Source organism: Comamonas terrae, assembly GCF_001544075.1.
Classification (GTDB): domain Bacteria; phylum Pseudomonadota; class Gammaproteobacteria; order Burkholderiales; family Burkholderiaceae_C; genus Comamonas; species Comamonas terrae.
Window position 1 is genome coordinate 1 of sequence record NZ_BCNT01000004.1, and the last position, 54,810, is coordinate 54,810.

The window sequence follows — 54,810 nt, forward strand, 5'->3', positions numbered from 1 at the left end:
TGGCCGCAGGCTGCGCCCAGCAGCCGACGGCCACGTCCGGCAAGGAGCCTGTGCGGCTGATGACCTCGGGCGGCTTCACGGCCGCGCACAAGCTGCTGGCGCCCCAGTTCACGGCCCAGACCGGCATCCCCGTGGAATCGGCCTACGGATCGTCCATGGGCGCTTCGCCGACCTCCATTCCCAACCGCCTGGCCAAGGGCGAGAAGGCCGATGTGGTGATCCTGGCGCGCGGCGCGCTGGACCAGCTCGCGGACAAGGGCCTGGTCGTGCCCGGCACGCAGGTCGACCTGGTGCGCTCGGCCGTGGGCGTGGCCGTGAAGAAGGGCGCGCCCGTGCCCGACATCGGCACCGAGGACAAGCTGCGCCAGGTGCTGCTGAACGCCAAGAGCATTGCCTACTCGGCCAGCGCCAGCGGCACCTACTACGAGACCCAGATGCTCAGGAAGCTGGGCATCCACGACCAGGTCATGCCCAAGAGCCGCAAGATCGTGACCGAGCGCGTGGGCACCATCGTGGCGCGCGGCGAGGCCGAGATCGGACTGCAGCAGGTCAGCGAGCTGCTGCCCATCGAAGGCATCACCTACGTGGGCACGCTGCCCGATTCGGTGCAGCACTACACCATCTTCTCGGCCGGCACGGCCAGCACCTCGGGCAACCCGCAGGGGCTGGAGCAGCTGCTCAAGTTCTACACCTCGCCCGCGGCCCACAAGGCCATCCGCGACACCGGCCTGGAGCCCATCGCCAAGCCGCGCTGACCGGACGCCGGGGCACGCGCCCGGAGCTGGCGCCCCGGGGATTCAATCCAGCGTCAGCTTCTGCCGGCTCACCACCTCCTTGTAGGTGGCGAGCTCGCTCCTGATCTGCTCGGCGAACTGCTCGGGACTGTTCGCGATCACCAGCGAGCCCGTGTCCTCGATGCGCTTTTTCACCGCAGGCTCGGCCAGCACCTTGCGGACGGCGGCGTTGATCCGGTCCACGACCTCCTTGGGCGTGCCCTTGGGGGCGACGATGCCGTACCAGGCCATGCGGTTGACGGGCTCCAGCCCCACCTCCTTGAAGGTCGGCACATGGGGCAGCACGGCCAGGCGCTGCGGCGCGGCCACGACGATGGGCAACAGCTGGCCGGCCTTGATGAAGGGCAGCGAGGACGGCAGGTTGTCCAGGTTCATGTTCACCTGGCCGGCCACCACGTCGTTGAGCGCCGGGCCCGCGCCCCGGTAGGGCACATGGGTCATCTGCACGCCGGCCATGCTCTTGTACAGCTCCATCAGCATGTGGGTGATGCTGCCGGTGCCGGTGGAGGCGTACGAGTATTTTTCGGGATTCTTCTTCAGTGCCTCGACAAAGCCCTTGTAGTCATGCCCCGGGAACCGGGGATTGACCGCGATGATGTTGGGCGTGGCCGCGATGTTGACGATGGGCACGAAGTCCGTCTCTGGGTTGTACGGGAAGCGGAGCGTGATGGCCGGGTTGGTGGCCATGGTGGACACCGTGGCCACGCTCAGCGTGTAGCCGTCCGGCCTGGCGCGCACGGCCTCGGATGCGCCGATGGTGCCGCCGGCGCCGCCCTTGTTGTCCACCACCACCGGATGGCCCAGCTCCCGCCCCAGCGGATCGGCTACCACGCGCGCGATGATGTCGGTGGTGCCGCCCGCGGCAAAGGGCACGATCAGGCGGATGGGCTTGTTCGGATAGGCCGACTGGGCCAGCGCCGATGTGCCTGCCGGCACGGCCAGTGCAAAGGCCAGGCTGCCGAGCAGCCTGCGTGCGCTGCGGCGCGAAAAGAAGCGGGGCATGGGAAGTCTCCTTCTTGGATGAATGGGTGATGGCGGGATCAGGCGCCGCGGCGCACCAGGTGCTGCGGGCCCAGTTCGGCACAGCCCGTCACGCCGAGCATGGCCAGGTTGCGGTCCACCTCATCGCGCAGCAGGCCGATGGCGTGCGCCACGCCGGCCTCGCCGGCCACGGCGGCCGCATAGTTGAAGGGGCGGCCCACCAGCACCATGCGCGCACCCAGGGCCAGGGCCTTGAGCACGTCCGAGCCGCGCCGAAAGCCGCTGTCGATGAGCACGGGATAGCCGGGGCCCAGGGCCGCCACCACGGCTTCGAGCACGCGCATGGGCGAGGCCGCGCCGTCGAGCTGGCGGCCGCCGTGGTTGGACAGCACGATGGCGTCGGCGCCCACGCGCCGGGCCTGCAGCGCGTCCTCCACGCTGAGCAGGCCCTTGACCACCAGCGGCCCCTTCCAGCGGCGGCGTATGGCCTCGATGTGGCTCCAGCTCAGGTGGTCGCGCGCCGAGAAGTCGCGCAGCACGCTGGACGACATGACGGGCGCGCCGCGCGTGGCGAACGAGTTCTCGAAATGCGGCATGCCGTGCCTGAGCAGCGTGCGCGCGAAGGTGCCGGCCACCCAGCCCGGCCGCGTCAGGCCGTCCCAGGCCAGCCGCAGGCTGGGGCGCAGCGGCGTGGAAAAGCCGGTGCGGATGTTGTTCTCGCGGTTGGCCGAGATGGGAATGTCCACCGTCACCACCAGGGTGCCGAAGCCCGCGCGCTCCACCCGGTCGATCAGCGCGTCGATGCGCGCCTGGTCGCCCGGGATATAGGCCTGGAACCAGGTGTCCGGGCTCTCGCGCGCCACCTCTTCCATGGGGATCAGCGAGGTGCCGCTCATGATGGAGACGATGCCCGCCTGCTGGGCCGCGCGCGCCAGCACCAGGTCGCCCCGGTAGGTGGACAGCGCGCTGATGCCCATGGGCGCGATGCCGAACGGGCTGCTGTAGCGCCGGCCGAACAGCTCCACGGACTGCGAACGCTGCGACACGTCGCGCAGCACGCGGGTCACGAAGCCGTATTCGCCGAACACCTCGCGGTTGTCGCGCAGCGAGCTGTTGTCCTCGGCCGCGCCCGCGATGTAGCCGAAGATGGGCCGGGGCAGGCGCCGGCGCGCGGCGGCCTCGAAGTCGTGCAGCGACAGCATGGGGCGCAGCGCGGCCGGCAGTTTCACGGACGAAGGTTCAGCATAGGAAGCCATGGCGGGAAGCGGGTTCAGGGAATGAGGCGCCACTGTAGGCCCGCGCCATGGTGAAGAAAAGCGAGTTATTTAGAATGAAGAAATTCGCTTTCTGGAAACAAGTTCACCATGCCGCAGCCCTCGGTCAAGCAGCTCGAAGCCTTCTGGTGGGCCGCCACCTGCAGCAATTTCGCGACGGCAGCCGAGCGCGTGCACCTGTCGGTGTCCTCGCTGTCCAAGCGCATCGCCGAGCTCGAAGCAGCGCTGGGCCAGCCGCTGTTCGACCGCAGCGGCCACCGCGCCGTGCTCACCGAGCAGGGCCAGCGCCTGCTGCCTGCCACGCTGGAGGTGCTCAACGCCATGGCCGCGCTGGGCCGCACGCTGGATGAAAGCCCGGCGCGGGCCGCGCTCACCGGCCACTGCCGCTTCGGCGTGGGCGACCTCTCGGCGCTGACCTGGCTGCCGGCCTTCGTGGCCGCCGTGCGCCAGGCGCATCCGCGGCTGACGCTGGAGCCCGTGGTGGATGTGGGCGGCGTGCTCGAGCGCCGCCTGGCCGACGGCGAGCTGGACTTTGCCGTGATCGCCGGGCGCTCGTCGCGCAGCGAACTGCTGTCCCAGCCCGTGGGCGCGGCGCGCTTTGCCTGGGCCTGCGCCCCGCAGCTGGCGGGCGCGGGGCGCCTGGGCGTGGCGGCGCTGCTGCAGCGCCACCCGCTGGTCACGCTGCCGCAAAGCGCGGGCACGACCCGGCTGCTGGACGACTGGCTGCTGGCCCACCAGGCCACGGTGCACGAGCGCATCGTCTGCAACAGCTGGGCGGCCGTGGCGGGCATGCTGCGCGAGGCCGTGGGCGTGGGTTTTCTGCCCGCGCACTGGGTACAGGCGCTGCAGCTGCGCAGCGTGGGCGCGCGCCTGCCGCTGGCACCGCTGCACTACGCCTTCCAGTGGCGGCGCGGCGATGCGCGCGCACTGATCGCGGCCATGCAGCCGCTGGTGCAGGCCCGCGTGGATTTTTCCGCCTCTCCGCTCCTCGCCGGTGCGGCGGGTGCGTAAGCAGGCGTTCAGCGCGCCGGCGCGCCGGCCTTCTTCTGCACCAGCGCCACGGTCAGGCCCTGGGGCGTCACGGTGATGGCACCGGGCTCCACGCCCAGCGTGTTGGCCAGCTCCAGGTCCTGGTCCTGCAGCTGGTACAGCACGATCTGGCCCAGCGCCTGCTCGGCCAGCGCATTGGCGTAGGTGGCCAGCATGTCGCTCATGGCCGGCGCCAGGCCGCTCATCTCCAGGCTGTTGACCTTGATCTGATGGGCACGCAGCGTGCGGTCGGTGCTTTCGTAGCGCAGGGCGAAATCCACGTTGAGCTGGCCGCTGTAGCTTTCCTTGAGCACCTTGCCCGTGAGTTCGGCCGGGATCACGGCGTTGAGCATGTTGCGCTCGGGCACCGTGGTCAGCGCGGGCGCCTTCAGCTGCAGCTGCAGCAGGCCGGCGACCGGGAATTCCTTGGGAAAGCGCCGCGCCACCATCTCCTGCAGCTTCTGCGTGGTCACGCTCACGCTGCTGGGCATGGATTTGCCCGAGCACCCCGACGCAGCCAGGCCCATGCCCACTGCAGCCACCAACAACCAAGAGCGGCGATTCATCACGACACCAGTTCCGTAAAAATTCTCAGCGATTCAAGCCTTGCAGCCCGAGAAAACACGCGCAATGCGCTATTGTTTTTGATTTTCAATGCGGGCCGATTCCCCTGCAGGGGCGGGGGATTCATTCTTCCACCGCCGGCCGGCTCCTGCCTAACGCGGCAGGCCGGCCGGCGTTGACGCAGGCGCGCCCGGCCTGCGCGGCCCGGCCCCAGCATGCCCGGGAAAATTGTGAGCTGCGGGCAAGCCGTGTAAATCATTGAGCTTGTCGCCAGCGCGCACCACAATGGCGCATGACCTCCTCCCAGCCTCCCCTCCCCACCGCCGCCGGCCAACCGGCCCATGACGCCGGCCTGGCCGATGCCGTGCTCGCCCAGTGGTTCGGCAGCGCCCGCCCCGACAATGCCACGGCGCTCGCGCACCAGGCCCAGTGGTTCACCAAGTCCGCGGCGTTCGACGCCGCATTGCGCGAGCGCTTCGGCGCCGCCGTGCAGGCGGCACTGGACGGACAGCTGCGCCACTGGGCCGCGCAGGGCCCGTGGCCATGCCTGGCGCTGATCCTGCTGCTGGACCAGTTCACGCGCAACATCCACCGCGGCACGCCCCGAAGCTTCGCGGGCGACCCGCAGGCGCTGGCTTTGGCGCTGGAGGCCCAGGACCGCGGCCTCGACCTGGAGCTGCCCGAAGTGGCGCGCATCTTCATGTACCTGCCGCTCGAGCATGCCGAGGACATGGCCATGCAGGAGCGCAGCGTGCAGGCCTTCCAGTCGCTGGCGCAGATGGCGCCCGACGCCGCCAGCCGCGAGTTCCTGGCCGGCACGCTGGACTATGCCTACCGGCACCGCGAAGTCATTGCGCGCTTTGGCCGCTTTCCGCACCGCAACCCGATACTGGGCCGCGCCAGCACGCCGCAGGAAAGCGAATACCTGGCCCAGCCCGGCTCGGGCTTCTGAAGCCGCCATGAAAAAACCCCCGGGGCTTGCAGGCTCCGGGGGGTTCGGCTTCATCAGGAGTTCTGGGTGGCTTCGCGCAGCGCGGGCTCCTGGCGCGCCATGCCGGACCTTGCCGGCATGCGGCCGGTCTGGCGGCCGTCGCGGTAGCGCAGCGCCCAGCGCTCCACCGTGTAGAACGACAGGGCCGCCAGCGCCGTCGAGATCAGCACGCCGCCGATCACCGCCACGGGCCACGAATACTCGGCGCGCAGGTAGCGCACCACCGGGTAGTGCCACAGGTACACGCCATAGGACAGGCGGCCCAGCTTGACCAGGGCGGGCGCGGTCAGCATCTCGTAGACCAGGCCCGCGGGCTTTTGCACGGACAGCAGGATGACGATGGCCGCCACCTCCACCACGGTGATGCCCCACAGCATGGCATGCTGGTTGTCCCAGCCCAGCTCCATGATCAGCGGCACGGCCAGCACGAACCACATGGAGTAGGCGCGCTGCGACTTCAGGCGCTCGATCCACTGCGGCTTTTCCACCATCAGCGCGGCCAGCAGGCCGCCCGCGACCAGGCCCGAGGCCCGCGTGTCGAAGCGGAAGAAGATTTCGTAGAACTGCTGGCCCTGGCCCACCCAGAACGCGCGCCACAGCGTGCTCAGCACCCACAGCGCCAGCAGCGGCAGCCAGATGCGCCCGCGCATGGCCGCGGACTTGCGCAGCAGCAGCACCAGCAGCGGCGGCCAGATCAGGTAAAAGTGCTCCTCCACGGACAGCGACCACATGTGCAGCAGCGTGTCGGGGCTGTCGAAGAAGGCGATGCCGTAGTCGGCCAGGTAGAGGATGGAGACCAGCGCGTCCGAGTAGATGTCGGTCAGGTCGGGCCAGATGAAGGGCGCGGCGATGCAGTACACGCCCAGGAACAGGGCCAGCGCCGGCATGAGCCGGAAGAAACGCCGGCGATAGAAGCGCCAGTAGTCGATGCGGCCCTGGCTGCGGAACTCCATCAGCAGCAGCGATGTGATCAGAAAGCCGCTGAGCACGAAAAACAGGTCCACGCCGAAGAACGCGCCATCGAACAGCGGCGCATGCGCGTGGGAGAGGATCACCAACAGGATTGCCACACCGCGCAACCCGTCGAGCGCTGGGTTGTAGTGCAGCTTGTACGCTGTCTCCATCAAAACCGGACACCTTTCCTTTCGCCCGAGCGAGGGTCGGGCTTGCGATCAAAAAAACGGGCCCCGGGCGGGCTGGCCTGCGTGCAGCCGCTGCCCCAGGAAGCGGGACCTGCCGCGTCCGGGCCGCCGCGCCGTCAGGCATTGGAGCGGCCTGCAGCCCAAAAGTTGCCGGCGGATGCAGGCTTGACCGGACTAGTATTCGGAAATCCGGCCGGGCGGCGGGTAACAGCGCTTTACAGCCGGGCGGCCGCTTGCGCTGGTGGGCATGGCAGCCTACGGCGCAGGCGTGCAGCAGCATGCGCGCCCTGCCGGGCAGGGGTTTGCCAGCCTTGTGTCAGGCTGGCGCGGCGAATTGGAACAGATTTTTCAGCTCAGGGTAAGCCCTGGGTTTGAATAGTCGGACAGCGCCGGCGGCCATGTGGACAGCTGTTAACAAATTCCCACAAAATCAGGGGCCGGCGCTCTTCCACATTGCGGAACAAGCTATCAATTTTGACTATTGAAACCGCCGACCGGATGCCTGCGCTCAGCGCCGGGGCTCGTCGGCGCGGGCCGCGGCGGTCGCACAGGCCGGCGCCGTCTTGTGCACGTCGCGCCAGAGCAGCATCTCGGCAATGCGCTCGGATTTCTCGTCGTCGAAGCCCAGGCGCGCGGCGCGCTCGGCCGGGTTGGACCAGGTGCCGAACAGCAGGTCCCACAGCGGCAGGCCATAGTTCTGCGCATGGTGGCCATGTCGATGGTGCACGGTGTGCATCTCCGGGCGCTGCAGCACGTAGCCGAGCCAGCGCGGCGTGCGCAGGTCGGCATGGGTGAACAGGTCGAAGGCTGCCGTCAGCGCCAGGGCCACGGCCGCCGCCGCGGGGCTGGCGCCCAGCACCCAGTAGCTCGATAGCGTGCTCAGCAGCACCGCGGCGGCCGAATCCAGCGGATGGGCGAAGAACGAGGTCAGCGCCTCCACGCGCCGCGCGCTGTGGTGCAGCTGGTGGAACACGCGCCACAGCAGGTCCGAGGCATGCGTGGCCCGGTGCCACCAGTAGAAGACGAAGCTGGTAAGGAAAAAGCTCAGCAGGCCCGTGAGCAGCGGATTCCAGCGCGCGCCCACGTCCAGCAGCGCATGGGCGCGGATGCGGTCCTCGAGCAGGTAGCCCAGCGCCAGCGCGGCGGTCAGGGTCAGCAGGCCCAGGCCCGTGCTGTAGAGCAGCCAGCGCCGGTCGCAGGCATTGCGCGATGCCGGCGCGATCACCTCGCGCGTGAACACGGCGACGAACATCAGCGCAATCAGCGGATAGACCAGATACTCCAGCACGGCAAAGCTCCCCGAGGTTTGCCCTGCAGTCTATCGCCCGCCGCGGCGGCCCGGCCTCACCGGGGCAATACGAACTGCTCCAGCGGCGTGTCGTCGGGCGCGGCCAGCTGCCTCTTGAGCATCTCGCCCATGGGCAGGTTCAGGTTCACGTTGCGGGGCGGAATCGGCTGCATGAACCACTTGTCGTAGAGCTTGTGCAGCTCGCCCGAACGGATCATCTGCAGGATGGCCGCGTCCACGGCCTTCTTGATCTGCGGATCGTGCCGGCTGAACTGGATGGCGATGGGCTCGGCGCCGATCACCTCGCCCACGATCTTGTAGCCCTGGGGATTCCGGCTCTGGCCGATCACGCCGGCCAGCATGTTGTCGTCCAGCACGAAGGCATCGACACGGCCCGACTCCAGCAGCAGAAAGCTCTCGTACTGGTCCTTGCTCATCAGCGTCTTGAAGCTCAGCCCATGGTCGCTTGCGTACTTGCGCAGGATCTGCACCGCCGTCGTGCCCGTGATGGCGCCCACGTTGCGGCCCTGCAGCTGCTTGAAGGAGGTGATGTCCGAGTCCGCGCGCACGGCCATGCGCACCTCGCTCACATAGGTGGTCAGGCCAAAGGCCACCTGCTTCTGGCGCGTGAGGTTGTTGGTCATGCTCGCGCAGTTGAAGTCGGCCGTGCCGTTGTGGATCAGCGGCATGGTGTTCTGCGGCGTCAGCACCATGTACTTGAGCCGGGCCCTGGGCGCGATGGCATGCACCACGCGCTCGCACAGCTCCAGGTGGTAGCCGACGAACTTCTCGTTCGCGCCCAGCGCATAGACCATGGGCGGGGCGGCCTCGCGCACGCCCAGCACCACGGTGCCGCCGGCCTGCCAGCGCTGCAGCGTGGGCGATGCGGGAACATCCTGCGCCGGCGCGGCGGCCACGGCCGAACCCATTCCCGCTGCCACACCCAGCACCACACCCGCGGCCACCACGGCCCGGCCCATCCACTGCAAGCTCTGACTCATATCCACTTCCGGAAAAACAAAAGCGCCGAGACCTCTGGCCATCGGCGCCTGTCTTCACCACCCACCCCGGCATACGCTGCAACCCTGCATCCATGCAGGCTCCAGCCGCCCATTGTCCCGCAGGCTTTATCGCTTGGAGTGGAATGCTTATGCCGTAGGGCTGCGCAAAATTTCCATCCAGGACAGCCTTTGTCCCTTTCCCACCAAGCGCCGGCAGCTATCGTTTTTCATGCATGCAGGCCTGCAGCTGCCGGTGCGCGGCGCTGTCCGGGTCGGCCGGCTGCTGGTGCTTGGCCTGCAGGTAGCGCTCGGTGAACACGGCCAGATACGCCTCCAGCACCCGGCCCGCCTGCCTGTCGGCTGCGTCGCCGCCTAGCTCCAGGCACAGCGCCGCCACCTCGCTGGTGCAGAAATGGTCTGCGCGCGTGGAGCGGCGCAGCCGGTAGTGCGAGATCTGGTCTGGGTGCAGGCTGAGCACCGGAAAGCGGTCCAGGTACGGGCTCTTGCGGAACATCTTGCGCGCCTCGGGCCAGGTGGCGTCCAGCAGGATGAACAGCGGGCGCCGGGCTGGTGCGCCGGGCTGCGGCACCAGTGCCTGCACCACACGCCCGGGCGGCTGCACGAATTCTCCCGGGAACACCACGTAGGGCTGCCACTGCGGGTCGCCCAGCATGGCCAGCAGCTGCGGGTGGGCATCGGTGCGCGACCAGCCGAAGGCCCAGGTATCGCGCACCACGTCGGCGATCAGCCAGCCCGTGTTGCTGGGCTTGAGCGGCTCGGCGTCGTGCATCAGCAGGCACACGCCCGCCTGCGTGGCCAGCTGCGGGCGCAGGTGGCACATGCAGTGCGAGGGCCGCAGCCGGCAGCCCTCGCAGCGCTCGCCCCTGGGGCCGCCGCGCGAGAGAAAGGGCCGCGTGCTGCGCGCCAGCCGCTCGGTGCGCAGGCGCGCGACCGCATGCGGCGCCACGCCCGAATCCACGCTGCGCAGATAGCTCAGCGGAATCTGCGGCGCAGGGGTTTCGGGGCAGGAAGGCAGCAAGGGGTCGGACAAGGGGCACACCGGTAAGGCAAAGGCGGCTATTGTGCAAGATCGCCCGCGCCGGCGCCTCAGGCGCCGCGCATGCCCGGCATGTGGGGAATGGCCTCGCGCATGGCCTCCACGAAGTGGCGCAGCTTGGCCGGGTAGAACTTGGCATAGGGGTAGACGATGCTCACGGGCTGGGGCGCGGCCTCCCACTCGGGCAGCAAGTGCAGCAGCCGGCCCGAGCGCAGGTCATCGTCCACCAGCCATGCCGACACCACGCCCAGGCCCAGGCCGTCGCGCGCGGCACTGAGCAGGGCGTAGAGATTGTCGGTGGACAGGCGCGGCGCGATCTCGATCAGGCTCTGGCGGCCGGGCTCGTCCACGCGCTGCAGCGTCAGCTCGCGCCGGTAGAAGATGCTGGCGGCCAGCCAGGGCAGCTGCGCCAGCTCGGCAGGCGAGCGCGGCAGGCCAGCGCCCCGGGGCAGGGCCGAAGGCGCGGCGATCACGATGCGCCGCACCTGCGCGATGCGGATGGCGACCGCCGACAGGTCCTCCACCATGCCCACGCGAATGGCGCAATCGATGCCGTCGGCCACGAAGTTGGGCGGCCGGTCGCTCAGCATCCACTCCACGTTCACTTCGGGGTGGCGGCGCAGATAGCGCATCAGCGGGCGCACCAGCTGCTCCTGGCCGTAGGCATGCGGCACCACCACGCGCAGCGTGCCGCGCGGCTGGTCGGCAGGGCCGCGCAGATCGGCCTCCATGGCCTGCCAGTGGCCCACCAGCTCGCGCGCATGCTCGAAGCAGCGCCCGCCCTCCTCGGTCAGCTGCATGCCGTGGGTGGAGCGCTGCAGCAGCTTCACGCCCAGCAGGCGCTCCAGGGCCTGCAGCCTGCGGCTCATGGTGGGCTGGCTGGTGCCCAGCTGCTGCGCGGCCGCGGACAGGCTGCCGGCCTCGACGATGCGGAGAAAGCTGAGCATGAGGTCGATGCGGTCCGAGCCCGCAGGCATGGTCTCTGTCATACGTAATGCGTATAGCCAATCTGCAGGCCAGCCTACTACACACGCAAGCGCCCGGCCAGAACAATCGCAGCCATTCCCCAAGCACTGGAATCTGCCATGTCTTCCATACAGAAACTGAATATCACATCAGGCCAGCCTGCGGCCGGCACCGCCCCGTCGCTGAGCACGCGCACCCTGCTGCTGCTGGCCGCCGCGGCCGGCTGCAGCGTGGCCTCCATCTACTACAGCCAGCCCATGCTGGGCACGCTGGCGGGCGAGCTGCACACGGGCGAAGGCGCGGCCGGCCTGGTGCCCACGCTCACCCAGCTGGGCTATGCGCTGGGCATTCTGCTGCTGGCCCCGCTGGGCGACCGCTACGACCGGCGCCGCATCATCCTCGCCAAGGTGGGACTGCTGGCCGCCACGCTGCTGGCCAGTGGCCTGGCACCCGGCATCGCGGCCCTGCTGGCGGCCAGCCTGGCCGTGGGCCTGGCCGCGACCGTGACCCAGGACCTGGTGCCCGCCGCCGCCACGCTGGCGCCCGCCGCCGAGCGCGGCCGCGTGGTCGGCACGGTGATGACCGGGCTGCTGCTGGGCATTCTGCTGTCGCGCGTGGTCAGCGGCCTGGTGGCCCAGTGGCTGGGCTGGCGCATGGTCTACCTGGGCGCCGCGGCCGCCGTGCTCTTGATCGGCCTGGCGCTGTGGCGCGGCCTGCCGCGCTTTGCGCCCACCACCCGGCTGGGCTACCGCGCCCTCATGGCCACCATGCTGGCATTGCTGCGCCGGCATCCGGCCCTGCGCCGCGCGGCCCTGGCGCAAGGCCTGCTGGCCATAGGCTTCAGCGCGTTCTGGTCCATGCTGGCCGTCATGCTGCACCAGCAGCTGCAGCTGGGCAGCGCCGCCGCGGGCGCGTTCGGGCTGGCCGGCGCCGCGGGCGCCCTGGCAGCGCCCCTGGCGGGCAGGCTGGCCGACAGGCGCGGCCCGGAAATCATCACCCGGCTGGGCGCCGCCGTGGCTGCCCTCTCCTTCGCCCTGCTGGCGCTGGACGGCTGGCTGCCCACCGACCATGCGCGCCTGGCCTTGCTGCTGGCCTGCGCCGTGGGCCTGGACTTCGGCGTGCAGGCCGCGCTGGTGGCGCACCAGACCATAGTCTACGGCCTGGACCCCGATGCGCGCAGCCGCCTCAACGCCATTCTGTTCACCGGCATGTTCGCGGGCATGTCCGCGGGCGCGGCCCTGGGCGGCCTGATCATGGGCCTGTGGGGCTGGATCGGCGTGGCGGCTCTGGCCACGCTCACCTCGCTGGCCGCGCTGCTGGTGCGGCTGCAGGGACGCTGAACGCGGCGGCTAGCCGCCCAGGCATTCGAGTTCGAACAGGGGCTGGTCTGCGCGCCGGCTCAGCCAGACGCCGCCGCCCAGCTCCTTGAAGCGGGGCGCCAGGCCGCGCCGGTACAGCTCGGCGCGGTGGCGGAACAGGCGCGGGTCCGTCAGCTCCTCGTCGATGATGTCGCGCTCGTAGTCCTCGCGCGCCACCGCCTCGACATAGAGGCCGCCGCGCGACAGCTCGCCCAGGTTGGCCAGGGCCTTCTTGAGGTCTGCCGGGCTCAGATAGGGCAGCACCCCCTGGCAGATGACCAGATCGAAGGCCTGGCCGTCACGGGGACGGTAGTCGATCACCGAGCCCTGCTCCCAGCCGTAGCGCTCGCACAGATAGGGACTGAACTCCACGCCGTGATACTGCGCGCCCGGGAAGTGCTGCTGCACCGCCTCGCGCCACAGGCCTATGCCGCAGCCCACGTCGAGCACGCGGCACACGGGCACGCGCAGATAGGCCAGGTAAGAGCAGACGAAGGCGCCCAGCCGCCGCGCGTGCTCGGGGTCGATCACGCTGGTCTTCTTGTCGAAGTAAAAGCGCTGGTAGTACGCCTCGTCAAACCACTCGTTGCTTGCCGATTGCATGCAGCCTCCTGTTCATCCCAAAAACAAACGGCGCCGCGAAGGCGCCGTCATGCATGGCCGGGCAGCGGCTTACACGCTGCCCACGACAGACCAGCCCGCATGCTGGTTCTGCTTGTTGTTCTCATAGTCCCAGACCGTGCCGCACTGCTCGCAGACATAGCGCGTCACCGTCACCTGGGCCGCGCCGCGCTCCTCCTTGCGGTTGCCGCGCTGCATCAGTTCGGCATGGCCGGGGGCCTTGCGCCAGTTGCGCTGGATGCCCGCGCAGGCGGCGCACAAATGGTCTTCGGCGGGGGGAGTGGTCTTGGTCATGGAAAGCCGGAAAAAGTGGATGCCGCGCCGGCTGCCCTTGCGGGCTTGTCCGGCCCGGCCTTGCTGCCGGTTGCGCTGCAAAGCCGCCATTGTGACGCCTGGCCCGGTTTCGCACCGGACGCGATGCAGCACCACCCCTGCGGAGTCGGACTTCGGCCTGCCGTGCTGCAGAAGCACCAGCCCCGCTTCCGGCGCATCATGGGCGCACCAATTGTTACCAAATGATTCAGAATCCAGGATTTCCACGATTTGACGCAGCGAACAACAAGGGAGAGTTTTGTGTACAAGAAGACATTGCTGGCCTTCATGGCAGGCGCCATACCGGGCATGCACGCCCTGGCGGCGGATATCCGCGACCAATGGGACATCCAGATCAGCAAGGCGGAGCTGGTCTTTCCCGGCAGCCCGGCACACGACGCCGCCAATGGCATCAAGGAGGCGCTGAGCCAGTTCGCCATTCCCGCCAACCTCAGCTATCGCTCCATACCGCCGGCGCCACCTGCGCGCCCGGGAGCTCCCCAGCTAAAGCAGGTGGCCAGTGCCGTGCCGTCGCCCGAGTACCTCTGCGACGACGCCTATGCCGAGATCTCCAAGAGGCCGCCGCCCGTCAAGAACGCCTTCGCCTTCATTGCCGAAGGCCATCAGGTCTGCCTCTACAGCTTTGCCAAGGGCGTCAAGGCCTATGTGATCTACTACAACATCAAGCGCACCGAGTCGCTGACCTCGGGCCTGTTCAACGGCATCACCCGGGCCATCCGCGGCAGCGATGAAGACCGTGCCGCCGGCCAGCTCAAGGAGAACATCGAGGCCATCCGCGCCAAGCTCCCCAACCTGCTGGTGGAGCGCATCGACATCCCCGGCCGCCCGCAGGAAACGCCGGATCTCGAAGCCGTGGCCTCCCTCATCCCCGCGGCCCCTGAAGTCGTGGCGTCGGCGCCCGGCGCCTCCGTGCCGGCCACGGCCGCCGCGCCCGCCGGCACGTCCATGCAGGCCAAGGTGGAGGCGCGCAAAAACCTCAACGCCATGGGAATGACCTACCACTCCCAGCAGCAGTTCATCGAGGCCATCCGGCGCAAGGACGATGTGGCCGTGCAGCTGTTCATCGACGGCGGCGGCATCAGCCTGGACACCGCCGACAGCAGCGGAAAGACACCGCTGCAGATCGCCCAGGCGCAGGGCACGCCTGAAATCGTGGCCTTGCTGCAGGCCCGGCCCCGACCGCCAGCCGCTGCCACTCCGGCCGCCGAGTCCACCGCCACGCCGGCGCTGCTGCAGCCTGCAGCCGCCAATGCCCCGCCGGTGGACTTCAGCCGCATTCCGCCGGAGCTGCTGGCCGAAATGGACGACGAAGTGGCGAAGATGCCCATCTCCGCCGAGCAGAAACTGCTGGCGCGCACCAACCTGGCGCGCCAGTACCTGAAGATGCAGGCCCTGGCCAACGGCCTGGCGCCCCGGTGAGGCACTGCCCCGCGGCCCTTGCGGCTGCTTCGTGAGCAAAAGGAAAAGGCCGCGACTGCGGCCTTTTTCCATGGGGCGCGCGTCAGCCCTTGGGCGGACGGTAGGCCAGGCAGATCTTGTTGCCGTCCGGGTCGCGCAGATAGGCCAGGTACATGGCGTCGCCGCGCCAGCCCGGCGCATCCTCGATGGACACGCCGCCGGCGGCCACGCCGGCCGCATGCGCGGCATTCACCTGCTCGGGCGACTGGGCGGTGAAGCCCGTGGTGGCACCGTTGCCGGCCGTGGCCGGCTCGCCGTTGATCGGGGTGGAAATCGCGAACACGCCCGTGGGGCTGCGATAGAAAAAGCGGTTCCGGTTGGCGACACCGGGCGCGACACCCAGTTGGCCCAGCAGCGCATCGTAGAAACGCTTGCCGCGCTCCAGATCGCTCACACCCAGCATGACATGGCTGAACATTGCATTCTCCTTGTGTAGCCCCTTGTCGCCTGCCGTCAGGCGAAGATGGCGGCTGCCATCCTAACGGTCTTTCACCACTGCGCAGTCACCCATGCACACCCTGCCCCCCCACTTCACCGCCGTGCCGCTGGACAAGTCCTACCGGCTGCTCAACCACGGCCCCACGGTCATCGTCTCGGCCCGGCATGCGGGCGAGCACAACGCCATGTCCGCCGCCTGGGCCTGCGCGCTCGACTTCGCGCCGCCCAAGGTCACCGTCGTGCTCGACAAGGCCACGCGCACGCGCGCCCTGGTCGAAGGCAGCGGCTTCTTCGCGCTGCAGCTGCCCACCGTGCCCATGGCCGCGCTGACCAAGGCCATAGGCACCGACAGCGCTGTCACCATGCCCGACAAGCTGCGGCGCCACGGCGTGCAGCTGTTCGACGCGCCCGGACTCGACATACCGCTGGTCGAAGGCTGCGCCGCCTGGCTGGCCTGCCGGCTGATCACCGAGCCGCACAACCAGCAGGCCTACGACCTGTTCATCGGCGAGGTCGTGGCGGCCTGGGCCGACGACCGCGTGTTCCGCGACGGACACTGGCAGTTCGGCACCGCGCCGGCCGAGCTGCGCACCTTGCACTATGTGGCGGGGGGGCAGTTCTATGCGATTGGGGAGTCGGTGGTGGTGTGATGGCTTTTATGCCTGCGGCGCTTGTGTCGCTTACAGGTATGGCTATTCTTTTTTCTTTCAGAAGCCGGGTCTCGCCCCGGCGGGCGACCTTCTTTTCTTGCTCGTGCAAGCAAAGAAGGCAAAAGAACACGCCCCTGCTGTCTGCGTCCCTGCGCTTCGCTCCAGGCAAACCTGCGTCACCCGATTCAGTCTGTGGTGCGCCCCCAACTCGCTACGCGCTTTGCGCTTCGCTCAAACAAACGGGCGCAAGTCAGATGACGATGCAACGCTGTCCTGCGGCAGCGTTGCCCGCAGCCTGAACCGGGTGCCGCAGGCGCAGACACAAGGGGGATGGATACGGGTGGCCTGCGAGAGTTGTGGCGAAATCAGCCTTTAGGCCATACCTGACATGCGATAGCAGCTATCAAATCTGAAAGAAGCTATCCCGCACCCTCTTCACCCCTTGTGCCCGCGCCTGAGACGGCGGCCTCTTGTTGCGCGCGGCTGCACCGCAGAGTGCAGCCGCATCGTCATCAAACTTGCGGCCGTTTGTCCGAGCGAAGCGCCGCAGGCGCGCAGCGAGTTGGGCCGCAGCGCCACAAGAGGCTGGCGGCGCAGGTCGCCCGCAGGCGAAGCCGGAGGGTCGCGGGTAGCAGGGCCGGTGCTTTGCCTACTTTCCCACGGGAAAGTAGGTCGCCTGCCGGGGCGAGTCCCGGCGCCGCCGGCCAGGCCTCGTAAAGCAAGCCTTCAGCTACATCAAAAACAGAGCACATACCCAACGGCCTGCAAGGGCCCCTGCTCAGTAATGCAGGCAGATCTTGCCGAAGTGCTGGCCGGCCTTCTGGCGCGCAAAGGCCTCTGCCATCTGCGCCAGCGGGTAGCGGCTGTCGATCACGGGGCGCCAGGCAAACTGCTCGAGCGCGCGCACCATGTCCTGCTGCTGTTCGCGGCTGCCGACGATCAGGCCCTTGAGGGTCTGCTGCTTGCGCATCAGCTCCACGGTGGGCACGTCGCCCGCAAAGCCGGTGAGCACGCCGATCAGCGCGATATGGCCGCCGGGCCGGCAGGCGCGGATGGACTGGGGCAAGGTGGCCGGGCCGCCCACCTCGACCACGATGTCGGCGCCACGTCCGTCCGTGGCGGCCAGCACGGCATCGCCCCACTGCGGCGTGTCCTGGTAGTTGATGACGGCGTCGGCGCCCAGGGCCAGCAGCTTTTCCTTCTTGGCCGCGCTGGAGGTGGTGGCGATCACGCGCGCGCCCATGCTTTTGGCCATCTGCAGCGCGAAGATGGAGACGCCGCCCGTGCCCAGCACGAGCACGGTGTCGCCGGACCGGATGCGCCCGTCCACCACCAGCGCGCGCCAGGCGGTGAGGCCGGCCGTGGTCAGCGTGGCCGCTTCCTCGTGCGAGTAGCCCCGGGGCGCATGGGTGAAGGCCGTGGCCGGCATGTTGACCAGCTCGCGCGCAAAGCCGTCCACGCCGTCGCCGGGCACGCGCTTGAAGTCGAAGGGCACCTGGCCGCCGGACTGCCACTGCGGGAAGAAGCAGGAGACCACGGCGTCGCCCACGGCGAATTCGTCCACGCCCGCGCCCACGGCGGTGACGACGCCGGCGCCGTCGGCCATGGGAATGCGGCCGTCGGGCGCGCCCGCGCGGCCCAGCACCACGCCCAGGTCGTGGTAGTTGAGCGAGCTGGCATGGATGCGCACCTGGATCTCGCCGGCCTGCGGCGCTTCAGGCGCGGGCAGGTCGACCAGGCGCAGGAAGTCCAGGCCACCGGGTTGCTGCAGTTGTATGGCTTTCATGGCGGTTGTTTCCTCAAAGCATGTTGAAAAACGGATGCCTGCATGGTGCATTCAATAGGTGTTCCACGCCAGAACCGACATATTTGTTCGGTAGTATTAAAAATGTAAGTAATGCGCCCGGGCCCTATGCTGGGGCAGGACAGGGGGTCAAGTCATGAAACGTTTGAACGGCAAGAGCGGCTGCGCGGTGGAGGTGACGCTGTCGGTGATGGGCGGCACGTGGAAGCCCATCATCCTGTTCCATCTGCTGCACGGCAAGAAACGCTTCAGCGAGCTGAGCCGCACCATCGGCGCCATCACCCAGCGCATGCTCACGCTGCAGCTGCGCGAGCTCGAGGAAGCAGGCATCGTGGAGCGCACCGTCCATGCCGAGGTGCCGCCGCGCGTGGACTATGCGCTGACCGCGCTGGGCCGCTCGCTGGAGCCCGTGCTGATCGCCATGCGCAACTGGGGCACGGCCTACGCGCGCGACCATCTGCACGAGGATGCGGTGCAGGCCGGTTGCGCGCAGGACGATGGCAGGAATCCGCCCCGGGCCCAGGCGGCATAGGCGCTGGGCGCCATCGCATTGCAGTCATGCAAAAAGCCCGCAGGCCGGGGCGGTCTGCGGGCTTTGGCGCACCGAAAGCAGCTTACTTCCGGGCGGCGGTCAGCGTGCTGTAGCTGTTCATCAGGTTGCGGTAGTCGGGGATGTGGTTGGAGAACAGCGTGCCCAGGCCCTCGATGTCGTTGCGCCAGTCGCGGTGCAGCTCGCAGGCCGCGCCGAACCAGGTCATGAGCTGGGCGCCGGCCTGCTCCATGCGGCTCCAGGCGGCCTGCTGGGTCATGCTGTTGAAGGTGCCCGAGGCGTCGGCGATCACGAACACCTCGAAGCCTTCGGCCAGGGCCGACAGCACGGGAAAGGCCACGCAGACCTCGGTCACCACGCCGGCGACGATGAGCTGCTTCTTGCCCGTGGCCTTGACGGCCTTGACGAAGTCCTCGTTGTCCCAGGCGTTGATCTGGCCGGGGCGGGCAATGTAGGGCGCCGTGGGGAATTTCTCCTTGAGCTCGGGCACCAGCGGGCCGTTGGGCCCGTTCTCGAAGCTGGTGGTCAGTATGGTCGGCAGCTTGAAGTACTCGGCCATGTCGGCCAGGGCCAGCACGTTGTTCTTGAACTTGTCGGGGTCGATGTCGCGCACCAGGGACAGCAGGCCGGTCTGGTGGTCCACCAGCAGCACGGCGGCGTTGTCCTTGTCGAGGCGGACGTAGGGTTTGTTGCTCATGGCGATCTCCTTGGGTTTGGCGGTTGGAAAGGAACAGGGAAGCGAGAGGGGTTGCCACGCGGCCGGCAGGGCCGGCCGCGTGCCGGGAGCCGCTTCAGGGGCTCTCAGTGGTTGAGCACGGCCTCGGGCGCATTGCGCCCGCCGGCCGGTATGCGGCCGAACTGGCCGCTGCGGAAGTCCTCCAGCGCCTGCCGGATTTCCTCGTCGCTGTTCATGACGAACGGGCCGTAGCCGACCACGGGCTCGTCGATCGGCTCGCCCGCCAGCCACAGCAGCGTGGCGTCGTTGTTGGCTTCCAGGTGCACGGTGTCCGCGGCGCGGTCCATGTGCACCAGCTGGCCGGCGCGGGCCACTTCCTGCCCGTTGACCAGCACCGTGCCGTGCAGCACCACCAGCGCCAGCGTGTGGCCGGGCGGTGCCGCAAGCTCGGTGGAGGCACCGGCATGGAGCCGCACATCCCACACATCGATGGGCGTGAAGGTCCTGGCCGGCCCCTGGCTGCCAAGGTAGTCACCGGCGATGACGCGCAGATGACCCGCGCCGCCCGGCAGCGCCACCTGCGGGATGTCGGCATTGAGCAGGTTCTGGTAACCGGGGGCGGACATCTTGTCCCTGGCCGGCAGGTTGACCCACAGCTGCACCATCTCCAGCGGGCCGCCGCTCCTGGCGAAGGCTTCGGAGTGGTATTCCTCGTGCAGGATGCCCGAGGCCGCCGTCATCCACTGCACGTCGCCGGGGCCGATGGTGCCGCCGGCGCCCGTGGAATCGCGGTGGGCCACCTCGCCCTCGTAGACGATGGTCACGGTCTCGAAGCCGCGGTGCGGGTGCGTGCCCACGCCGCGCCGCGCCGTGGTGGGCGTGAAGTTCTGCGGGCCGGCATGGTCCAGCAGCAGGAAGGGGCTCAGGGCCTTGCCGTGGTCGCCGTAGCTGAACAGCGAACGCACGGGAAAGCCGTTGCCCACCCAGTGGGGACGGGGAGCTTCGTAGACACCCAGGATTTTCTTGAGCATGGTGTTTCTCCTTGCGGCTGGCCTGCGGTCCCTGTGGACACGCCAGGCGTTGAACATGGAGAAAGTATGAATTTGGAACGATGACCTGGGTAGTCCACAATATTCAGCTTCAGAGTTCCATTTTTAAAACGATGAAGCTGCCAGACCTCAACGAGCTGTACTACTTCGCCCAGGTGGTGGAGCACGGCGGATTCGCACCTGCGGGCCGTGCCCTGGGCCTGCCCAAGTCCAAGCTCAGCCGCCGCGTGGCCCTGCTGGAAGAGCGCCTGGGCACGCAGCTGCTGCTGCGCTCCACGCGCAGCTTTGCCGTGACCGAGGTGGGCAAGCGCTACTACCAGCACTGCCGCGCCATGCTGACCGAGGCCGAGGCGGCCGAGGAGTCCGTGGCGCTCGCGCATGCGGAACCCTGCGGCATGGTGCGCATGAGCTGCCCCGTGGCCCTGCTGGCGTCGCGCGTGGGCCGCATGCTGGGCGAATTCATGCGCCAGTACCCGCGCGTGCAGCTGCAGGTGGACGAAACCAACCGGCGCGTGGACGTGATCGGCGAAGGGCTGGACCTGGCCCTGCGCGTGCGCCCGCCGCCGCTGCAGGACAGCGACCTGGTGCTGCGCACGCTGGCCGAGCGCCGGCAATGCCTGGTGGCCGCGCCCGGGCTGCTGCAGCGCATGGGCGCGCCCGCCGGACCCATGGACCTGTCGGGCTGGCCTAGCCTGGACATGGGCGGCGCGCAGGAAACCCACCGCTGGGTGCTGTTCGGGCCCGATGCCGTGCGCGCCGAGGTGCGGCACCAGCCGCGCCTGGTGACCCAGTCCATGCTGGCGCTGCGCGATGCGGCCCTGCTGGGCGCCGGCGTGGTGCAGCTGCCCGGCATGTTCGTGCGCGAGAACCTGCGCAGCGGCGCGCTGGTGCAGGTGCTGCCGGGCTGGGAGCCGCGGCCCGAGATCATCCACGCCGTCTACGCCTCGCGCCGCGGCCAGCTGCCGGCCGTGCGCGCGCTGCTGGACCACCTGGCCCTGCAGTTCAAGGCGCTGCAGGAGGAATAAGGCGGGCCGGGCCGGCTACGCGGCCAGCGCGGCCTCGATGTCGGCGGCCAGCTTCTCGGGCCGGTCCTGGGGCGCGTAGCGGCGTATCACCTGGCCGTCGCGGCCCACGAGGAACTTGGTGAAGTTCCATTTGATGGACCGAGTGCCCAGCACGCCCGGCGCTTTGCTGGTCAGCCAGCGGTACAGCGGATGGGCGCCGGCGCCGTTGACCTCGATCTTGTGCATGAGCGGGAAGGTGACGCCGAAGTTCAGGTCGCAGAAGCTGGCGATTTCCTCGTCCGAGCCCTTTTCCTGCGCGCCGAACTGGTTGCACGGAAAGCCCAGCACCACCAGGCCGCGCTCCGCATACCGCTCGTGCAGGGCCTGCAGGCCCTTGTACTGCGGCGTGAAGCCGCAGGCGCTGGCCGTGTTGACGATGAGCAGCACCTTGTCGCGGTAGGCGCTCAGGGATACCGGCTGGCCGGCGATGCCGGTGGCTTCGAAGTCGTAGACCGAACTGGCGGATGCAGCCATGGCGTTCCTCGTGGCAGTCGCTGAAAGCCTCCAGCTTACGCCAATGGTCCACACCGGCCATCCCCCTGGTCAGGCAGGCTTATGAGGACTTGTCTCACAGACAGTGCCGGCAAAGCGGCCTAATTTCAGAGTTCCAGCAGGCCGCAACGACCTGCGGCTTTTCTCCATCACCAACGAAAGCCACGCATGAACGCAACTGCCGACAAGAAAACCGCGGCGTCCGTCCCGCATCAGCCGCTCGAACTGGACCAGCAAGCCCTGGAGCGCGCCAAGCGCAGCCTGGAGGACGGCGCCGTCGTGGAAGAGCACAGCCCCTGGCGGGAGGACATTATCAAGCTGCTCAACGACGCGCTGGCCACCGAACTGGTCTGCGTGCTGCGCTACAAGCGCCACCATTTCACGGCCACGGGGCTGTCCTCGCCCGCGATCGCGGAGGAGTTCCTGGTCCATGCCAACGAAGAACAGGCCCATGCGGACCGCATTGCCACGCGCATCGTGCAGCTGGGCGGCGAACCCGACTTCAATCCCGACAGCCTGAGCGGCCGCAGCCATGCCGACTACAACGACGAGCTGGACCTGCAGGCCATGATCCGCACCAACCTGATTGCCGAGCGCGTGGCCATCGAGGCCTACTCTCAGATGATCGAGCTGATCGGCGACAAGGACCCGTCCACGCGCCGCCTGATCGAGTCCATCCTCGAGCAGGAGCAGGAGCACGCCGACGAGCTGTCCGACTGGATGCAGAAATAAGCGCCCAGGCTCCATGAAAAAAGGCGCCGGCCCCGCAGAGGGACCGGCGCCTTTTTTCATCGCCGGGCTAGCCCGGCATGAAACGTGCCCCGCGCAGGGGGTGCGAGGGTGCCTTCATGGCAACCTTATTGCTGCACACAGCTGCCCTGGTTCTTCTCGAGCTGGGCCTTGGGCCACAGGTAGATGTTGTCCAGCTTCTCGGTCTGGCCGTTGGCCTCCAGCGGCAGCAGGCCGGGCAGGGCCTTGCAGCCGGCATCGGCGGCGGCCGGGGCGATCAGCGCGGCCTTGGGCGCGAAGCTGAAGCTTTCCTTCTTCTTTTCCTCCTTGTTCTGGAACACCACGTTCACCTGGCCCTTGGCAACGCGCCAGCTGCCGTGCATCACAAAGGGCTTGCCGTCCTTGCCGGGCTCCTCCCAGCTGGCGCGGCCGTTCTTGAGGAACTTCACGGTGACATTGGCGCCGCCCTCGTTCCAGCTCGCATAGGTCTGCGGCGCAAAGCGCGCGGCACGCGCATTCTGGTTGGCCTCGGCAATGGCCTGGCGGCGCTGCTGCTGGGCGGCATCGGCTTCGGCCTGGGCCTTGGCGGCAGCCTGGGCCGCAGCGTCGGCCTGGGCCTGGGTCGCGGCATCCGCGCCTTCGGGCTGGCCGGGCGCGCTGGTGCAGGCGCCCAGTGCCAGGGCGGCGGCGATGGCGGCGAAATAGGCGGACTGTTTGAATTTCATATCTGGTCTCCCGTGAAAACTGCCGCAGCATACGCCGGAGCCGCAGGCCGCCATAGGGGCTTTGGCGTGTTTGCAACCGTTGGCGGCATAAAACGAAACTGTCCTATTGCCAATACCGGGGCTGAGTCCATAGAAAAGCCGGGGCCGCCAAGCACAACGCCTGTTTTTTGGGCATTCTTGGCGGCTTCGCCAATTCGCGGCCTGCGGGCCGCCCTACAACGTGCGTCTGTTCCTGAACGAATTGAAAGAGAAATGGGGTCCGCGCGCTGCGGCGCTGTGGTCGCGGCTGCGCGCCAGCGGCCCGGGCCGGCGCATTGCCGCCCTGCCCTGGTGGCACCGCTGGCCCACGCGGCGCGAGTGGCTGCGGCTGGCCGCGGCGCTGCCACTGCTGTTCGCGCTCTATGTGCTGTGCCTGATACCGTTCACGCCCAGCATCAGCGACATCCGCAAGGCCAAGCAGGAGCAGCCCGCGCAGATCATGAGTGCGGACGGCAAGCTCATCGGCGAGTTCAAGCGCAGCAACCGCCAGTGGGTGCCGCTGGAGCAGATCGCGCCGTCGGTGGTGCAGGCCCTGGTGGCCACCGAGGACCACCGTTTCTACGAGCACCACGGCATGGACTTCAAGCGCACCATGGGTTCGCTCGTCCTCACGCTGCAGGGCAAGCCGCAGGGCGGCTCCACCATCACCCAGCAGCTGGCGCGCAACCTCTACCCGACCGAGATCGGCCGCGCGCGCAACCTCAACCGCAAGCTCAAGGAGGCGATCACGGCCTTCAAGATCGAGGCGCTCTACACCAAGGACGAGATCCTCGAAACCTATCTGAACACCGTGCCCTTTCTCTACAACGCCTACGGCATAGAGATGGCTTCGCGCACCTATTTCGACAAGCCCGCGGCCAGGCTCACGGTGCTGGAAAGCGCCACGCTGGTGGGCATGCTCAAGGGCAATGCCTACTACAACCCCGTGCTCAACCCGGACCGCGCGCTGTCGCGCCGCAACACGGTGATGGCGCAGATGGTCAAGCGCGGCGAGCTCCAGCAGGCCGAGTTCGAGCGCCTGAGCAAGCGCCCGATGCGGCTGAACTTCGAGCGCCAGGAAGAGCCCGCAGGCATGGCCCCGCACTTCGCGCAGCAGCTGCGCAAATGGCTGATCGCCTGGGCCGACGCGCATGACTACAACATCTATGCCGACGGCCTGGTGGTGCGCACCACCATCGACTCGCGTCTGCAGGCCTGGGCCAACCAGGCCGTGGAGCGCCAGATGCGCACGCTGCAGGGCGTGGCCAACAGCGGCTGGAGCCAGGCCGGCGGCTGGAATGCCGCCAACCCCTTGGTGCAGCAGCTGGTGCGCGAGAGCGAGCCCTACCGCCGGCTGCGCGCCAAGGGCGACAGCGAGGAAGGCGCGCTCAAGGCCGTGCTGGCCGACAAGGCCTTCATGAAGAGCCTGCGCGAGGACAAGACGCGCGTGCAGGCGGGCTTCGTGGCCATGGATCCGCGCACCTCGGCCGTGCTGGCCTGGGTGGGCAGCCGCGACTATGCGCAGGACGCGTTCGACCACGTGGCCCAGGCGCGCCGCCAGCCGGGCTCCACCTTCAAGCCCTTCGTCTACGGCGCGGTGCTGCAGCAGGGCGCCCATCCCGAGGACACGCGCAAGGACGAGGAAGTCGAGATCAAGCTGCCCGGCGGCGAAGTCTGGCGCCCCACCGATGCCGTGGCGCCGACCGGAGAGCCCATCACGCTGACCGACGCCCTGGCCTACTCCAAGAACACGGTCACGGCCGAACTCATGCAGGACGTGGGCGCCAACCGCGTGATCCGCCTGGCGCGCGCGCTGGGCGTGCGCCAGAGTCCTTTGGCGCCCGTGCCGGCCCTGGCCCTGGGCGCCAGTCCGGTCACGCTGCTGGAAATGGTGAACGCCTACGGCAGCCTGGCCAACGCCGGCCGCTACATCCCGCCGCAGCTGGTGACGCGCATCGAGAGCAGCGACGGCGAGGTGCTGGCCGAATTCACGCCGCCCAAGCCCGAACAGGCCTGGGACGAGGCGCACAACTACCAGCTCGTGGACATGATGCGCGCCGTGGTCAACAAGGGCACGGGCCGCGCCATACGCCAGCGCTACGGCATACGCGCCGACGTGGCCGGCAAGACCGGCACCACCCAGGGCAATGCCGACGGCTGGTTCATCCTCATGCACCCGCAGATCGTGGCCGGCGCCTGGGCCGGCTTCAACGATGCGCGCATCACCCTGCGCAGCGACCAGTGGGGCCAGGGCGCGCGCAGTGCCCTGCCCATGGTGGGCGACTTCATGGCGCGCGCGCTGCGCAGCCCGCTGCTCAATGCCAAGGCGCATTTCGCCTCGCCCGAGACCTCGCACTGGTGGAGCGATTTCGTGGACCGCCTGCGCGACAGGATGCAGCAATGGACGGGCTCCGGCAGCGACGAGGAGCCGGACGGACATGCCGCCCCGGCACCGGGCAAGCGCCCCCCGGCCTCAGCGCCCGCGCCTGAACCGGCGCCCGACTCCGGGATCGAGGAAAGCACGCCGGCGCTGCCGCCGTCCAGGGCGCCGGCTCCGCCGCCACCTGCCGACAATGCACAGCCGCCCGACCTCGACACCAGCCCGGGGCTGGCGCCCGGCGACAACACGCCGCCCCCCCAGGCCGCCGGGCAGGCTCCGCCCGGCTGGAGCGACATCGGCACGCCGCTGCCGCCGCTGCAGCCCGCGCCGGCGCAGAATCGGCCATGAGCCGCCCGTGAACCGCCCTGCAAAAAAGCCCTGCCGGCATCGGCCGGGCAGGGCTTTTTTTTTTGCAATCAGCCGCGGTAGCGGCAGTGGCCTCAGCGGGTACGGGAAATGTTGGTATCGATGGTGCCGAACACGGTGATGCCGCTTTCGCCCGAGCCTGACTGCACAGGCGCCGTGCCCGAACAGGCCGACAGGGCAGCCAGCATCACGGCAGCGGCGGCGGTGGAAATCCAATGGCGCATAAGCGTTCTCCTGGGCATAGAGGGGCTCCGGCAGAGCCATGGCCCATGGTAGCGCCCAGCGCAGAAGCCGAGGACAGAACAGGGTGATTTCAGGCTCGAACGCTTGCCGGACAAGCGCTTCCAGCTATCAATTTCACTGCTCCAGATACAGCTCTGCCAGGCGTTTGCGCACCTGGGCATCCACGCCCAGCGCTTCGCTCAGATAGCGGTCCACGCTGCCGTGCTGCGCGCGCGCCAGCTCCACCGAGGCCATGAGGAAGGAAGGCTGCACGCGCCACAGCACGTCCAGCACCTCGGCGGACATGTGGCCATACATCTGCGCGGGGCGCCTGAACAGGCTGTTGGTCAGCAGGTAGTCCTGCATGATCTGCTCCTCGTCCACGCCCAGGGCCGTGAGCAGCAGGGCCGCGGCCCAGCCCGTGCGGTCCTTGCCGGCCGTGCAGTGGAAGACCAGCGGCGCGTCGCCCTGCTGCAGCAGCGTGAAGAACTGGGCAAAGCGCGGGCTGTAGGTCTGCACGAAGCTGCGGTAGGTGTCGTGCATCAGTTCCTCGGTGGCGGCCACGGTCAGGCCTTCGCCGGACTCCAGCATGGCCTGGGCCCGCTGCACCACCGTGGGCTCGACCACCAGCGCGTGGCGCGTGAGCTGCGGCCAGCTGTAGGAAAGGTGCTGGCTTTCGGTCAGGCCGCGGAAATCCGCGCTGCGCGTCACGCCCAGCACCTGCAGCGCCGCAAGGTCCTGCGGCGTCAGATGGGCCAGATGGGCCGAACGGTACAGCCGGCCCCAGCGCAGGCGCCGGCCGTCCCGGGTCAGGTAGCCGCCCAGGTCGCGGAAGTTGGAAGCGCCAACGAGGCTGACGGAGCGCGATGGCGTGGCGGGCAGAGAGGGGGAAAGCAGTTCGGCATCCATGTCCCAAGAGTAGCCGATATGCATTTCCCCATCATGTCAGGCCTGCGACGCACTGCGCAGCAGATGTTTCAACAGTTTTCCCGTGGCCGTGCGCGGCAGGGCCTCGCGAACCTCGTAGACACGCGGGATCTTGTACCGGGCCAGCCGGGGTTCGAGAAAGCCACGCAGCGCAGCTTCGTCCAGCCGCCGGCCCGGGCGCGGCGTGAGCACGGCCACCACGGTTTCGCCCCATTCGGGATGGGGGCGGCCGATGACGGCCACGTCCTGCACATCGGGATGGGCGGCCAGCACGTCTTCCACCTCCTTGGAATACACGTTCTCGCCGCCCGTGACGATCATGTCCCTGAGCCGGTCCACGATGTAGAGGTAGCCGTCCTCGTCGATGCGCGCCAGGTCGCCGCTGCGGTACCAGCCCCCGGAATCGAAGGCGGCGGCGCTGGCCTCGGGGTTGTCGAGATAGCCCTGCATCATGGCGGCCGAGCGCAGGTGGATCTCGCCCACCTCGTCGGGGCTGCAGGGACTGCCGTCGGCGCGCCGCACTTCCAGGGCCACGCCGGGGACGCCGCAGCGGCCTATGGAGCCGGCCTTGGCAATGGCCTCCTCGGGGTAGAGCACCGTGCCCAGCGGGCCCGATTCGGTCATGCCGTAGACCTGCATGAAGCGGTCGCTGCCGTAGCTGGCCGCCAGCCGGCGCGCCATGTCTGCGCCCAGCGGACCGCCGCCGTAGGCCCACAGCCGCATGGCGCTGAAGTCGTAGGCCGCCACATCGGGCACCACGGACAGCGGCGCCAGGAACGCGATGGGGGCGCCGAAGGTGAAGGTGATGCGCTCGCCCGCCAGCGCCTCGAGAAAGGCCTTGGGCGCATATTCGCGCAGCAGCACCGCGGTGCCGCCCATGAGCAGCGTGCCCAGCAGCCAGTTGTTCAGCGGCGAGGAATGCCAGACGGGCATGGCGATCAGCGTGCGCTCCTGGTGCGTGAGCGAGGTGCCGGCCGCCGCGCACAGCGCCGCATGAAAGACATTGGCATGGCTGTGCAGGCAGCCTTTGGGCTGGCCCGTGGTGCCCGAGGTGTAGAGGATCTCGGCCGGGGCCTGGGCATCGGGCGTGCCTCCATCCGCATGCGGTGCGGCCTGCTCCAGCAGCTCGTCGAGGAACGGCAGGCCCTGGGCGCGGCTGTCGGTGCTCATCCAGCGGGTGCCGCCGGCCATGCGGCCGGCCAGCGGCGCCAGCGTGCCGTCGGCGATGCACAGCTTCACGCGCGCATGGTCGAGGATGTACTGCACCTCGGGTGCCTGCAGCTTGTGGTTGACGGGCACCACGGTGGCGCCCAGCCGCCAGGCGCCGAACAGCGCGAAGACAAAGCCCGGCGTGTTCAGGCACAGCAGGGCCACGCGGTCGCCGCGGCGCACGCCCTGGCCATGCAGCACGGCGGCGGTCTTGCGGCTGGCTTCGGCCAGGGCCGCATAGCTCCAGTCGCGCGCCGGTTGGCCGATGGCGCGCAGCGCCAGCTTTTCGGGCCGCGTGCGGGCCTGCTGGTCCAGCAGCGATACAAAATCCATCATGGCTTGCCTCTCCTCAGTCCGTCCAGGCGGCGCGCAGCAGCGCTGCGGGATCGCCCGTGCCGCAGGCCGCGCCGGCCACCGCCCCCCAGTCGGCGTCGAAGCGGCTGGCGATGAAGGCCGAGGCGGCGGCGCTGTCCGCATGGCGCAGCATCAGGCTGGCCTGCACCGTGAGCGCCAGGCGCTGGGTAAAGCGCCGCGCCTCGCGCTCCAGGGCCTGGGGCGGCTGAGCGACAGCGGCGCGCAGCTTGCCGACCTGCGCGGCCAGCAGCGGCTCCTGCGAAGCCGTGTCCTGCAGGTGGTCCAGCAGCAGGTGCGCGTCGTCGGGATTGCGGGAGATGGCGCGCAGCACGTCCAGGCACATCACGTTGCCCGAGCCTTCCCAGATGGAGTTGACCGGCGCCTCGCGGAACAGCCGGCCCATGGGGCCGGTCTCCACATAGCCGTTGCCGCCGAAGACCTCCATGGCCTCGCCCGTGAAGCCCACGGCGCGCTTGCAGTTCCAGAACTTGGCGGCCGGCGTGACGATGCGGCGCCAGGCCAGGTCCAGCGCATCGCCGCTGCCAAAGCGCGCGGCCAGGTCCATGGCCAGCCAGGTGGCGGCCTGGGACTCCAGCGCCATGTCGGCCAGCAGCGCCGTCATCACGGGCTGCTCGGCCAGCGGCAGGCCGAAGGCATAGCGGTTGCGGCTGTAGTGCAGCGCCTGCACCAAGGCCTGGCGCATGAAGCCGGCGCTGGACAGTGCGCAGTCCAGCCGCGTGTAGGTGGCCATCTCGATGATGGTGGAGATGCCGCGCCCCTCCTCGCCGATGAGCACGCCCCAGGCCTCGTGGAACTCCACCTCGCTGCTGCTGTTGGAGCGGTTGCCCACCTTGTCCTTGAGGCGCTGGATGTGGATGGCGTTCTTGCTGCCGTCGGGGCGCCAGCGCGGCACGAAAAAGCAGGTGGAGCCGCCCTCTTCGGTCTTGGCCAGCACCAGGTGCCCGTCGCACATGGGAGCGGAGAAGAACCACTTGTGGCCCGTGATCAGGAATTCCTCGCCCCAGGGGCCACGTCCATAAGGAGCAGCGCGCGTGGTGTTGGTCCGCACGTCGCTGCCGCCCTGGCGCTCCGTCATGCCCATGCCCACGGTGATGGAGCGCTTGCCCGCCAGCGGAATGTCGCGCGCATCGTGCTCGGTGGAGGCCAGCAGCGGAGCGACCACCGCATCGAGCTGCGGATTGAGGCGCAGCAGCGGAATGCTGGCCTTGGTCATGGTTGTGGGGCAGGTCGAGCCCGATTCGATCTGGCTGTGCATGAACAGCGACGCGCCATAGGCAGGCCAGGCGCTCCGGCGCCCGTCGACGAAGGGCAGGTTGGCAATGCCGTTGCGCCGCGCGATGGCCATCATCCGGTGCCAGGCCGGATGAAAGCGCACCTGGTCGATGCGGTCGCCCGTGGGCGAATGGGTGTGCAGCTCGGGCTCGAAATGGTTGGCTTCCTCGGCCGCACGCAGCGTGGCCTCGGCGCCGTATTCGGCCCCCTGGCGCAGCAGCTCGGACTCGCGCCACTGGGCACCGCCGCGCGCCACGGCGCGCTGCAGCACCGGGTCGCTGGCGTAGAGGTTGTAGTCCTTGAGTTCGGGAACCTGGTTGTGGGGGTGGATGCCGATATCTGCCATGGCGTGTCTCCTTTGTCCGCTGGCGCCGGGCTACGGTCCTGCTGTCCGCAGCCGCGCAAGCCCTGCCGTCTTGTTTGCCCCTGCATGCCGCAGGCCGGGGTACACGTTAGATTCTAGGAAGCGACCCTTCTTCACGTGTTCGGATTTGCGCAGCCATGAAACCCTCTTCCAGCCGGCCACCCGCGGCCGGGCGCCGGCGCCCCTCGCAGTCGCGGGCGCGCCAGACTTCGCAGGCCCTGCAGGACGCCTTTGTTCGGCTTTTGGTCGAGCGCGGCTACGCGGCGATCACGGTGCGCGAGATCGTGCTGGTGGCCGGCACCGGCCTGGGCAGCTTCTACGAGTACTTCGCCAGCAAGGAAGACCTGGCGCGCGTCTGCCTGCACCTGCGCACCAAGGCCCTGCTGCTGGGCATGCGCGGCGTGGCCGCCAGCCATGCGGGCCGGCCTCTGCAGGACATCGTGCAGGCCGTGGTGGACTCGCAGCTGCAGGCCCACCGCGAGCGGCCCGAGGAATGGAGCGCGCACTACCTGCTGGAGCGCCACTACTCCAGCGCCGAGGCCTACCGCAAGATGTACGAGCGCTTCGTGGATGCCTGGGCCGGCGCCATCGAGACGGCCAGCGACCTGCCGCCCGGCTATCCGGTGCGCGCGGCGGCGCGGGTCAGCCAGACCATTCTCTACGGCCTGTTTTCCCACGCCCACCTGCGTGCGCCAGGGCCTGATCCGTCCGCGCTGCGGACCGAGGCCTGCACGGCCATCGCGGCCTATCTGAACGCCTTGCCCAGCGCACAAGGCTGAAATGCCCCGCAGTGCGCAATTAAAAGCTGCCTGCGCTTGCTGGATAAGGAGTTGAGATGCTTTTGCATCAAACTTCTATGCACAGCAAGCTCTAACAGCTCTTGTTTTGAGAGCACCACTCAAAACCGGCGCTGCCCCAACCCGGGGGCGGCGAAGCCGCCTTCCCGCCGGGGGAAGGCGCGCAGCGCCTCAGGGGGCTACATGTTTCCCGACAATGCCGGCCAGCTCGAACATGCTGATCTGGTCCTTGCCGAACACGGGCCTGAGCTTGGCATCGGCATTGATGGCGCGCTTGTTGGCGGCATCCTGCAGGCCGTTGGCCTTGATGTAGTCCCACAGCTTCTTGATCACTTCGGGGCGCGAAGTGGGCTCGCTGCCGATCACCGCGGCCAGCTCTGCGCTGGGCTTGAGCGTGGCGCTCACGGTGCGCGGCTTCTTCGCCGCTGCAGTCTTGGCTGCCGTCTTGGTCGCGGTCTTTGCGGCGGTCTTCTTGGCGGCAGCGGTGGTCTTGGCGGCAGCTCCCGTCTTCGCCGCCGCAGAGCCCGCCGTCTTGCGCGGCGGGTATTTGCTTTCGCGCTGCTCGAACTCGAAATTGACCTTGCCCGCGGCGCCGTCCCAGACCAGGAAGGCCTTGAAGTTGCGGCGCGTGCGGTTGGAGACGAACTTCTCCAGCAGATCGGTCTTGCCGGTCTGCAGCAGCTTGCTCATCTGCTCGCGCTCGATGGGCTGCTGCAGGATGATCTGGCCGCTCTTGAAGTCGCAGCTGGGCGTGGGCTGGGCCAGCGTGGGCACAGCCTTGGAGCAGACATAGTTGCTGCCGTGCTCGTAGACCGGCGCGCCGCACTTGGGACATGGGCCCAGCGGCTGCTGGCCGGCGAAGTCCACGATCTCGCCTGTGTCCTCGGAATCCTTGTCGTCGCCGAAGTCGAATTCGAGCTTGTAGTTGCCCCCCTCCTCGTCGCGCACGATGGCGACTTCGGCCACGAAGGGCCAGCCGGCCTTGGAGCGGAATCCCTCCAGCGGGCCGATGCGGCGCTCGCGCAGCAGTTGTTCGGCTTCGGCCGTCTCGAAGGTGCGGCCCGCGGGCGACTTGGTGAACGAGAAGCCGCAGCCTTCGCCCGTGCCGCTGGCACCCGTGCAAGCGTAGCGGCGGTAGTTTTCCTTGACCACGCCGCCGCAGTTGGGGCAAGGCGTCTGCAGCGTCGCATAGTCGCCGGGCACGGTATCGCGGTCGTATTCCTTGGCCTTCTTGACCAGCTTCTCGGTCATGGCCTGGATCTGCTGCATGAAGGCTTCGCGCGAAAGCTGGCCCTTTTCCATTTGCGAGAGCTTGTATTCCCACTCGCCGGTCAGGTCGGCGCGTGAGAGCTCCTCCACGCCCAGGCCGCGCAGCAAGGTCATGAGCTGGAAGGCCTTGGCCGTGGGAATCAGCTCGCGGCCTTCGCGCAGCATGTATTTTTCGGTGATCAGACCTTCGATGATGGCCGCGCGTGTGGCTGGTGTGCCCAGGCCTTTTTCCTGCATGGCTTCGCGCAGCTCGTCGTCGTCGATCTGCTTGCCCGCGCTTTCCATGGCGCCCAGCAGTGTCGCTTCGGAATAGCGCGCCGGCGGCTTGGTTTTCAGGCCCTTGACCTCGGCATGCTGGGTGCGCGGCTGCTCGCCGGGCTGCACGGCCACCAGCGGCTGGCCCTTGTCGCCTTCCTTGGCGTCCTCGACCTCGTTGGCGGCTTCCTTGCCGTAGATGGCCAGCCAGCCCGGCTTGACCAGCACCTTTCCCTCGGTCTTGAAGCTGTGCTGCTCGACCTTGCTGATGCGCGTGGTGACCTGGTATTCGGCGCTCGGGAAGAACACGGCCATGAAACGGCGCACGACCAGGTCATAGAGCTTCTGCTCGGCCTCGGACAGGCCCGAAGGCGCCTGCGTGGTCGGAATGATGGCGAAGTGGTCCGAGACCTTGCTGTTGTCGAAGATGCGCTTGGTCGGGCGGATGTAGTTGTCGTTGATGGCCTGCTGCGCGAACGGCGCCAGATGGCGCATGGAGCTTGCGGCCAGCATGGCGAAGGTCTGGTGCGCCACGGGCAGGTAGTCCTCGGGCAGTGCGCGCGAGTCGGTACGCGGATAGGTCAGGGCCTTGTGGCGCTCGTACAGGCTTTGCGCCAGCGCCAGCGTGGTCTTGGCCGAGAAGCCGAACTTGCCGTTGGCCTCGCGCTGCAGGCTGGTCAGGTCGAACAGCAGCGGCGAGGCCTGCGTGGTGGGCTTGCTTTCCTCGGTGACGGTGGCAGGCTTGCCCTGCACCGCGGCGGCAATCGCCTCGGCCTGGCGCTTGTCCCAGATGCGGTCGGCGCGCGCCTCGGCGTCTTCGCCCTTCTTCCACTGGGGATCGAACCACTTGCCCAGGTACTGGCCGGCCTGGGCGCCGAAGGTGCCGTGCACCTCCCAGTAGTCGCGGCTCACGAACTTGCGGATCTTTTCCTCGCGCTCGACGACCAGCGACAGCGTGGGCGTCTGCACGCGGCCCACGGTGGTCAGGAAAAAGCCGCCGTCGCGCGAGTTGAAGGCCGTCATGGCGCGCGTGCCGTTGATGCCCACCAGCCAGTCGGCCTCTGAGCGGCTGCGCGCGGCGCTGGCCAGGCCCTGCATCTGCTGGTCGCTGCGCAGGTGCTGGAAGCCGTCGCGGATCGCCTGGGGCGTCATGGACTGCAGCCACAGGCGCCGGATGGGCTTGCCCAGCGTACCCTTGGCGCCGCCCGCGTACTGCTCGATCAGGCGGAAGATCAGCTCACCCTCGCGGCCCGCGTCGCAGGCATTCACGAGTTCGGTCACGTCCTTGCGCTTGGCCAGCTTGACCACGGCGTTGAGCCGGCTCTTGGTCTTGTCCACGGGCTTGAGGTCGAAGTGCGGCGGAATCACCGGCAGGTGCGCAAAGCTCCATTTGCCGCGCTTGACGTCGTACTCCTCGGGCGCCTGGATTTCCACCAGATGGCCCACCGCGCTGGTCACCACATAGCGCTCGCTCTCGAAATATTCGTCGTGCTTCTCGAACTTGCCGGCCACCGGGGTCAGCGCGCGGACGATGTCCTGCGCCACCGATGGCTTCTCAGCAATCACCAGGGTCTTTGTCATTGTGTGTTCTCGTCGTCATTAACCGCCCGCGCGCCACGCGGCGCCCGGGCTCATACAATCCGCTTCTCACGCGTGCGCACGCACGCGCATGTGTGCACATCCAAGTTATCAGAGAAAACATGCCCCGCACATCCCTGGCCCCATCGACCCAGCCCCCGGGTGGCCGCCGCATCCAGACCCGGCGCTCCGGCGTGCATGGCAAAGGCGTTTTCGCCGTGCAGGATATTGCCGAGGGCGAAACCATCATCGAATACGTGGGCGAGGTCATCAGCTGGCAGGAGGCCCAGGACCGCCATCCGCACGACCCCTCCCAGCCCAACCACACCTTCTACTTCCATGTGGACGAAGACCATGTGATCGACGCCACCCACGAAGGCAACTCCTCGCGCTGGATCAACCACAGCTGCGAGCCCAACTGCTACACGGACGAGCGCGCCGGCCGCATCTTCATCGTGGCGCTGCGCAATATCGCGGCGGGCGAGGAGCTGAACTACGACTACGGCCTGATGGTGGACGAGCGCTACACCAAAAGGCTCAAGGCCGAATACCCATGCCACTGCGGCAGCGCCCGCTGCCGCGGCACGCTGCTCGCGCCCAAGCGGGGCTGGCGTCCGCCGATGCCTGGAGACACCCCCTGAGCCGCTACGCGGCCTCTCCCTCTCTCTACGCGCTTCGCGCTATGGGAGGGGGACGACAGCCTCGCTGCGGGACGGCGCGGCCGGCGCAGGCCCTTGCTCCCTGTCTCCGAGTTGGAACATGCTTATTCAAGGCCTGCTCGTCACATAGAAATTTTGGATAAAAAAATGACCCAGCCGATTCACTGGAATGCCGAAGCCCTGTGGCAGGCGATCGCACCGCAGCTGCCGGGCTTCAGCGTGGAAGTGCTGCCGTCCATCGGCTCCAGCAATACCGAGCTCATGCGCCGCGCGCGCGAAGGCCAGACCGACCCGGTGCTGCTCATCGCCGAGCAGCAGACCGCCGGCCGCGGCCGCCTGGGGCGCAACTGGATCAGCGGCGTCGGCGATTCGCTGATGTTCTCGCTGGGCATGCCGCTGGCGCCGCGCGACTGGTCGGGCCTGTCACTGGCCGTGGGCGTGAGCGTGGCCGAGAGCCTGCAGCCCCAGCTGCCGGCCGCAGGCAGCGCTGTGCCGAAAATCGGCATCAAGTGGCCCAACGACCTGTGGCTGGAAGGCGACCGCAAGCTGGCCGGCATCCTGATCGAGACGGCCAGCTTCGTGGGTAGCCACCAGCACGACGTGCATGCGCCGCGCTATGTGGTGATCGGCGTGGGCATCAATGTGCGCCCGCGCCCCGGCGACGGCATGCGCACGCCGCCGGCCTGCCTGCAGGAGCTGGATCCCGCGCTGGACGCGCCCACGGCCCTGGCCTGCATACTGCCGGCCCTGGTCAATGAAGTGCAGGGTTTTGCCCACGGCGGATTCGCGCCGCTGATGGAGCGCTTTGCCCGGCGCGACCTGCTGGCCGGGCGCGAAGTGGTGCTGAGCGACGGCAGCAGCGGCCTGGCCCAGGGCGTGGGCGCCGACGGCGGCTTTCTGGTGCGCACGGCCGCCGGCCTGCAGGCCGTGACCAGCTCCGAGATCAGCGTGCGGCCCGCCGGCAGCCCGTTGCAGGCCTGAAATGGAACACCCCCTGAGCCGCTGCGCGCCTTTCCCCTCTCCCTGCGCGCGTCCCATGCATCGCTGATGCCAAGAAACATATGCTGAGAATCGCCTTCCTGCTGCTCGTGCTGGCCAATGCCGGCTACTACCTGTGGAGCCACGGCCAGCTGGCGGCGTGGGGCCTGGCGCCGGCCACCCAGTCCGAGCCGCAGCGCCTGGAGCAGCAGATCAAGCCCGAGGCGCTGGAGATCCTGCCGTCCGCCCCGCCCGCTCCCGCAGCCCCCTCGCCAGAACCCGTACCGGCCGCACCGGTTGCCGCCGCCGCAGCGACCGAGGCCGCCGCAGCCAGAGGCCCGGCGGTCTGCCTGCAGGCCGCCGGCGTGGAGGAGCGCCAGGCCGACAACCTGCGCCGCGCGCTGGCGCAGCTGCCGCGCGAGCAGTGGGAGCTGATCGCCAACCACCAGCCGGGCCGCTGGATGGTCTACATGGGCAAGTTTCCCGATGCCGAGTTCCTCGACCGCAAGCGGGCCGAGCTGCGCGCGCTCAAGATCGACTTCGACCGCGCGGGCGGCAACCTGGAGCCGGGCCTGTCCCTGGGCCGCTTCTCCACCGAGGAGGCCGCCACGCGCCAGCTGACGGCCTTTGCCCGCCAGGGCGTGCGCACGGCCCGTGTGGTGCAGGAACGCCCCGATGTCACCACCTACACGCTGCGCCTGCCCAAGGCCACGCCGGCGCTGCGCGCCGAAGTCGAGACCCTGGCCGGCCGCAATCTCGATGCCAGGGCCCTGCGCGCCTGCGCGCGCTGAACCGGGGCTTGAGAGGCCGCCCGCTCCCGGCATATGGGCTGACCACGCAAAAAAGGCCTGCATCGCAGGCCTTTTTCATGGTGGGGTGCCAGTGCCAGGCACCCTGGGCGCATCAGTCCAGATGGATCTGGGCGACTGCCGCCACCTTCTTCATCTTGGCGACTTCGTTGGCGATCTGCTTGGTGAAGTCGGCGCTGGACGTGCCCGAGACATACAGGCCCTGCGAAGCCATGCGCTGCTTGACGGCGGGGTCCTTCAGGGCCGCGACGATGGCCTTCTGCACGCGCTCCACCTGGGCGGGGGGCGTGTTCTTGGGGGCCACGAGGCCGAACCACGAAGGATCGTTGAGGTCCGGATGGCCGGCCTCGGCATAGGTGGGCACATCGGGCAGCACGTCCAGGCGCTCGCGCCAGGACACGGCCAGGGCCTTGACCTTGCCGGACTTGATGTGCGGCAGCGAGGAAGCCACCTGGTCGAAGTACACGGGCACCTGGCCGCCGAGCACGTCGTTGATGGCCGGGCCTGCGCCCTTGTAGGGGATGTGGGTCATCTGGGTGCCGGTGCTCTTGAGGAACTGGGCGCCCCACATGTGGGCGATGGTGCCGTTGCCGGGCGTGGCGAAGCTGACCTTGCCGGGGTTGGCCTTGAGGTAGGCCACGAATTCGGCGAAGTTCTTGACCGGAATCTGCGCAGGGTTGATCACGAGCACGCCGGGGGCCTTGACGATCTCGGTCACGCCCACGAAGTCGTTGATCGCGTCATAGGGCAGCTTCTTGTAGACGGCCGGATTCACGCCCTGGGTGGACAGCGTGGCGATGCCGAAGGTCACGCCGTCGGTGGCGCGCGCCACTTCGGCCATGCCGATGGAGCCGCCGGCGCCGGCGCGGTTCTCGATCACCACGGGCTGGCCGCCCAGCAGCTTGGGCAGCACGTCCTGCATGTTGCGGGGCACCATGTCGGTGGAGCCGCCGGGCGGGAAGGGAACGACGATGCGCAGGGGACGCGTGGCGTCCTGGGCCATGGCCAGGCCAGGGGCGGAAGAGACCACTGCGGAAGCGGCAGCGGTGCAGAGGAATTGACGACGTTGCATCAAGAAAGCTCCAAGGATCCAAACAAACCTAGTACGGTACCGATCACGGCAGTTGCCATTTTTGCAACTCAATGTTTCAGCCCGACTTGTGATTCCGATTGTAGGGGAAGCAAGTATTTGCTCAGCCGTAGGCTGCGCTCAAGTTCTCGGCCTATTGTCCGGCGCAGCGTCAAGAGCCAGGAAACGCACGGTAAAACGGGCGCCCGGCGCACCCTGGCCCGGGCGGGCATCCTCGAGCAGCACCTGCGCGCCGTGCTGGCGCGCGATCTCCATCACGATGGGCAGGCCCAGGCCCGAGCCGTCGGCCTCCGAGCCCAGCGCACGGTAGAACGGCTGGAAGATCAGCTCCCGCTCGGCCTGGGGCACGCCCGGGCCGGAGTCTTCGACCTGCAGCAGCAGCACGCGGCCGAAGTGGTCGGCCTGCACGCGCACAGTGACCATGCCCGGCGCCTCGCTGCTCGAGGGCGTGTAGTTGATGGCGTTGTCCACCAGGTTGCGGACCAGCTCGGTCAGCAGCGTGGCATTGCCGCTGAGCCAGACGCCGGGCGTGGCGGCCTCGGCGCCCTCGTAGCCCAGGTCGATGTGCTTGTCCAGCGCGCGCGGCAGGCAGTCCAGCACCACGTCGGTGGCGATGCGCACCAGATTGCAGGGCTTCATGGCCGGCACCGCGCTCTCGGCCCGCGCCAGCGCCAGCAGCTGGTTCACCGTGTGCGTGGCGCGCATGCTGGAGCGGCCGATCTGCTGCAGCGAGCGCTTGAGCTCGTCGGTGCTGGTGCCTTCGCGCTGGGCCAGGTCGGCCTGCATGCGCAGTCCGGCCAGCGGCGTCTTGAGCTGGTGGGCCGCGTCGGCCAGGAAGCGCTTTTGCGTGGCGATGGAGTCGTCCAGCCGCTCCAGCAGGCCGTTGACCGAATCGACCAGCGGCACCACTTCCAGCGGCACGTCCTTGTGGTTGATGGGCGAAAGGTCCTCGGGCTTGCGCGCGCGGATGCGCTCCTCGAGCCGGTGCAGCGGCTTGATGCCGCGCGCCAGCGCCAGCCACACCAGCAGCGCCGCCAGCGGCAGGATGACGAACTGCGGCAGCATCACGCCCTTGATGATCTCGGTGGCCAGCACGCTGCGCTTCTCGCGCGTTTCGGCCACCTGCACCAGCGCGAGCGCATCGCCGGGCAGCGGCATGCGCACCCAGATATAGGCCACGCGCAGGTCTATGCCCTTGTATTCCTCGTCGCGCAGCAGCACCGTGCCCGAGGGCGGCGCCTCGTCGGCCTCGGGCGGCAGCGGCAGGTCGCGTTCGCCGGCCAGGTACTCGCCCTTGACGCCGCGCACCTGGAAGAAGATGGTGTCCGATTCGTCGGCGCGCAGGATCTCGCTGGCCGACTGCGGCAGGTTGAACTGCACCTTGCCGCGCTGCACCACGACGAGCTGGGCCAGCGCCTGGGCGTTGTATTCCAGCGCGCGGTCGAACGGCTTGTTGGCCAGGCCCTGGGCCACCAGCCAGGTCAGCGCCAGGCTGACCGGCCACAGCAGCAGCAGCGGCGTGAGCATCCAGTCGAGGATTTCGCCGAAGAGGGAACGCTGCTCGCGCTGGAAGATTTTCACGGTTCAAGCCTTTTTGGCCACCAGCGCCCGTCCATCAAGCGCAGACAGCTATCGAATGAATAGCTCAACCGGGGATTTTTTCAAGGCAGTAGCCCAGGCCGCGCACCGTGGCGATGCGGATGGGGCCGCGCTCGATCTTCTTGCGCAGACGGTGGATGTAGACCTCGATGGCGTTGTTGCTCACCTCCTCGCCCCATTCGCACAGGCGATCCACGAGCTGGTCCTTGCTCACCAGCCGGCCCGCGCGCTGCAGCAGCACCTCCAGCAGGCCCAGCTCGCGCGCCGACAGCTCGACCATCTTGCCGTCGATGGTGGCCACGCGCCCCGCCTGGTCGTAGACCAGCGGCCCGTGCTTGATGGTGGAGCTGGCCCCGCCCATGCCGCGGCGCGTCAGCGCGCGCACGCGCGCCTCCAGCTCGGACAGCGCGAACGGCTTGGCCATGTAGTCGTCGGCGCCCAGGTCCAGCCCCTGCACGCGCTCCTCGATCGAATCGGCCGCGGTGAGGATCAGCACCGGCAGCGCATCGCCGCGCCCGCGCAGGCGCTTGAGCACCTCCAGGCCGTGCATGCGCGGCAGGCCCAGGTCCAGGATCAGCAGGTCGAACTCGCTGCTGGTCATCAGCGCCGCATCGGCCTCGCTGCCGTTGGCCACATGGCTGACCACGGCGCCCGAGCTGCGCAGCGTGCGCAGCAGGCCATCGGCCAGCACCTGGTCATCTTCGGCAATCAGTATGCGCATGGGGAGTCTCCTGAAATATGGTCACCGCTGTCGACGCAAGAACAGTGGCTGCTTTGGCTCCGATTCTAGGTCGCCGCAGGAGGCTGGCACAGCGGGCTTACGGGCGGCCTGCGGGCAGGGACAGTGCTGCGGCATGGTCGATGACGTAGAGCCAGCGGCCGTCGGCCTGGCGCCGGACGACCTCGGCCGTGCTGCCATTCGCGACGAGACCGCCATCGTCGCCATACAGCGTCCAGTCGGCGCGCAGCAAGGCGATCTCTGCGCATTCGATGCAGAAATTGTTGTGGGATACCATGCGCCCCGGCACGGCCAGCAGGCGGGACAGCGGCTCGGCGATCCGGGTCCGGCCGCGCCAGGTATCGGTGCTGCCATCCACACGCAGTGCGGCGTCGGGCTCATACAGCGCCAGCAGATGGGCCAGATCGCGGCTGTTGAAGGCGCGCGCAAAAGTTTCATTCATGGCGGCAGGGGTCAGGACCTTGAACATGTTTTCTCCTTGGATGGATGTCGAGACCGGCATCAGAGCACTGGACCATCCAGCTATCCAAACGGATAGCCGGCCCGAGATGCCCCGTCCCGTGCGCCCCCAGTCCTGCCCTGTCGAGGACTGGCTGGCCTTCCTCGGCCACCGCTGGAATGCACTCGTCCTTTGGCATCTGCGTGCAGCCCCTCTTCGGCATGGAGAGCTGATGGAGTGCCTGCCCGGCATCACGCCCAAGGTGCTTGGCGAGCGGCTGGCCGCCCTGCAGGACCGCGGACTCGTGGCCCGCGCTGAAGGCCGGCACGGCTACATGCTCACTCGGCGCGGGAGCACCTTGCTGGGCGTGCTCGATCAGCTCGAACTCTGGGCCCGCTACGCTCCGCCGGCATAGGCTTCCAGGCCTAGCGCCACCACCGTGGCCACGTCCTCGCCCACGGCTTCGCGGAACTCCGCCTCGGCCTGGGCCACCGCATCGTGGAAGGCCTGCAGCCAGGCCAGGCCGGTCTCGGTGAAGCGCACACGCCTGGCGCGCGCATCGCGGGCATCGGCCTCGCGCGTGACCAGGCCCCAGGCCTCGCACTGCGCCACCAGGTCCGCCATGGCCTGCTTGGTCATGCCGGCCTTCTCGGCCAGGTCCGTGACCCGGTCGCCGGCCAGCGACAGATGCCGCGTGATGTGGATGTGGGCCGCGCCCACCTTGTCACGTGCGGCGAGGTTGGACAGCGCCAGCGGCACTTGCACATCGCGCGCCATGAGCTGCAGCACGCGCGCATCGAAGCGGCGCATGGCATGGCCGAGCAGGCGGCCCAGATGGGTCTGGCGCCAGGCGTCCGCGGGCGGGGTGACAGGGGCAATTTCGGACATTGCAGGTATTTCGGAGTCAGGGCAAATAGTAAGGCAAACTGTCTAAATATTTCAACACATGGACAGTACAAACCCATAAACTACTGTTCAAGCATCCAGCCTGAATGTAAATACAGAGCTGCAACCGACCCGCATCCACTCTTCCAGGAGCCTGTTATGAACGCCATCGCCAAGACCGCCGAAGCCAACAGCGAAAAAGCCAAGGCACTCGCCGCCGCCCTCGCCCAGATCGAAAAGCAATTCGGCAAGGGCACCATCATGAAGCTGGGCGAAGGAGAGGCCATCGAGGACATCCAGGTGGTCTCCACCGGCTCGCTGGGCCTGGACATCGCCCTGGGCGTGGGCGGCCTGCCGCGCGGCCGCGTGATCGAGATCTACGGTCCCGAATCCTCGGGCAAGACCACGCTGACGCTGCAGGTCGTGGCCGAGATGCAGCGCCAGGGCGGCACCTGCGCCTTCATCGACGCCGAGCATGCGCTGGACACCAGCTATGCCCAGAAGCTGGGCGTGAACCTGAACGACGTGCTGATCAGCCAGCCCGACACCGGCGAGCAGGCCCTGGAGATCGTGGACAGCCTGGTGCGCTCGGGCGCCGTGGACCTGATCGTGGTGGACTCGGTGGCCGCGCTCACGCCCAAGGCCGAAATCGAGGGCGAGATGGGCGACCAGCTGCCCGGCCTGCAGGCCCGCCTGATGAGCCAGGCGCTGCGCAAGCTGACCAGCACCATCAAGAAGACCAACTGCATGGTCATCTTCATCAACCAGATCCGCATGAAGATCGGCGTGATGTTCGGCTCGCCCGAAACCACCACCGGCGGCAATGCGCTGAAGTTCTACGCCTCGGTGCGCCTGGACATCCGGCGCACCGGCACCATCAAGAAGGGCGACGAGGCCATCGGCAACGAAACCAAGGTCAAGGTGGTGAAGAACAAGGTCTCGCCTCCGTTCAAGACCGCCGAGTTCGACATCCTGTTCGGCGAAGGCATCTCGCGCGAAGGCGAAATCCTGGACATGGGCGTGAATGCCAAGATCCTCGACAAGTCGGGCGCCTGGTATGCCTACAACGGCGAGAAGATCGGCCAGGGCCGCGACAATGCCCGCGAATTCCTGCGCGAGAACCGCGACCTGGCCGTGGAGATCGAGAACAAGGTGCGCGAAAGCCTGGGCATCAAGCTGCTGCCCACCGAAGGCGGCGAGGCCCCCGAAGCCAAGTCCTCCGGCAAGAAGGGCAAGGTCGACAAGGACGGCGTGATAGAAGCTTAAGCCCCCTGAGCGACTTCTCGTCGCTTCCCCTCTCTTCGGGCGGGGGACGGCATCCTCGCTGCGGGGCCGCCCGGGGCCTTGCCTGATGCCTCTGGCTCGGTGCACGCCAGCATGCGGGCTGGGGCCACGGACCAAAGAGTTAGCCATCTTTGCGCAGGCAACCCCTGCGCATTTTTTATTGCCGCCGGACACTTCAACCTTCAGGGAGACCTTTCGCACATGAGCTTTGCCAAGCTTTCACTCAAGGGCCGCGCCCTCAAGCTGCTGGCCCAGCGCGAGCATTCGCGCCTGGAACTGCAGCGCAAGCTGGCTGCGCATGTGGAAGAAGGCGAGGACCTGGACGCCATCCTCGACGCGCTGGAGCAGCGCGGCTTCATCAGCGAGGAGCGGGTGGTGGAATCGGTGATCCACAGCAAGGCCGGCCGCTACGGCACGGCCCGGCTGGTGCAGGAGCTGCGCAGCAAGGGCCTGGACGACGAGACCGTGCGCGCGGCCGGCGAGCAGTTGCGCGAAACCGAGCTGCAGCGCGCGCGCGAGCTGTGGCGCAAGCGCTTCGGCACGCCGCCGGCCACGCCGCAGGAGCATCTCAAGCAGATGCGCTTTCTGGCCTCGCGCGGCTTCGGCGCTGATATCGCGAGCAAGGTCGTCAAGGGCCGTGGCCTGGAGGAAGACGAATAGGCTCTCCGGCGCCCTCTTCCCAAGACCCTGGCGCCGGCAGCCGGGCACTCCTGAAAGAAGAGCTGCTTGCGCATGAGTAGCCTTTGATTCAATACACTTTTCCCTTCAATCAAAGAACCGGCAAGCGCAGGCAGCTATCAATTCAGCGTGCCGCCTGGCTGCCGCGCCCCACGAACAGCAGCACCAGGATGGCGGCACAGAACTCCACCGCGGCAATGATGAGCAGTCCGGGCGCATACGAGCCGCTGCCGGTCTGCAGCAGGCCCAGCAGCTGGGGCGAGAAATAGCCCGCCAGATTCGCCACGGAGTTGATCACCGCCAGGCCCACCACCAGCGCGGTGGCCGACAGGAAGCGGCTCGGGATCTGCCAGTACACGGGAATCGAGCCCATGGTCCCCAGCGAGGACAGCGCCAGCGACGCCACCACGCCGGCCACGCTGCCCTGCCTGAGGAACAGCGCCGTCAGCAGCAGGCCGATGGCGCCCAGCGCGGCGGCGGCCGCCGTATGCCAGCGCACCTCCTTTCGGCGGTCGGACAGCCAGCCGTTGCCTACCATGCCCAGCCAGCCGAAGGCATAGATGCCGGCCATGACCCAGCCCAGCGCCTTCAGGTCGGTCACGCCCACGGACTTGACGATGCTGGGCCCGTAGAACACCAGCGTCGCATTGCCGGCCACGATGCAGAAGAAGATGAGGATCAGCATCAGCACGCGCGGATTGCGCATGGAAGCCCAGAAGCTGTGCTCGCGCTCGCCCAGCGCCTGCTCTTCCGCCCGCAGCTCTTCGCGCACATGCTGCTTCTCGCGGTCGCTGAGCCAGCGCGCCTGGGCCGGGGTGTCGCTGAGCAGGAAGTAGGCGGCAATGCCGGCGATCACCGAGGGAATGCCTTCGACGATGAACAGCCACTGCCAGCCCGCATGATTGCCCATGCCGTGCAGGGCCTCCATCAGGTAGGCGGCGATCGGGCTGCCCAGCATCAGCGACAGCGCCGAGGCCGAGACAAAGAACGCCAGCGCCTTGCCGCGCCGGTGCGCGGGCAGCCAGTAGGTCAGGTACAGGATCACGCCGGGCTGCAGGCCGGCCTCGAAGGCACCCATCAGAAAGCGCAGCACGTAGAACTGCAGCGGCGTCTGCACCCAGGCCATGAGAATGCCCGTCACGCCCCAGCCGATGGTGATGCGCATGATGGTCTTCTTGGCGCCGAACCTGTGCAGCAGCAGGTTGCTGGGCACCTCGAACAGGAAGTAGCCGATGAAGAAGATGCCGGCGCCCGCGCCGTAGACGGCGTCGGACCACTGCAGGTCGCTCATCATGGTGAGCTTGGCAAAGCCCACGTTGACGCGGTCGATCCAGGCCAGGAACCAGACCAGGGTCAGGAACGGAATCAGCCGCCAGATGAGGCGGCCGAAGGTCACGTCGCGCTCCTGGACGGAGCTGGCATCGGCCGCCTGCTGCGGCGGCTTTGCGGGGGTGGTGATGGCAGACATGGAACGCCTCGCTTTCGTGCAACAGAGGCCGGGATCGCAGCGAGGGTGCGGAGCCGCGGCGGCCTCCGTCCCAGGGGCGCAACGGCCGGCCACACAGGTAAGGCGGACTATAGGAAAGCCTGGCGCAGGCCAGGGCCGGGACTTGTCCGTCTGGACAAGGCAGGATTTTTAGTTTTCAAAAACCAAACAATAAGAAAAATAAATTTCACATCACCCGCAAACCTCCCGCCGCGCGCCGAAAGCAGGCAAGAAAAAACGGCCGCCAGGGCCGTTTTCGGGGATGGGGCAGAGACTGCGGCTTACAGGCCCAGCATGATCTGCAGGTTCTGCACCGCGGCGCCGCTGGCGCCCTTGCCCAGATTGTCCAGGCGGGCGATGAGCACGGCCTGGCGGTAGCTTTCGTTGGCGAACACGCGCAGCTCCAGCTTGTTGGTGTCGGCCAGTGTATCGGCGGCCAGCTTGCCGTCTTCGGTCGGCGCCAGCACGCTGACCCAGCGGGCCGGCGTGTTGGTCCTGTCGTAATGGCTGGCCAGCGCATCGTGCAGGTCGGCGGCCCTGGGTGCGCCGGGCAGCAGGTCCAGATGCAGCGGCAGCTGCACCAGCATGCCCTGGCGGAAATTGCCCACGGCGGGCACGAACACGGGGCGGCGCGTCATGCCGGTGTAGTGCAGGATCTCGGGAATGTGCTTGTGCGACAGGCCCAGCGCATAGGCTTCGTAAGGTGCGGCCTGGCCGGCCTCGTAGGCCTCGATCATGGTGCGGCCGCCGCCCGAATAGCCGGAGACCGAAGGCAGGCTCACGGGATAGTCGGCCGGGATCAGGCCCGCGGCCACCAGCGGATGCAGCAGCGCGATGGCGCCCGTGGCGTAGCAGCCGGGGTTGGCCACGCGGGTGGCGGACCGGATCGCCTCCAGCTGGCCGGCGCGCAGCTCCGGGAAGCCGTAGACCCAGCCCGGCGCCACGCGGTGGGCAGTGGAGGCGTCGATGATCTTGATGGCGCGGCCCGTCTCGGCCGTGATGGCATCCACCATGGCCACGGTCTCGCGCGCGGCATCGTCGTGCAGGCAGAGGATGACCAGGTCCACGCCGGCGATCAGTGCTCGCTTGGCCGCCGGGTCCTTGCGCAGCTCGGGCGCAATGCTCACCAGCTCCACGCCAGCAAAGTTGACCAGACGCTCGCGGATCTGCAGACCTGTGGTTCCTGCTTCACCGTCGATAAAGACTTTTGCCATTGCTCTTCTCTCCTGCACCGGCTCGCGCATTGCATTCCTTGTATGCCGCGGCCTGCGGCACCATTGCCGCGTTTAGCTCTTTATTGTCGTTTAAACCGCCGGCGGATGCGGAAATTGGCGCTGAAACCACGCCGCGCCGACAAAGCCCGGCGGCTTTCGTCCTGACTGCGGCCGGACTGCTTCCTTTTTTGACCCCGGGCATGGCCGGGCCATGGTCGGCCGACAGTTTGTCGGATGGCTGACAAAACTCTGGAAAAACCCTGCAGCTTATATATAAGACATAAGAGAAAGGCGGGTGAAAAGATATCGCCCGGATATCATTTCCTCAACGATATCAAGGCATTGCGGGCTGCCCGGCGCTTCTGTAAAGAAGTGCCACATTGTGGATTTTGCGCATGGTGGGCCGTCGTTTTGCGCGGTGCAACATGGTACATTTCCGAGTGCCATGTCATACGAACCCGGTGGTTGCCAGACGCAGTGTCCACGGCACACGGGCATTTCCCCTCAGTTCAGAGAGACAAAGTCATGAAGATTCATGAGTACCAAGGCAAGGAAATCTTGCGTCAATTTGGTGTGCCAGTTCCCCGTGGCATCCCGGCATTCACCGTTCAGGAAGCCGTGGAAGCAGCCCAGAAGCTGGGCGGCCCCGTGTGGGTTGTCAAGGCCCAGATCCACGCCGGCGGCCGCGGCAAGGGCGGCGGCGTGAAGGTGGCCAAGAGCATCGACGATGTGAAGGCCCTGTCCGAGCAGATCCTGGGCATGCAGCTGGTGACCCACCAGACCGGTCCCGAAGGCCAGAAGGTCCGTCGCCTGTACATCGAGGACGGCGCCGACATCCAGAAGGAATACTACCTGTCCGCCGTGACCGACCGCGCCACGCAGAAGGTGGCCTTCATCGCTTCGAGCGAAGGCGGCATGGACATCGAGGAAGTGGCGCACTCCACCCCCGAAAAGATCGTGACCGTGATGGTCGACCCCCTGCAGGGCTTCACCCAGGCCAACGGCGAAGAGCTGGCCAAGGGCATCGGCATGCCTGCCGATTCCGTCGCGCAATTCATCGACGTGTGCACCAAGATCTACAAGTGCTACATGGACACCGATGCCTCGCTGGTGGAAATCAACCCCCTGAACCGCGACTCCAAGGGCAACATCATCGCCCTGGACGCCAAGTTCAACTTCGACTCCAACGCCCTGTTCCGCCACCCCGAGATCGTGGCCCTGCGCGACCTGGACGAAGAGGATCCCGCTGAAATCGAGGCTTCCAAGTTCGACCTGGCCTACATCAGCCTGGACGGCAACATCGGCTGCCTGGTCAACGGCGCCGGCCTGGCCATGGCCACCATGGACACCATCAAGCTGTTCGGCGGCGAACCCGCCAACTTCCTGGACGTGGGCGGCGGCGCCACTCCCGAGAAGGTCACCGAAGCCTTCAAGATCATGCTCAAGAACCCCAAGGTCAAGGGCATTCTGGTCAACATCTTCGGCGGCATCATGAAGTGCGACACCATCGCCACCGGCGTGATCACCGCCTGCAAGGCCGTGAACCTGTCCGTGCCGCTGGTCGTGCGCATGAAGGGCACCAACGAAGAACTGGGCAAGAAGATGCTGGCCGAATCCGGCCTGCCCATCATCAGCGCCGACACCATGGCCGAAGCCGCCACCAAGATCGTCGAAGCCGTCAAGTAAGGCCCGGAGAACAGAACATGTCTATCTATATCAATAAAGACACTCGCGTCATCACCCAAGGCATCACCGGCAAGACGGGCCAGTTCCACACCGAGAAGTGCATCGAGTACGCGAACGGCAAGAACTGCTTCGTGGCCGGCGTGAACCCCAAGAAGGCCGGCGAAAAGATCTTCGACGTGCCGATCTACGCCTCCGTCAAGGAAGCCGCCAAGGACACCGGCGCCACCGTTTCCGTGATCTACGTGCCGCCCGCAGGCGCTGCCGCCGCGATCTGGGAAGCCGTGGAAGCCGACCTGGACCTGGCCATCTGCATTACCGAAGGCATTCCCGTGCGCGACATGCTGGAAGTGCGCAACAAGATGAAGGCCAAGGAAGCCGCCGGCGGCAAGAAGACGCTGCTGCTGGGCCCCAACTGCCCCGGCCTGATCACGCCTGACGAGATCAAGATCGGCATCATGCCCGGCCACATCCACAAGAAGGGCCGCGTGGGCGTGGTGTCCCGTTCCGGCACGCTGACCTACGAAGCCGTGGCGCAGCTGACCGAACTGGGCATCGGCCAGTCCTCCGCTGTCGGCATCGGCGGCGACCCGATCAACGGCCTCAAGCACATCGACGTGATGAAGGCCTTCAACGACGATCCCGACACCGACGCCGTGATCATGATCGGCGAAATCGGCGGTCCCGACGAAGCCGAAGCCGCCCGCTGGTGCAAGGAACACATGAAGAAGCCCGTGGTCGGCTTCATCGCCGGCGTGACGGCCCCTCCCGGCAAGCGCATGGGCCACGCAGGCGCGCTGATCTCCGGCGGCGCCGACACGGCCGATGCCAAGCTGGCCATCATGGAAGAGTGCGGCTTCACCATCACCCGCAATCCTTCCGAAATGGGCCGCCTGCTCAAGGGCCTGCTGTAAAAGCGAGCATCAAGGGTGCGTGAAACTGTGAGCACTTACGCAGTTTCACGAACAGATACAGGCAGGTATAGCCACTAAACTGCCGTCACCCAATAAAAGATCAGCGCCATGGGTATCCCATGGCGCTTTTCCATTCATAACGCGGAGTGACCATGGAATTTCTCAGCAGCGCCGACTTCTGGATCGGCCTCGTCAAGATTATCTGGATCAACATCATCCTGTCGGGAGACAACGCCGTGGTGATCGCGCTGGCCGCACGATCGCTGCCGCCCGAGCAGCAGAAGAAGGCCGTCATGTTCGGTTCGGGCGCGGCCGTCGTGCTGCGGATCGTGCTGACCGTGGTCGCAGCCAAGCTGCTGGAGCTGTCCTTCCTGCAGATCGTGGGCGGCTGCCTGCTGCTGTGGATCGGCTACCAGCTGCTGACCGGCGACGAGGACGGCGAAGGCGAATCCAAGGGCACCAGCTCCATGATGGCTGCCGTGCGCACCATCCTGATCGCCGACCTGGTGATGAGCCTGGACAACGTGATCGCCGTGGCCGCCACCGCCCAGGGCAACATGGTCCTGCTGATCCTGGGCCTGGCCATCAGCATCCCGCTGGTGATCTTCGGCTCCACGCTGATGATCAAGCTCATGGAGCGCTTCCCCGTCATCGTCACGCTGGGTGCCGCCCTGATCGGCTGGGTCGGCGGCGAGACCATCATGAACGACAAGGTGCTGCACGGCTTTGTGGAAAACGCCCCCTGGCTGCACTATGTGGCCGCCGCGGCCGGCGCCATCCTGGTCGTGGGCCTGGGCAAGTTCATGCAGGCCCGCAAGCCGCAGGAAGAAGCCAGCGCGGCCTGAACGCGGCCCGACCCGGCAGCGGCCGATGCGGCTGCCGGCCCCTGAAAACGCACTGCACCGGCAGTGCGTTTTTCATTGGGCCTGCGCCAAGCCGGCCTGCACCAAGCCGGCATGTGCCGGGCGGTACACCGCGCACCGCGCTCCTGCAAGCCCGCGGCGCATGTCCATGACGCCAGCAGCAATAGTGCCCCGCGCCACGGCGCGGCAGATGACTAAACTGGACCGTCATCGACCCAGGCGGCAATGCCGCTTCTCTTGCGCGCTGCACGGCGCATCCTGGCGGAAACATGCACCTGGGCAAAGGAAGCCTGCCCATGGAAGCCCTGCTTGCCGCCGATTTCTGGATCGGCCTGTTCAAGATCGTCTGGATCAACATCATCCTCTCGGGCGACAACGCCGTGGTGATTGCGCTGGCGGCGCGCGGCCTGTCGGCGCACCAGCAGAGAAAGGCCATCGTGTTCGGCTCCGGCGCCGCCGTCGTGCTGCGCATCGCACTCACGGTGGTCGCCGCGCGGCTCATGCAGCTGCCCTTTGTCGAGATCATCGGCGGCCTGTTGCTGCTGTGGATCGGCGTTGGCCTGCTGCGCGAGGACGACAGCGCCGATGACGCAGACCGCCAGACGGCCCGAACCGGCATGATGGCCGCCATACGCACCATCCTGCTGGCCGATCTGGTCATGAGCCTGGACAACGTGATCGCCGTGGCCGCAGCGGCCCGCGGCGACATGCTGCTGCTGATCCTGGGACTGGCCATCAGCATTCCGCTGGTGGTCTTCGGCTCCACGCTGATGATCAGGCTCATGGACCGCTTTCCCGTCATCGTCACGCTGGGCGCGGCCCTGATCGGCTGGGTGGCCGGGGAAACCATCACCGGCGATGCCGTGCTGGCGGCGCTTGCCGAAGCCACGCCCTGGATCCACTATGCGGCGGCGGCCACCGGCGCGCTGCTGGTGGTAGTGACCGGCAAGGCCTTGCAGGCCCGGGCCAACCGCAGCGCAGCGGCATGACGAATGGAGAGATAAGCTCCCGAAAAATGAGCTACTTGTGCCTGCTGCCTCTCAAGAACAGGCTCTAACATTCCCATACCCAATGAGCAGCAAGCGCTGCCCGCTCCTGATTTCATACCGCTTGCGTAACGGGCACCCTCCCCGGCCTTTTCATGGAAGCACCGCCATGCCAAGATCAGGAGCCGGCTCCCGGTCTCGCCGCCTCTTGCGCCACCCTCCCATGCTGCCCCCGTCGCCCCTGCCGCGCTCCACATCCACCGCCGTCCGGCCCGCCGTGCACATGGTGGCGCGGACCGACACGGGGCTGCAGCGCAGCAACAACGAGGATGCCGTCGCCATCCACCCGGATGCCAGGCCCTGGCCCGTCGCCGTGCTGGCCGACGGCATGGGCGGCTACAGCGCCGGCGAAATCGCCAGCGCCATGGCGGTGAAACTGGTGCCCGCCGCCTTGCAGGATGCTCCGGCTGCGCCCGCTCATCTGGAAACGGCGCTGCGCAATGCGCTGCAGCTGGCCAATGCCGCCATTTTTTCCGCGGCCAGCAGCACGCCCGGCTGCCGCGGCATGGCCACCACCGTGGTCGCGGCCGCCGTGCTGCCTAAGGAAGTGGTTTTCGCCCATCTCGGCGATTCGCGGGCCTACGGCTGGCGCCAGGGCGCGCTGACCCGTATCACCCATGACCATTCGCTGGTGCAGCGGGAAATCGATGCCGGCCATATCCGCGAGCAGGACGCCCGCAGCTCCGGCCTGAGCCACTTGGTCACGCGCGCGCTGGGCGTGGGCCACGAGGTCGAGCCCGACATCAGCCGCTGGCCGCTGCAGGCCGGCGACCGCATCATGCTGTGCTCCGACGGCGTGACCGACATGCTGAGCGACGAAGAAATCGGGAAACTGTTCGCCGAGCAAGCTCCGCTGCCCATCCTCCTGACCGCTCTGGTGCAGGCCGCCAATGCAGCGGGCGGCAAGGACAATATCGGCGTCATCCTGATGGAGTCGACAGCCGTTGAAGCAGGACACTCACTGAAGGCGCCATAGCGCATCAGCGACCACCGGTCTCTTTTCCCGCAGGACGGCAGACGGATGCGGCAGCAGAACATGGCAAGGCCTGATGAACAGGCCGGAAACCGGCACTGCCGAACACGCGCCACTCCAGCGCAGCGCCTGGCGTTGGGAAGCTTTGTAGAATCTCCGCCCGGCTCTGCCCTGGTTTCAAACAGTTACGATAATGGCAATGACCAAGGCCAGCCCTTGGCCCAAGACAGGAGCTTTTTCAGCATGCCCACTCTGGTCATTTCTATCGACGGTGCTGTGATCAAGGAGGTCCAGCTCACCAAGGAACGCACCACCCTGGGCCGCCGACCGTACAACGACATCGTGATCGACAACCTCGCCGTCAGCGGCGAGCATGCCGTGCTGACCATGGCGAACGGCCTGGTCACCATCGAAGACCTGCGCAGCACCAATGGCACCCATGTCAACGGCAACGCCATCGAGCGTTGCACGCTCAAGAATGGCGACCTGCTGGATGTGGGCCGCTACAAGATCCGATTCCTGGACGACGAGGCGGACAAACCGTCCAGGCGCCAGGGTCTGACCGCCACGCTCAAGACCATGGCGGCCACGGCTGGCGAAACCCGCGGGCTGGGCAGCAAGCTCAGCAGCCCCTCGGGCTTTGGCGAAGTGTCCAGCTTCTCCTCCACGCTGCAGGGAGGTCCTGCACTTCCCACCCAGCGCCGCGCCACCATCCGCATGCTCACCGGCGGCCTGGCCGGCCAGGAAGTCGCGCTCTACAAAGTGGTCACCACCCTGGGCAAGCCCGGCGTGGCCATTGCCTCCATCACACAAAAGCCCCATGGCTTTGTGCTCACCCACATTGAAGGCGAAAGCACCGCCCTCAAGCTCAACGGCCAGAATGTAGGCCCGCTGCCCGTGCCTTTGCTGCACGGCGATATGGTGGAACTGGCCGGCACGCAGATGCAGTTTGTGGTGGGGGAATGACGCTCGACGTCGCCCCTACCCTCGACTCTGACATCCAACAGCTGCAGTCAAACCCGAGGACAGCGTACAGCCAGCATCAACAGCACACTCCTGGCCGGAACTGCAGCCTTTCGCGTCACAAGAAACGCCATTCAAACTGACAAAAACGTCACTACCCATGTATCCACATGCCAAAAAATGTTCTTAATTGTGTTTTAGATACACAAAGACACATTTGATGCGCTTGAACACGGCTTGTAGCACTTGGCACGGCAGTTGCTTACATCCACTGCGTCATTTACAACCGAGGGAGTAAACATGAAGCGTTCCATCCAAAAGGGTTTCACCCTGATCGAACTGATGATCGTCGTGGCGATCATCGGTATTCTGGCTGCCGTGGCTTTGCCAGCCTACCAAGACTACACCGTCCGCGCACGCATAACTGAAGGTTTAAGTTTGGCTGGCGCAGCCAAGACTGCGGTATCGGAAACAGTTGCAAACACCGCCACAGGCAAGGTATCCGCTTATTCGGGTTCTGGCGCACAAACCGTTACCGCTGGTGAGGCGACATATGGTTATGAGTACACTGCAGGAACCAATGTAGATAGCATTGCTATTTCAGGCATCGCCGACATTGCAGCACCTGCAGCCAAGGAAGGTGTAATTACTGTGCAATTCACATCTACTTCCGCCGCGGGAGCTGCAATGGCTAAGGCTAAGGCTGGTGCTAACTTGCTGTATTTGATCCCTGGCTCTGGAACTGTTGGCAATAGCGCTACTCCCGCGAATCCCGTGACACAAGGCACACCTGTTGTCTGGGGCTGCGGTGTCAAGGATGCAGCAGTTTTCAAGTATGTACCTGCGAACTGCCGCTTTGTTTACGCACCTTAATAACCATTTGGTCGTAAGGTAAAAACAAAAAGGGAGGCTACATGCATCCCTTTTTGTATTCTCAAATCATAAGTCATTCGGCTGATGACCTAAAGCCCCAAATGCCCGAAACCGCTCTTTGCAAGCCTTTGTCGCCCGCTACCCCACAACGATGGGGCCCGTGACCGAGATACTGCGAGCTCGAAGCGTGGGCATAGCAGATGCTCTGTTTTTACCAGTACAGCATAAGCAGGACTGGACCGCAGTGCTGGATTCCTCTGCGCATATTCTCGGATTTGTACCTGGGGATGGCTTTGAAGTGCCTGCCGACCCAAAATAAGCGCTTAAAAATGAGTCAAGCCGCCACCCAATTCCCCGACTTTCCCCCCCGCTTCTCCAACACTCTCACCCCCCCCATCACCATCCCCTTGTCCACCGCCTTGCACATATCGTAGATAGTCAATAGGCCGACCTGCACGGCGGTCAGGGCCTCCATCTCCACGCCGGTCTGGCCCTTCAGCTCCACGGTGGCGGTGCAGAGGATGGAGCTGGATTCGGGCTGGAGTTCAAAGTCCACGGCCACACGGGTCAGGGCCAGCGGGTGGCACAGCGGGATCAGGTCGCTGGTCTTCTTGGCCGCCATGATGGCGGCGATGCGGGCCACGCCCAGCACGTCGCCCTTCTTGGACGTGCCGCTTTGCACGATGGCCAGGGTTTCAGGTTGCATGGTGATGCGGCCTTCGGCGATGGCGATGCGGTGGGTGGCAGGCTTGGCGCCGACGTCCACCATATGGGCCTGGCCCTGGGCGTCGAAATGGGTCAAGGAAGACATGGCTGGTTTTCTCGCAAGATCGTCACCGCTTGCTGCCAAAGCGAAAAATGCATGGTGGGCAAGCAGCAGGAAGAATGTAAAAGCCGGCCAGGGCGGGAATCTTCCGGCCCTGCCAGGCAACCAAGGCATGATAGCCGTGACTCTTCCCAGCCGATGCATCCGTGACCGCCATGCCATTTTTCACAAGAAAACAGCATAGAACCCTTGCTGCCAGAGCGCTGGCAGCTTCCATTGCGATAGCGCTGCAGTGCACCGCGCCGCCGGTGCTGTCCCAGGGATTGCCCACACTGGGCGATGGCGCCTCGTCCATCACCACCGGGGAAGAGCGCCGGCTGGGCGACCAGATCGCCAAGGAGCTGTACCGCGATCCAGACTATCTGGACGATCCGGTACTGCAGGAATATGTGGAGGGCATCTGGCTGCATCTGCAGGACGCGGCGCGCAAGCGCGGCGAGCTGTCGCCCGAGCTCGAGGAACGCTTTGCCTGGACGCTGCTGCTGGGCAAGGACCGCCAGGTCAATGCGTTTGCCCTGCCCGGCGGCTATATGGGCGTATACCTGGGCCTGATCGGCGTGGTCGGCAGCGGGGACGAGCTGGCTTCGGTGCTGGCCCACGAAACCAGCCACATCACCCAGCGCCATATCGCGCGGCTGATGGCGCAGCAGGGAAGGCAGACCCCGCTGATGCTGGCCTCGATGATTCTCGGCGCGCTGGCGGCCACGCGCAGCCCCGATGCGGCGATGGCGCTGATGACCGGA

General features: G+C 67.2%; 55 protein-coding genes (1 of these 55 only partly in view). 25 read left to right on the plus strand and 30 right to left on the minus strand.

The features are described 5' to 3' along the window. A partial coding sequence (locus Cte04_RS06325) for a substrate-binding domain-containing protein (RefSeq protein WP_066474085.1) occupies window positions 1-755 on the plus strand: 755 nt, incomplete at its 5' end. A 42-nt stretch (window positions 756-797) separates the two neighbouring features. Here the strand turns inward: Cte04_RS06325 and Cte04_RS06330 are convergent. Continuing rightward, on the minus strand, window positions 798-1,796 hold the full coding sequence (locus tag Cte04_RS06330) for a tripartite tricarboxylate transporter substrate binding protein BugE (protein WP_066474088.1): 999 nt from the start codon (window positions 1,794-1,796) through the stop codon (window positions 798-800). A gap of 38 nt (window positions 1,797-1,834) precedes the next feature. Beyond that, the gene (locus Cte04_RS06335; RefSeq protein ID WP_066474091.1) at window positions 1,835-3,031 is read right to left on the minus strand and encodes an alpha-hydroxy acid oxidase; all 1,197 of its coding nucleotides are present in this window, start codon (window positions 3,029-3,031) and stop codon (window positions 1,835-1,837) included. Between the two features lie 108 nt (window positions 3,032-3,139). On the opposite strand from Cte04_RS06335, the gene Cte04_RS06340 reads away from it, so the two are divergent. Further along, entirely contained in the window at window positions 3,140-4,060 is a 921-nt protein-coding gene (locus tag Cte04_RS06340) for a LysR family transcriptional regulator (protein WP_066474093.1), read from the plus strand. Between the two features lie 8 nt (window positions 4,061-4,068). Here Cte04_RS06340 and Cte04_RS06345 read toward each other — a convergent pair whose 3' ends face one another. Next, window positions 4,069-4,644: a DUF1439 domain-containing protein gene (locus Cte04_RS06345; RefSeq protein WP_245633310.1), complete on the minus strand. Its 576-nt coding sequence runs from the start codon at window positions 4,642-4,644 to the stop codon at window positions 4,069-4,071. A 290-nt stretch (window positions 4,645-4,934) separates the two neighbouring features. Between Cte04_RS06345 and Cte04_RS06350 the strand changes: the two genes are divergently transcribed. After that, window positions 4,935-5,594: a DUF924 family protein gene (locus tag Cte04_RS06350; protein WP_066474099.1), complete on the plus strand. Its 660-nt coding sequence runs from the start codon at window positions 4,935-4,937 to the stop codon at window positions 5,592-5,594. 53 nt (window positions 5,595-5,647) lie between these two features. Here the strand turns inward: Cte04_RS06350 and Cte04_RS06355 are convergent, their stop codons facing one another. The 5 genes from Cte04_RS06355 to Cte04_RS06375 all read right to left on the minus strand — a co-directional run bounded on the left by Cte04_RS06355 (window position 5,648) and on the right by Cte04_RS06375 (window position 11,110). Further along, window positions 5,648-6,760 carry an acyltransferase family protein gene (locus tag Cte04_RS06355; RefSeq protein ID WP_066474102.1) on the minus strand — a complete coding sequence of 371 codons (1,113 nt, stop codon included), beginning with the start codon at window positions 6,758-6,760 and terminating at the stop codon, window positions 5,648-5,650. A gap of 523 nt (window positions 6,761-7,283) precedes the next feature. Then, window positions 7,284-8,063, minus strand: coding sequence for a sterol desaturase family protein (locus Cte04_RS06360; RefSeq protein WP_245633311.1), 780 nt, complete (start codon window positions 8,061-8,063; stop codon window positions 7,284-7,286). A gap of 56 nt (window positions 8,064-8,119) precedes the next feature. Next, the gene (locus Cte04_RS06365) at window positions 8,120-9,064 is read right to left on the minus strand and encodes a transporter substrate-binding domain-containing protein (RefSeq protein WP_083526535.1); all 945 of its coding nucleotides are present in this window, start codon (window positions 9,062-9,064) and stop codon (window positions 8,120-8,122) included. Between the two features lie 217 nt (window positions 9,065-9,281). Continuing rightward, window positions 9,282-10,067 (minus strand): tRNA-uridine aminocarboxypropyltransferase, encoded by a 786-nt coding sequence (locus Cte04_RS06370; RefSeq protein ID WP_066475329.1) that lies wholly within the window; start codon window positions 10,065-10,067, stop codon window positions 9,282-9,284. A 104-nt stretch (window positions 10,068-10,171) separates the two neighbouring features. Further along, on the minus strand, window positions 10,172-11,110 hold the full coding sequence (locus Cte04_RS06375; RefSeq protein WP_066474105.1) for a LysR family transcriptional regulator: 939 nt from the start codon (window positions 11,108-11,110) through the stop codon (window positions 10,172-10,174). A gap of 96 nt (window positions 11,111-11,206) precedes the next feature. Here Cte04_RS06375 and Cte04_RS06380 point away from each other — a divergent pair, with 96 nt between their 5' ends. Continuing rightward, the gene (locus Cte04_RS06380; protein WP_066474114.1) at window positions 11,207-12,427 is read left to right on the plus strand and encodes an MFS transporter; all 1,221 of its coding nucleotides are present in this window, start codon (window positions 11,207-11,209) and stop codon (window positions 12,425-12,427) included. Window positions 12,428-12,436: 9 nt separating this feature from the next. On the opposite strand, the gene Cte04_RS06385 is transcribed toward Cte04_RS06380, so the two are convergent. Both Cte04_RS06385 and Cte04_RS06390 read right to left on the minus strand, forming a co-directional pair. Further along, window positions 12,437-13,048, minus strand: coding sequence for a class I SAM-dependent methyltransferase (locus tag Cte04_RS06385; protein ID WP_066474115.1), 612 nt, complete (start codon window positions 13,046-13,048; stop codon window positions 12,437-12,439). A 69-nt stretch (window positions 13,049-13,117) separates the two neighbouring features. Next, a complete protein-coding gene (locus Cte04_RS06390) occupies window positions 13,118-13,360 on the minus strand; it encodes a hypothetical protein (protein ID WP_066475331.1) in 243 nt (80 codons plus the stop codon). 279 nt (window positions 13,361-13,639) lie between these two features. Here Cte04_RS06390 and Cte04_RS06395 point away from each other — a divergent pair, with 279 nt between their 5' ends. Continuing rightward, complete coding sequence (locus tag Cte04_RS06395) at window positions 13,640-14,818, plus strand: ankyrin repeat domain-containing protein (RefSeq protein WP_066474122.1); 1,179 nt, start codon at window positions 13,640-13,642, stop codon at window positions 14,816-14,818. A gap of 82 nt (window positions 14,819-14,900) precedes the next feature. Here Cte04_RS06395 and Cte04_RS06400 read toward each other — a convergent pair whose 3' ends face one another. Continuing rightward, complete coding sequence (locus Cte04_RS06400; RefSeq protein ID WP_066474123.1) at window positions 14,901-15,275, minus strand: VOC family protein; 375 nt, start codon at window positions 15,273-15,275, stop codon at window positions 14,901-14,903. A gap of 91 nt (window positions 15,276-15,366) precedes the next feature. Between Cte04_RS06400 and Cte04_RS06405 the strand changes: the two genes are divergently transcribed. After that, a complete protein-coding gene (locus tag Cte04_RS06405) occupies window positions 15,367-15,945 on the plus strand; it encodes a flavin reductase family protein (protein WP_066474125.1) in 579 nt (192 codons plus the stop codon). Window positions 15,946-16,723: 778 nt separating this feature from the next. Here the strand turns inward: Cte04_RS06405 and Cte04_RS06410 are convergent. Beyond that, on the minus strand, window positions 16,724-17,731 hold the full coding sequence (locus Cte04_RS06410; protein ID WP_066474129.1) for a zinc-dependent alcohol dehydrogenase family protein: 1,008 nt from the start codon (window positions 17,729-17,731) through the stop codon (window positions 16,724-16,726). Window positions 17,732-17,885: 154 nt separating this feature from the next. Here Cte04_RS06410 and Cte04_RS06415 point away from each other — a divergent pair, with 154 nt between their 5' ends. Continuing rightward, a complete protein-coding gene (locus Cte04_RS06415; RefSeq protein WP_066474132.1) occupies window positions 17,886-18,281 on the plus strand; it encodes a winged helix-turn-helix transcriptional regulator in 396 nt (131 codons plus the stop codon). A gap of 82 nt (window positions 18,282-18,363) precedes the next feature. Here Cte04_RS06415 and ycaC read toward each other — a convergent pair whose 3' ends face one another. After that, entirely contained in the window at window positions 18,364-18,996 is a 633-nt protein-coding gene (gene ycaC, locus Cte04_RS06420) for an isochorismate family cysteine hydrolase YcaC (protein ID WP_066474135.1), read from the minus strand. Between the two features lie 104 nt (window positions 18,997-19,100). After that, window positions 19,101-20,006, minus strand: coding sequence for a pirin family protein (locus Cte04_RS06425; protein WP_066474138.1), 906 nt, complete (start codon window positions 20,004-20,006; stop codon window positions 19,101-19,103). A gap of 131 nt (window positions 20,007-20,137) precedes the next feature. On the opposite strand from Cte04_RS06425, the gene Cte04_RS06430 reads away from it, so the two are divergent. Continuing rightward, window positions 20,138-21,049, plus strand: a complete 912-nt coding sequence (locus tag Cte04_RS06430; protein WP_083526537.1) for a LysR family transcriptional regulator — start codon at window positions 20,138-20,140, stop codon at window positions 21,047-21,049. A gap of 15 nt (window positions 21,050-21,064) precedes the next feature. On the opposite strand, the gene Cte04_RS06435 is transcribed toward Cte04_RS06430, so the two are convergent. Then, entirely contained in the window at window positions 21,065-21,562 is a 498-nt protein-coding gene (locus tag Cte04_RS06435; RefSeq protein WP_066474140.1) for a glutathione peroxidase, read from the minus strand. Window positions 21,563-21,748: 186 nt separating this feature from the next. On the opposite strand from Cte04_RS06435, the gene Cte04_RS06440 reads away from it, so the two are divergent. After that, complete coding sequence (locus Cte04_RS06440; RefSeq protein ID WP_066474142.1) at window positions 21,749-22,312, plus strand: ferritin-like domain-containing protein; 564 nt, start codon at window positions 21,749-21,751, stop codon at window positions 22,310-22,312. A 125-nt stretch (window positions 22,313-22,437) separates the two neighbouring features. On the opposite strand, the gene Cte04_RS06445 is transcribed toward Cte04_RS06440, so the two are convergent. Next, entirely contained in the window at window positions 22,438-23,034 is a 597-nt protein-coding gene (locus tag Cte04_RS06445; RefSeq protein WP_066474144.1) for a hypothetical protein, read from the minus strand. Between the two features lie 220 nt (window positions 23,035-23,254). Between Cte04_RS06445 and Cte04_RS06450 the strand changes: the two genes are divergently transcribed. Beyond that, entirely contained in the window at window positions 23,255-25,780 is a 2,526-nt protein-coding gene (locus Cte04_RS06450; RefSeq protein WP_083526538.1) for a penicillin-binding protein 1A, read from the plus strand. A gap of 92 nt (window positions 25,781-25,872) precedes the next feature. Here the strand turns inward: Cte04_RS06450 and Cte04_RS21735 are convergent, their stop codons facing one another. The 4 genes from Cte04_RS21735 to Cte04_RS06465 all read right to left on the minus strand — a co-directional run bounded on the left by Cte04_RS21735 (window position 25,873) and on the right by Cte04_RS06465 (window position 30,149). Next, a complete protein-coding gene (locus Cte04_RS21735; RefSeq protein ID WP_169798040.1) occupies window positions 25,873-26,022 on the minus strand; it encodes a hypothetical protein in 150 nt (49 codons plus the stop codon). A gap of 133 nt (window positions 26,023-26,155) precedes the next feature. Beyond that, the gene (locus tag Cte04_RS06455) at window positions 26,156-26,929 is read right to left on the minus strand and encodes a tyrosine-protein phosphatase (protein ID WP_066475336.1); all 774 of its coding nucleotides are present in this window, start codon (window positions 26,927-26,929) and stop codon (window positions 26,156-26,158) included. A 36-nt stretch (window positions 26,930-26,965) separates the two neighbouring features. After that, entirely contained in the window at window positions 26,966-28,489 is a 1,524-nt protein-coding gene (locus tag Cte04_RS06460) for a class I adenylate-forming enzyme family protein (RefSeq protein WP_066475338.1), read from the minus strand. Window positions 28,490-28,505: 16 nt separating this feature from the next. Further along, window positions 28,506-30,149 (minus strand): acyl-CoA dehydrogenase family protein, encoded by a 1,644-nt coding sequence (locus Cte04_RS06465; RefSeq protein ID WP_066474151.1) that lies wholly within the window; start codon window positions 30,147-30,149, stop codon window positions 28,506-28,508. A 155-nt stretch (window positions 30,150-30,304) separates the two neighbouring features. On the opposite strand from Cte04_RS06465, the gene Cte04_RS06470 reads away from it, so the two are divergent. Continuing rightward, entirely contained in the window at window positions 30,305-30,946 is a 642-nt protein-coding gene (locus Cte04_RS06470; RefSeq protein ID WP_066474154.1) for a TetR/AcrR family transcriptional regulator, read from the plus strand. 189 nt (window positions 30,947-31,135) lie between these two features. Here the strand turns inward: Cte04_RS06470 and Cte04_RS06475 are convergent, their stop codons facing one another. Next, on the minus strand, window positions 31,136-34,069 hold the full coding sequence (locus Cte04_RS06475) for a DNA topoisomerase III (RefSeq protein ID WP_066474157.1): 2,934 nt from the start codon (window positions 34,067-34,069) through the stop codon (window positions 31,136-31,138). 119 nt (window positions 34,070-34,188) lie between these two features. Between Cte04_RS06475 and Cte04_RS06480 the strand changes: the two genes are divergently transcribed. From Cte04_RS06480 to Cte04_RS06490, 3 genes are all read left to right on the plus strand, one after another. Continuing rightward, window positions 34,189-34,707, plus strand: coding sequence for an SET domain-containing protein (locus Cte04_RS06480; protein ID WP_066474161.1), 519 nt, complete (start codon window positions 34,189-34,191; stop codon window positions 34,705-34,707). A gap of 165 nt (window positions 34,708-34,872) precedes the next feature. Further along, window positions 34,873-35,706, plus strand: coding sequence for a biotin--[acetyl-CoA-carboxylase] ligase (locus Cte04_RS06485; protein WP_066474165.1), 834 nt, complete (start codon window positions 34,873-34,875; stop codon window positions 35,704-35,706). Between the two features lie 80 nt (window positions 35,707-35,786). Next, window positions 35,787-36,494, plus strand: a complete 708-nt coding sequence (locus tag Cte04_RS06490; RefSeq protein WP_066474168.1) for a sporulation protein — start codon at window positions 35,787-35,789, stop codon at window positions 36,492-36,494. A gap of 112 nt (window positions 36,495-36,606) precedes the next feature. Here Cte04_RS06490 and Cte04_RS06495 read toward each other — a convergent pair whose 3' ends face one another. From Cte04_RS06495 to Cte04_RS06510, 4 genes are all read right to left on the minus strand, one after another. Next, window positions 36,607-37,584 carry a Bug family tripartite tricarboxylate transporter substrate binding protein gene (locus Cte04_RS06495; RefSeq protein WP_066474171.1) on the minus strand — a complete coding sequence of 326 codons (978 nt, stop codon included), beginning with the start codon at window positions 37,582-37,584 and terminating at the stop codon, window positions 36,607-36,609. A gap of 138 nt (window positions 37,585-37,722) precedes the next feature. Further along, window positions 37,723-39,183, minus strand: coding sequence for a sensor histidine kinase (locus Cte04_RS06500; protein WP_066474174.1), 1,461 nt, complete (start codon window positions 39,181-39,183; stop codon window positions 37,723-37,725). A gap of 64 nt (window positions 39,184-39,247) precedes the next feature. Further along, window positions 39,248-39,922 carry a response regulator gene (locus Cte04_RS06505; protein ID WP_066474181.1) on the minus strand — a complete coding sequence of 225 codons (675 nt, stop codon included), beginning with the start codon at window positions 39,920-39,922 and terminating at the stop codon, window positions 39,248-39,250. Between the two features lie 97 nt (window positions 39,923-40,019). Then, window positions 40,020-40,409 (minus strand): YybH family protein, encoded by a 390-nt coding sequence (locus Cte04_RS06510; protein ID WP_066474183.1) that lies wholly within the window; start codon window positions 40,407-40,409, stop codon window positions 40,020-40,022. On the opposite strand from Cte04_RS06510, the gene Cte04_RS06515 reads away from it, so the two are divergent. Then, entirely contained in the window at window positions 40,408-40,794 is a 387-nt protein-coding gene (locus tag Cte04_RS06515) for a winged helix-turn-helix transcriptional regulator (protein ID WP_217997570.1), read from the plus strand. The two genes, Cte04_RS06510 and Cte04_RS06515, sit on opposite strands and share 2 nt — an antisense overlap. Here Cte04_RS06515 and Cte04_RS06520 read toward each other — a convergent pair. Continuing rightward, a complete protein-coding gene (locus tag Cte04_RS06520; protein WP_066474185.1) occupies window positions 40,776-41,267 on the minus strand; it encodes a MarR family transcriptional regulator in 492 nt (163 codons plus the stop codon). The two genes, Cte04_RS06515 and Cte04_RS06520, sit on opposite strands and share 19 nt — an antisense overlap. Window positions 41,268-41,423: 156 nt before the next feature. Between Cte04_RS06520 and recA the strand changes: the two genes are divergently transcribed. Together recA and recX are read left to right on the plus strand one after the other, a co-directional pair. Further along, entirely contained in the window at window positions 41,424-42,530 is a 1,107-nt protein-coding gene (gene recA, locus Cte04_RS06525; RefSeq protein ID WP_066474186.1) for a recombinase RecA, read from the plus strand. Window positions 42,531-42,749: 219 nt separating this feature from the next. Beyond that, window positions 42,750-43,208 (plus strand): recombination regulator RecX, encoded by a 459-nt coding sequence (gene recX, locus Cte04_RS06530; protein WP_066474188.1) that lies wholly within the window; start codon window positions 42,750-42,752, stop codon window positions 43,206-43,208. Between the two features lie 142 nt (window positions 43,209-43,350). On the opposite strand, the gene Cte04_RS06535 is transcribed toward recX, so the two are convergent. Next, window positions 43,351-44,694, minus strand: coding sequence for an MFS transporter (locus Cte04_RS06535; RefSeq protein WP_066474190.1), 1,344 nt, complete (start codon window positions 44,692-44,694; stop codon window positions 43,351-43,353). A 299-nt stretch (window positions 44,695-44,993) separates the two neighbouring features. After that, on the minus strand, window positions 44,994-45,926 hold the full coding sequence (gene argC / locus Cte04_RS06540) for an N-acetyl-gamma-glutamyl-phosphate reductase (RefSeq protein ID WP_066474193.1): 933 nt from the start codon (window positions 45,924-45,926) through the stop codon (window positions 44,994-44,996). Between the two features lie 525 nt (window positions 45,927-46,451). Here argC and sucC point away from each other — a divergent pair. The 7 genes from sucC (at window position 46,452) to Cte04_RS06575 (ending at window position 53,241) form a co-directional block, all read left to right on the plus strand. Beyond that, window positions 46,452-47,612, plus strand: coding sequence for an ADP-forming succinate--CoA ligase subunit beta (gene sucC / locus Cte04_RS06545; RefSeq protein ID WP_066474196.1), 1,161 nt, complete (start codon window positions 46,452-46,454; stop codon window positions 47,610-47,612). Between the two features lie 17 nt (window positions 47,613-47,629). Then, window positions 47,630-48,523 (plus strand): succinate--CoA ligase subunit alpha, encoded by an 894-nt coding sequence (sucD, locus tag Cte04_RS06550; RefSeq protein ID WP_066474198.1) that lies wholly within the window; start codon window positions 47,630-47,632, stop codon window positions 48,521-48,523. 152 nt (window positions 48,524-48,675) lie between these two features. Continuing rightward, window positions 48,676-49,368, plus strand: coding sequence for a TerC family protein (locus Cte04_RS06555; protein ID WP_066474199.1), 693 nt, complete (start codon window positions 48,676-48,678; stop codon window positions 49,366-49,368). Window positions 49,369-49,682: 314 nt separating this feature from the next. Then, on the plus strand, window positions 49,683-50,375 hold the full coding sequence (locus Cte04_RS06560; protein WP_066475342.1) for a TerC family protein: 693 nt from the start codon (window positions 49,683-49,685) through the stop codon (window positions 50,373-50,375). A gap of 280 nt (window positions 50,376-50,655) precedes the next feature. Continuing rightward, window positions 50,656-51,408, plus strand: a complete 753-nt coding sequence (locus Cte04_RS06565; RefSeq protein ID WP_066475344.1) for a Stp1/IreP family PP2C-type Ser/Thr phosphatase — start codon at window positions 50,656-50,658, stop codon at window positions 51,406-51,408. Between the two features lie 240 nt (window positions 51,409-51,648). Continuing rightward, a complete protein-coding gene (locus Cte04_RS06570; protein ID WP_066474201.1) occupies window positions 51,649-52,371 on the plus strand; it encodes an FHA domain-containing protein in 723 nt (240 codons plus the stop codon). A gap of 297 nt (window positions 52,372-52,668) precedes the next feature. Then, window positions 52,669-53,241 (plus strand): pilin, encoded by a 573-nt coding sequence (locus Cte04_RS06575; RefSeq protein WP_083526540.1) that lies wholly within the window; start codon window positions 52,669-52,671, stop codon window positions 53,239-53,241. 334 nt (window positions 53,242-53,575) lie between these two features. On the opposite strand, the gene moaC is transcribed toward Cte04_RS06575, so the two are convergent. After that, window positions 53,576-54,052 carry a cyclic pyranopterin monophosphate synthase MoaC gene (gene moaC, locus Cte04_RS06580; RefSeq protein ID WP_066474202.1) on the minus strand — a complete coding sequence of 159 codons (477 nt, stop codon included), beginning with the start codon at window positions 54,050-54,052 and terminating at the stop codon, window positions 53,576-53,578. 22 nt (window positions 54,053-54,074) lie between these two features. Beyond that, the gene (locus Cte04_RS21865) at window positions 54,075-54,284 is read right to left on the minus strand and encodes a hypothetical protein (protein ID WP_217997573.1); all 210 of its coding nucleotides are present in this window, start codon (window positions 54,282-54,284) and stop codon (window positions 54,075-54,077) included. Here Cte04_RS21865 and Cte04_RS06585 point away from each other — a divergent pair. Next, a protein-coding gene (locus tag Cte04_RS06585; protein ID WP_066474204.1) for a M48 family metalloprotease crosses the window boundary here: on the plus strand, window positions 54,223-54,810 show its 5' portion. Its footprint extends 1,077 nt past the window's final position; the window shows 588 of its 1,665 coding nt (coding positions 1-588); its start codon is at window positions 54,223-54,225; its stop codon lies beyond the right edge, outside the window. The genes Cte04_RS21865 and Cte04_RS06585 overlap by 62 nt on opposite strands.

What these genes read in the sequence shown, in the direction of transcription:
- Cte04_RS06565 (WP_066475344.1), top strand. Translation starts at nt 50,656, where the DNA reads ATGGTGGCGCGGACCGACACGGGGCTGCAGCGCAGCAACAACGAGGAT.
- Cte04_RS06505 (WP_066474181.1), bottom strand. Translation starts at nt 39,922, where the DNA reads ATGCGCATACTGATTGCCGAAGATGACCAGGTGCTGGCCGATGGCCTG.
- Cte04_RS21865 (WP_217997573.1), bottom strand. Translation starts at nt 54,284, where the DNA reads ATGGAAGCTGCCAGCGCTCTGGCAGCAAGGGTTCTATGCTGTTTTCTT.
- Cte04_RS06510 (WP_066474183.1), bottom strand. Translation starts at nt 40,409, where the DNA reads ATGTTCAAGGTCCTGACCCCTGCCGCCATGAATGAAACTTTTGCGCGC.
- sucD (WP_066474198.1), top strand. Translation starts at nt 47,630, where the DNA reads ATGTCTATCTATATCAATAAAGACACTCGCGTCATCACCCAAGGCATC.
- Cte04_RS06490 (WP_066474168.1), top strand. Translation starts at nt 35,787, where the DNA reads ATGCTGAGAATCGCCTTCCTGCTGCTCGTGCTGGCCAATGCCGGCTAC.
- ycaC (WP_066474135.1), bottom strand. Translation starts at nt 18,996, where the DNA reads ATGAGCAACAAACCCTACGTCCGCCTCGACAAGGACAACGCCGCCGTG.
- Cte04_RS06390 (WP_066475331.1), bottom strand. Translation starts at nt 13,360, where the DNA reads ATGACCAAGACCACTCCCCCCGCCGAAGACCATTTGTGCGCCGCCTGC.
- Cte04_RS06330 (WP_066474088.1), bottom strand. Translation starts at nt 1,796, where the DNA reads ATGCCCCGCTTCTTTTCGCGCCGCAGCGCACGCAGGCTGCTCGGCAGC.
- recA (WP_066474186.1), top strand. Translation starts at nt 41,424, where the DNA reads ATGAACGCCATCGCCAAGACCGCCGAAGCCAACAGCGAAAAAGCCAAG.
- Cte04_RS06425 (WP_066474138.1), bottom strand. Translation starts at nt 20,006, where the DNA reads ATGCTCAAGAAAATCCTGGGTGTCTACGAAGCTCCCCGTCCCCACTGG.
- Cte04_RS06405 (WP_066474125.1), top strand. Translation starts at nt 15,367, where the DNA reads ATGCACACCCTGCCCCCCCACTTCACCGCCGTGCCGCTGGACAAGTCC.
- Cte04_RS06470 (WP_066474154.1), top strand. Translation starts at nt 30,305, where the DNA reads ATGAAACCCTCTTCCAGCCGGCCACCCGCGGCCGGGCGCCGGCGCCCC.
- Cte04_RS06570 (WP_066474201.1), top strand. Translation starts at nt 51,649, where the DNA reads ATGCCCACTCTGGTCATTTCTATCGACGGTGCTGTGATCAAGGAGGTC.
- Cte04_RS21735 (WP_169798040.1), bottom strand. Translation starts at nt 26,022, where the DNA reads ATGCGCCATTGGATTTCCACCGCCGCCGCTGCCGTGATGCTGGCTGCC.
- Cte04_RS06380 (WP_066474114.1), top strand. Translation starts at nt 11,207, where the DNA reads ATGTCTTCCATACAGAAACTGAATATCACATCAGGCCAGCCTGCGGCC.
- recX (WP_066474188.1), top strand. Translation starts at nt 42,750, where the DNA reads ATGAGCTTTGCCAAGCTTTCACTCAAGGGCCGCGCCCTCAAGCTGCTG.
- Cte04_RS06575 (WP_083526540.1), top strand. Translation starts at nt 52,669, where the DNA reads ATGAAGCGTTCCATCCAAAAGGGTTTCACCCTGATCGAACTGATGATC.
- Cte04_RS06460 (WP_066475338.1), bottom strand. Translation starts at nt 28,489, where the DNA reads ATGGATTTTGTATCGCTGCTGGACCAGCAGGCCCGCACGCGGCCCGAA.
- Cte04_RS06430 (WP_083526537.1), top strand. Translation starts at nt 20,138, where the DNA reads ATGAAGCTGCCAGACCTCAACGAGCTGTACTACTTCGCCCAGGTGGTG.
- Cte04_RS06415 (WP_066474132.1), top strand. Translation starts at nt 17,886, where the DNA reads ATGAAACGTTTGAACGGCAAGAGCGGCTGCGCGGTGGAGGTGACGCTG.
- Cte04_RS06520 (WP_066474185.1), bottom strand. Translation starts at nt 41,267, where the DNA reads ATGTCCGAAATTGCCCCTGTCACCCCGCCCGCGGACGCCTGGCGCCAG.
- Cte04_RS06440 (WP_066474142.1), top strand. Translation starts at nt 21,749, where the DNA reads ATGAACGCAACTGCCGACAAGAAAACCGCGGCGTCCGTCCCGCATCAG.
- Cte04_RS06455 (WP_066475336.1), bottom strand. Translation starts at nt 26,929, where the DNA reads ATGGATGCCGAACTGCTTTCCCCCTCTCTGCCCGCCACGCCATCGCGC.
- Cte04_RS06400 (WP_066474123.1), bottom strand. Translation starts at nt 15,275, where the DNA reads ATGTTCAGCCATGTCATGCTGGGTGTGAGCGATCTGGAGCGCGGCAAG.
- Cte04_RS06375 (WP_066474105.1), bottom strand. Translation starts at nt 11,110, where the DNA reads ATGACAGAGACCATGCCTGCGGGCTCGGACCGCATCGACCTCATGCTC.
- argC (WP_066474193.1), bottom strand. Translation starts at nt 45,926, where the DNA reads ATGGCAAAAGTCTTTATCGACGGTGAAGCAGGAACCACAGGTCTGCAG.
- Cte04_RS06345 (WP_245633310.1), bottom strand. Translation starts at nt 4,644, where the DNA reads ATGAATCGCCGCTCTTGGTTGTTGGTGGCTGCAGTGGGCATGGGCCTG.
- Cte04_RS06515 (WP_217997570.1), top strand. Translation starts at nt 40,408, where the DNA reads ATGTTTTCTCCTTGGATGGATGTCGAGACCGGCATCAGAGCACTGGAC.
- sucC (WP_066474196.1), top strand. Translation starts at nt 46,452, where the DNA reads ATGAAGATTCATGAGTACCAAGGCAAGGAAATCTTGCGTCAATTTGGT.
- Cte04_RS06480 (WP_066474161.1), top strand. Translation starts at nt 34,189, where the DNA reads ATGCCCCGCACATCCCTGGCCCCATCGACCCAGCCCCCGGGTGGCCGC.
- Cte04_RS06465 (WP_066474151.1), bottom strand. Translation starts at nt 30,149, where the DNA reads ATGGCAGATATCGGCATCCACCCCCACAACCAGGTTCCCGAACTCAAG.
- Cte04_RS06410 (WP_066474129.1), bottom strand. Translation starts at nt 17,731, where the DNA reads ATGAAAGCCATACAACTGCAGCAACCCGGTGGCCTGGACTTCCTGCGC.
- Cte04_RS06385 (WP_066474115.1), bottom strand. Translation starts at nt 13,048, where the DNA reads ATGCAATCGGCAAGCAACGAGTGGTTTGACGAGGCGTACTACCAGCGC.
- Cte04_RS06555 (WP_066474199.1), top strand. Translation starts at nt 48,676, where the DNA reads ATGGAATTTCTCAGCAGCGCCGACTTCTGGATCGGCCTCGTCAAGATT.
- Cte04_RS06560 (WP_066475342.1), top strand. Translation starts at nt 49,683, where the DNA reads ATGGAAGCCCTGCTTGCCGCCGATTTCTGGATCGGCCTGTTCAAGATC.
- Cte04_RS06350 (WP_066474099.1), top strand. Translation starts at nt 4,935, where the DNA reads ATGACCTCCTCCCAGCCTCCCCTCCCCACCGCCGCCGGCCAACCGGCC.
- Cte04_RS06475 (WP_066474157.1), bottom strand. Translation starts at nt 34,069, where the DNA reads ATGACAAAGACCCTGGTGATTGCTGAGAAGCCATCGGTGGCGCAGGAC.
- moaC (WP_066474202.1), bottom strand. Translation starts at nt 54,052, where the DNA reads ATGTCTTCCTTGACCCATTTCGACGCCCAGGGCCAGGCCCATATGGTG.
- Cte04_RS06485 (WP_066474165.1), top strand. Translation starts at nt 34,873, where the DNA reads ATGACCCAGCCGATTCACTGGAATGCCGAAGCCCTGTGGCAGGCGATC.
- Cte04_RS06335 (WP_066474091.1), bottom strand. Translation starts at nt 3,031, where the DNA reads ATGGCTTCCTATGCTGAACCTTCGTCCGTGAAACTGCCGGCCGCGCTG.
- Cte04_RS06340 (WP_066474093.1), top strand. Translation starts at nt 3,140, where the DNA reads ATGCCGCAGCCCTCGGTCAAGCAGCTCGAAGCCTTCTGGTGGGCCGCC.
- Cte04_RS06445 (WP_066474144.1), bottom strand. Translation starts at nt 23,034, where the DNA reads ATGAAATTCAAACAGTCCGCCTATTTCGCCGCCATCGCCGCCGCCCTG.
- Cte04_RS06435 (WP_066474140.1), bottom strand. Translation starts at nt 21,562, where the DNA reads ATGGCTGCATCCGCCAGTTCGGTCTACGACTTCGAAGCCACCGGCATC.
- Cte04_RS06365 (WP_083526535.1), bottom strand. Translation starts at nt 9,064, where the DNA reads ATGAGTCAGAGCTTGCAGTGGATGGGCCGGGCCGTGGTGGCCGCGGGT.
- Cte04_RS06535 (WP_066474190.1), bottom strand. Translation starts at nt 44,694, where the DNA reads ATGTCTGCCATCACCACCCCCGCAAAGCCGCCGCAGCAGGCGGCCGAT.
- Cte04_RS06495 (WP_066474171.1), bottom strand. Translation starts at nt 37,584, where the DNA reads ATGCAACGTCGTCAATTCCTCTGCACCGCTGCCGCTTCCGCAGTGGTC.